Raw genomic sequence first — 57,671 nt, 5'->3', positions numbered from 1 at the left:
TGAGTGAAACGTTAAAAGATAGTCAAGATGTACAACAAACAATTCAAGCATTGCTTGAATTGTTAAAGCAGCGCCAACCAGCATCGACAGAATTATTGGATATCATCGATGTTTTAGGCCAGGTACAAAAGAAAGTGGCAACCGGTAAGAATCCGGCCGCGTTAGTTAATCGCTTAGTCAACTATATTCGGAGCTTAGCGGTCAAAGCACGGTTGCATTTTTCAAAGCCAGAAGAAGATTTGATCGTGCAACTCAGTGTGTTCGGTCAAAAAGCGGGACTCAATGGCCAATATATGGCGGACTTTTCGGATAAGTCACAATTTTACGGCTTACTAGAAGAAGTGCCTCGTCACTAATAAATTGAAATAGGCGTGCATGACCTGAAGGGGGAAACTTCAGCTCATGCACTTTTTTAGTGGCAAAAGTTGATCAGGATACAATCAAATTAGTAAAAGTTTACTATCTTTCACTGTTGCAAGCGGTATCATTGACTTAAATTACAACCGACAAGGGTGGTCTTAAATATGTATCAAGCAGCAACAACTCGTTATGATCAAATGGTCTACAATCGCGTGGGTGACAGTGGCTTAAAACTGTCGGCAATCGGCTTAGGATTATGGAATAACTTTGGCAGTGTTGATTCATTAGCTAACCAAAAAGCAATCGTCCATCAAGCTTTTGATTTAGGCGTGACTTATTTTGATTTGGCGAATAACTATGGGCCCGAACCCGGTAGTGCCGAAACGAACTTTGGACAAATCTTGGCGAGTGATTTACGGGCGTATCGCGATGAATTGGTGATTGCCAGTAAAGCGGGTTATGTCATGTGGCAGGGACCATATGGTAATTGGGGGTCACGTAAAAGTATCATTGCCAGTGCTGATCAAAGCTTACAGCGTACCGGTTTAGATTACTTTGACATCTTTTATAGTCATCGACCAGATCCAGAAACACCAATTGAAGAGACGGCCTTGGCTTTAGATCAATTGGTGCGTGCTGGTAAAACGTTGTACGTCGGGATTTCTAATTATAGTGGAGCCCAGACAAAAGTGATTGCGGCGATCTTTAAGGAATTGAAGACGCCCTTTATCATTCATCAACCGCGCTATAACATGTTTAATCGCCAAATTGAATTAGACTTATTGCCAGAATTGGCAGCGGTACATAAAGGCGCCGTTAGTTTTAGTTCCTTGTGCCAGGGCCTATTGACGGATAAATATTTGCACGGTGTTCCGGTGAATTCACGGGCCAACAAAGCCACGATTCCGTTTTTACATCCGGCACAAGTGGCCCAAACGTTGGCTACCGTCAAAGCGTTAAACGAGGTTGCTCAGGCCCGGCAACAAAGCTTGGCTCAGATGGCCTTGGCCTGGAATCTCCGTCAACCGGCGATTGCTAGTGTTTTGATTGGTGCCAGTCGGCCGGAACAAGTGGTCAATAATGTGCAGGCGTTAGCCCACTTAGACTTTACCGCCACGGAACTCGAACAGATTGAAACAATTTTAGCCAAGCAGCCGCCAATTGATTGGCAAGCTAGTTAAAAATAACCCATCCTTAGTCTGACTGTTATCAGGTTAAGGATGGGTTATTTTAAGTTAACGGTGTTGCGGTTGAAACAAATTCGCCAAAGCGATGTTCCCAAATATGGGCATGGTGTTGTTTGATTTGCGTAGCGGTTAGGTCGGCGCTGTCGACGGTCGTAATCCCATCGATCAGTAACTCGATTTGAAAGCCAAGGTGATAAGCGACCCGAATCGTCGTGTCGACACAAAATTCAACTTGGGCACCACAAATTTCAATGTGCTTAAGTTCATTCATCGTTAGATACGCGGCTAAGCCAGTCTGATAAAATGCATCTGGTCGCGTTTTGATGTAGTAGGTATCGGTTTCTAAGGCATGAATTTCAGGGAACAAGCGCCAAGCATCACTGGCAACCGCCATGCCCGGTTCGGTATGTTGAATAAAGACAATGGGGCGCTGAGCGGCACGATATTGATCGATTCGCTGATTGATCGTGGCGATGACTTGCTCACGCTGATCTAGGTCTTGTAAAGCTTGTTGCATGTCGATAATGATTAAAGCTTGTGCCATAAGTGACCCCTCCAAATAAATTGAATGCATTAAGTTTAGGTCACTAAAGCGAAAAAAGCTAGTCCCAATCAGTTAATTAGGACTAGCTTCAGGTTATTATTGTTGTGCCAACATTTCAGTCGCAAACTTTTTAACGGCATCAACTTGGTCGGGTTTGAGTTTGCCACCGCTGGAACCGAGAATCTTCATGCCTTTACCACCCATTAATTGATGGAAGTGGCCGATGACTTCGATGCCTTTAGCTTCAGCCGCCTTGGTCAAAGCTTTATCGGTCGGCATTTCGGGGCCGCCAGACGTGGTGAAGATGGCAATTTTTTTAACTTTGGTGCTATTTAGACTATCCATAAATTTTGAAGCGGCTTTATCTGGTCGCATAAAGTAAGTCCCACCACCCATAAAGAGTAAATCAACGGGTTCATCGATCGTGGTTGGCACTTGCTCAGCTGGTACGCCAGCAACGGCCGAAATTTGTTGGGCAAATGCTTCGGTATTGCCATTGCGAGTTTGATAACGAATTGCTACTGTCATACTTAAGACCTCCAGAGTCAAGTTTTACTAGTAGGCGATTGTCTGCTGGTAATGATTAGTTCACTATAATTGCTACTTTTAGTATAGGCGTCACTGAAAACGATTGCAAAAGGTGACTACCGTTAATTTTTAAGTGGCTGCATGCTTAAAGCTATGACAACAAAAAATCATCAGCTTCAGCCGATAAAGATCGGGTTAAACTGATGATTTTTTAATGCCTAAGCTAATCGTGACTTATTCAAGTTGGACATTACGAATTTTATGAGCCGGAATGCCAGCCACCATCGTATTGGCGGGCACGTCTTTCGTTACAACGGCCCCCGCACCCACAATGGCGTTTTCACCAATCGTTACGCCAGGTAGGACTTGGACGCCAGCACCTAACCAAGCATGGTGTTTGATATGAATTGACTTAGTGATCAAATCGCGGCGATGGGCCGGCGCTTCAACGTGGTTGACGGTGATTAGCATCACGCGTGGGGCAATTAGAACATTGTCGTCAATCGTGATACCACCTAGGTCAACGAACAAGCAATCTTTATTGATAAAGACATTTTCGCCAACAATTGTATGGCGGCCAAAGTCCGTGTTAAAGGGTGCTTTGATTTCCGTTGAAGCTGGTACTGGAGCGCCGAAGATTTGGCTGAAAAGTTGCCGTCGCTCTGCTGGGGTGTGGTAGCCCTGATTAAGTTGAGCAGTTACCGCTGCATTGGTTTCAACGATGGCATCGATAGGTGCGAAGTTGGTGGGACTATAGACTAGGCGACCACCATTTAAAGCTTGATTTAAAATATTAGTTGTCATAAGCACGCTCCTTAGATTGTCCTATTAAGCATAAGTAATTTAAAGAAACCTGTCTAATACTTATCTAGTATCGATTATGATAACCAACGCCTATATCACGAACGGTTAACCCAAATGGAGTAGGTTTTGCGCATTTTGATATAAAAGCTGGTTAGCCTGAGTCGGCGTTGTAGCCATTGCTTGAATGGCGTCGATAATCTTAGCAGTTGCCCCAATCGGTGGGATACCTAGTGGTTGTATGTGTTTGCTGGTAAGTCATATTGATCAAAGCCTGTGCTTGAACGTAAGGGGCTTTTTGTGGAATCGTTGCATCAATGGCCAACATTTGTTGGTAAAAGTTTGGTGCTAAGACGTGGGCAAAAACGTCGATTGGGGTTGTCTTCATAATGCAATCACTCTTTTCAGTTTCGATTGTCTTTATCATACCGGTTTCGGCAACTCAAATTTAATTAGTTTGGTAACAACTGCTTTAACCGTGGCAGGTTGTAGTGGAACGTCAGCACCATCAACAAGTTGAAGCCAATGATAATCGTCGTAAAAATCAATGTCTCGGGCCAAATCGAATTGCCAATGGATAATGTACTGCGAAAAGCATCGATGGCAATACTCATTGGCAAGTACGGATGGATGGCTTGAAAGAGGTGATTAGACAACTGAATCGGATAAGTGCCCGCCGAGCCACCAAGTTGGATGATCATAAAAATCAACATTAACCAGGCCCCAGTTTTGTCAAGAATCAGATTGAAGAACGTCACGATACTGCCGAAAGTCCACATCGTCAGGACACAAAACGCATAGGTCAACCAAGGGTGCAGTGGATTCAAGTGATCGATTAAACGCAGCAGTCCAAACATCACGGTGGCTGCTAACCAAGTGAATTCAAAGAGAAATGGTAGCTTTAGACGCCACCAGTCCCAAGCGTTCTTAGGTTGGCGATGCGGGGTATACATATCATAAATAATATTAAACGTGATACAACCAACAAATAACGCGACGGCCATCAAGTATGGACTCATGCCAGTGCCGTTGTTCGGGACGGGTGTGGTGTCCGTGTGTGTGAGTTTAATTGGGGCAACGATCGTTTTAAGCTGATGCGTTGTTAGTTGGCCCGTTTGAGCTAACTGGTCACCGCCGGTTGTTAATCCCGTGGCTATTTTTTGATTGGCTGTTGTGACGGCTTGTACGCCAGCCGTTAAGTGCTGACTGCCGGTGGCTAATTGGGCCGTTGATTGTTGCAGCACGGTGGCGCCGGTCGCTAAGTGTTGTAAGGCCTGTTGAGTTTGTGGCGCGGTACTGGCGAGCTTGGTTGTTAAGCTTGTCGTGGTTGTCACTAATTTAGCGGCGGTGTTTAAAGCCGGTTGGCTTGACAATTGTTGTAGTGCCGTCAGGTTAGCTTGGAGTTGCTGGGTGATAGCTTGTAACTCAGCTTGCTTCAGTTGGCCGGATTTTGCCACTTGGCCGAATTGTTGGGCAATCGTCATAGTGGCCGTCAGTCGTTGGGTCAATTGTCGTTGCGTATTAATTGCGGTGGTCATTGCTTGTTGTAGGGCTGTATTCAGCTGTGGTACTTGGGTTGAGGCGGTCTGACTTTGTTGTGCACCTTGCGTCAGTTGATCAAGACCAGTGCTAAGGTTACGACTGCCGGTGGCAACTTGGGTTAAGGCTTGACTAGTGGTTTGACTGCCGGTTTTGATTTTTGTTAACCCTCGATTACTTTTCGTTAAGTCGTTACCGGTGGTGGTGAGTTGGCGTCCAGTTGTTTTGAGAACATTAGCCATCACGGTTAGATAGCTGGTAGCTAATTGTTGATCGAGTTTGGTTTGAACTTGTTTTGCGGTGGTGGTGTTCATTTTCATCGCAATAAAGCTGAAGCCGGCGTTGGTATGATAGTTGAGCGTTATTGGTTGTGTCGTTGCGGTGCCTAATGCCAATGCCCGTTTGGAAAAGTTGGCCGGAATTGTAATTGCCATATACAATTGTCCTGATTTTAACTGCGATTGGGCTTGCTGCGCCGATAGTTGATGAAAGTCGGCGGTGTGATTAGCGACTAATTGAGTTGTCACTTGTGTGCCCAGTGCGTATCGCTTTTGATGACTCGTGACAGCACGGTCTTCGTTGACGATACCGACAGGCAGGTGGCGTACATTGGCATATGGATTCCATAACGATGCGAGAAAGATGACGGCGTAAAATGTTGGCACTAACAAAATACCCAAAACAATTTTCAACAAGCCTTTGGTTTGCCCAACGTATTTCCATTCTGAAAACATGGCAAAGCCCCCCTTAGAAAATAGGATGAACGGTTCATTCATTTTTTGACGTCGAACGCCTCATTCATTGTTTAACCTTAAATTTTAGTGCTGCTGATAACTGGTTACGAGTTGCTGAATAACGGCGGCTTTGACTTGTTGAAAATCAAAAGTCGTGGCTTGGCGTTCAAAAGAATCGTATTTCTTATGGGCCGACCACCAAAAAATCTCATCAATGATAATCAAGGCATCGTTTTGTGGCTCGGCCAGTGGACGCAATTGTTGGGTTGCGCTCAGATGACTGATAATTTGGGCAATTGTATGATACATATTTTGCCGATAATGCCGATAAAGGGTCATCAAGGTCGGATTCATTTGCGGATTACGTTCTAAAATCAGAAAGTAGGCGCCGAATTGCTCAAAGGTGGCAAACAGTTCAGTGACCAGGGTCGTAAATTGGTCGTCTGCTGGTGCAGCCTGAATACGGGTCACGAGTCGTTGGGTCTCATGTTGATACACCGCTTGGGTCTGTTCGACGAGCGCACTGGTTGCAATCGGTTGTAGTGGTAACGTATGCGGCTCGTCGATAATGGTGGGATTTAAAGTCGCGGCAAAAATAAATGCCAAGAGATCATCTTTACTTTTGAATAAGTTGTACAGCGTGCCGACGGCTAAATCGGCAGCTTGGGCAATGTCGTGCATTTTTGTATCGGCAAAGCCCGGAACGATGAATTGGGCTTGGGCGCTGGTTAAGATACGACTTAATTTAGTTTGTAATTGCATTAGCTCACCTCATTTCTGCTGTCAGTATAGCAGGGGGTGTTTTTAGAATGAACGATTCATTCTTGATTCGGTAAGTGACCGATGTAACTAAAAAAAGGCCACCAGCAAATGTGAGCTGGTAGCCGATTAGCAGTGATGATTAAAGTGACCAATGTAAAATGGTCGTTGCGACCCACCAAGTGATGGTGCCGCCAATCAGTAACCCAATCATTGCACCCAGGAGTGGTAGCATGATTTTTTGTATGCGTGACGGGGTGCCAGTTGGTGTTGATTGGTGATTGGCGTAAGCTTTGATTTGGCGAAAAGTGATCAAGTGTAAGTGATAGCTCAAGTAGATGAGATAGCCTGCGATAATCAAGCCAATGGTCGTAATTATGGCAATCGCCATGGCCGTTGGCAGTAGTGGTAACCAGCGGAGTGCGATAAATAGACCATAGATACTGAAGAAACACAGTAATTCAAGCAAGAGAAATAACTTAAAATGATGTTTTGTCGTTTGTGTTTGCATGATTGCCAAGTCCTCCTTAACAAGTTCATTGATGGTGACGTGATAAAGCTTAGCCAACAGAATCAAGCTTTGTATATCTGGATAAGTGCGTCCGGTTTCCCAGTTGGAGATGGTTTGGCGCGAGATGAGCAGGCGCTTCAGCAACCTCAGTTTGGGTTAAGTGTTGCTGTTTACGATAAGTGCTTAGTTTGGTGTGAATTTGCAATGGCGTCAATCAGGTCCCCCCTTTGATGTTCTAATCATGGCATATGAGCGGCAACTTGTCTGCCAAAAGTTTTTGACATGACGTTGAATTGGCATTATCCACGAATCTAGTAGCTGTTTAACTTCAAAATTAGAGTTGTGCTGATTTGTGTGATGCCACCAATTTGGTAGCGACAAATAAAGCAACTTTGACATTTACTTGGTTTTCCCGTAGAGTGTGATGTACAGAAATGAGGTGACACCATGTTATATGAACAAATTTTGGTGTGTGTCGCAGTAGATGATCGAGGACGTTTTTCCGCAAATTAAATTTTTAGGAGAATTTAAATGAAAAACGTCCAAAAACAAGTACCATCTTTAATGCTGATTATCACACTCGTGGGTTTTCCACAAATTAGTGAATCAATCTTTACCCCAGTTTTACCAGCTTTGAGTCGGGCGCTGCAGGTCAGTGCGAGTCAAATCCAATTGACGATGAGTAGTTATTTTATTGCCTTTGCCATTGGCGTCTTAGTTTGGGGCCAGTTGGCGGATTATTGGGGCCGCCGTCCAGCGATGTTAGCGGGAATCGTCATTTATTTAATCGGTAATTTAGGATTGTACCTTAGCCCTAACTTCACTTGGTTACTCGGTTTTCGATTAGTCCAAGCGTTCGGCGCTAGTGCCGGTTCTGTTGTGACACAAACGATCATGCGTGAGAGTTTTAGTGGGGTGACCGGGGCTAAAATCTTTGCGCAAACGAGCGCGGCGATGGCACTATCACCAGCACTGGGACCATTACTAGGCGGACTCGTGCAATCGCTTTTTGGGTACCGTCAAGTCTTTAGTACCTTGATTGCGATGGCGGTATTAGTGTTACTGTACAGTGGATGGCGATTACCAGAAACCCGTCAACTGACGGCCGTAACGGCTCGACCTAATCAATGGCAAGTCATTAAGCGTTTGTGGCATGATCCAGTTGTCTGGGTTTATGGGATCTTGATTGGTGGCATTAATGGTATTTTGTTTAGTTATTACGCTGAAGCGCCGTTTATTTTTGAAACGCACTTTGGTTTTGCTGCTTGGCAATATGGCTTACTAGGCCTAGTTTTAGCAGCGGCAAGTTTATTAGGGGCCTTACTGGTCAACCATTTATTGAATCGCTATCAACCAGAACAATTGGTGTTAGCAGGATTAGGATTAAGTGTGCTAGCCAGTTTATGTCTTGTGAGTTTTGCTTGGGTCAACCAAGCTGGCGCGATGCTAGTCGGGATTTTTGGTGCCTTTTTAGGGTTAAACATCACGTTGCCTAATGCTTTGAACCGCGCTTTAGTCGGTTATGAAGGTATTATGGGTAGTGCTAGCGGCTGGTTTAGCCTTGCTTATTATGTCATTGTCAGCGGGTTAACGTATTTAATGAGTTGGCTGCATCAAGGGTCGATCGTGACGTTACCGGTTTATATGCTAGGATTATGTGTGATCATGTTAGGTAGCTATTTTTGGCTATACCAAGCTAAATTAAAATAGGATTGAAATGATGGAAAGACGTAAAGCAGCGACTGGCTTTACGTCTTTTTGTGTCTATTAGCTATCTAGGAAAATCGATTGATAAGTTTTTAATTAAAGTTAGATAGTACTTGATGTTAGATGTCACTTTGTTAAAAAATAAGATGATACCATGGTAAAAGAAATTAAAAAATTGAAGAACGCAAGGTAAAGATTGAGTTGTTATCTGATGATAAATTAACAATTAAAAAGGCTGAGCCAGCCAAAATGTCAACAACTGATTCTAAGTTTCTAGCTGATGCACAACATACGAAGACTGGTACCGTAAAGTAACTGGATTTTACAGCGCTAGTTTTAGTATGCTTTCTTGTTCAATTTGTATTTCAATATTTAACAAATAAAGCGTTACCTTTTGCGGATTCATTCGTTGTTTAGGTGTAGGAGGAGCAAACCATGGATTTGAAGCAGTATGAGGGACTGCTGGCAGAACTCGCTGTCGACGTGCAGCGCTATTTAGTGCATCGCGGTGCCGATGAAGCACTGGCAGCAGATATTGTGCAAGACATGTTTGTTAAAGTCTTAGAGATGGATTTAGTACTGCCACCCAATCAATTGCGGCCTTATCTTTTTCGGGTCGCTTGGTCAACTTATTTGGATGAGTATCGACGGACGCGCCGTTACGCTGCCATTGTGAATGATTATTTAGTACCGGCTTTGCGTGAAGCGGTGCCGCCAATCACGGATGAACAGCCGGAATTGTTAGCGGCGTTGCGTCGACTATCAGCTAAAGAACAGCAACTATTGTTATTGCGCTACGATGAAGCGTTATCGATCAAAGCGATTGCGGCGGAACTAAAGATTCGACCAGCAGCGGTCAAGATGCGTTTACATCGTGTGCATCGCAAGCTGGAGAAACACATAAGGGGTGTTGAACATGAATGATGAAAAACAATTTAAACGATTAGCATTAGAAGTTAAGTTACGGCGCTGGGGCATGACAGTCGTAATTACATTAATTGTCGGGCTAATTTGTTTAGTTGGTGGCTACAAGTTGACGCAGTTGAAGGCTAGTCGTGCCTCTAATGAATTAGATCGATTTGTCGAAGCTACGAGTGTCATGATGTCACCCAATATTCAATCTAGTGATCGGTATCTTACTAATTTAAGCTTTCGCGGCGGCCAGCTAATCAGTCATCGCTACAAAGAAATCGAAGGTACTCGGATCCCGTGGACCCCGGTAACCGCCAATTATACGTGGGTCGGTGGGGCCGAAATGCCCAGTGGCTTCAATACGGCTTCAGATCAACACGGGATGTATGACCAAGAAACCCAACAAAAGATACCGTTGTTTTATAATGTGAAATTGACTGGTAAAGACGTTTATCTAAAACCAACCCAAGATGTCAAGAAAGTAGCGACCCGTTCCAAAATGGTGGCCGAAGTTGCACTGACGTTTAAGCACCGGTTGAGTTATGCCGAGCTTCAAGCCAAGTTACCTAAAGGTGTGCATGCGGCTTGGTATTGGCTAGGATTAGCTGATGCTAAAGCTGATCCAACAAATGTTAATAACAATTACGTTGGGATTCAAGCCAGTACTGTGGCTGGTAAGTTAAAGGCGTCTGATTATCAATATTTCAAAAAAGCATTAACAGTTCCTAAAAAACTTGATTATAGTTGGCGTACGGACGGCTATGATATTTTTGCCGGTGCTGCTAAAGATGCTAAACAATACCCAACCCTCGCTAAGGCAACGTTTGCGGGAGTCATTGTAACGGGTAAGAGTGCAGCTTTTAAGTCGTTAGTGCAAGCCGATTGGATTACGGCTAGCTCAGTGGGCTATTTTCAACCTGAAAGTGTGCTTGATTGAGAAAATTAAACTAAACAAAGTCGGCGCTGACTAAGTCGAGTCGGCGCCGGTTTTATTAATTGGGACGGTAATCACATCAGTTTCCATCACACCAAATTGTGCCCATAAAATCGTATTGATATGTTGACTCAAGTCGTAAATGGCATTGGCTGTCATCTGACCGTCAACGGCAATCGTCACATCAAGCATGATTAAGTTGCCGTCATAATGGGCTTTTAAAAAAGTCACTGCTTGCACCGCTGGCAAACTTTCGATTTGATATTGATACTGTTCTTCTAAGTAAGGGTCAAAATAATCAACCAAATTGAGGCTACTGTCACTAAAGATTTTTAACCCTGAGTGCATAATGTAGATCCCTAAACAAATACTAGCAAGGCTATCGAGCCAATCGACTTTAAAACCAGTTGTTCCAAGCACGGTGAGCACGGTCACTAGACTGGTTAAAGCATCACTAAAGGTATCACGACTAGCAGCAATTAAAGCGGCATTATTTAACTTCCGGCTCCAATAGTGATTGAAGCCCCATAAAATAAAGAGCGCCAACCCAGAGATGCCAGCACCAACGCCGGCAATGGGCAACGGGACTTGAATGTCAGCCGGATGTAATAAGGTCCAAACACCTTTGCCAATGATTTCTAACGCAATCGCAATCATGATAACGCCAGCAATTAACGTATAAACTGTTTCAAAGCGGAAGCGGGATTGTTGAATGCGGGGACCGAGGGACTTTTGTTCAGCCGGTGAGATGGGTGCGCCCAATAAATCATCATCATGGGTTTCGGTGGCAATAAATAGTCCCGTTAATAGCAAGCCGGTACTAATAATACCTGATAAATTATTAAAAGCATCGGCCTGTAGTGTTTGTGAGTGCCCGATGCGAGCGTAAATATATTCAACTAAAAACAAGCCTAAATAGACCGCGACATTACCCCAGAGGTGGTGTCTAGCGGTACGCAAGTTTTGAACGACTTCTTGTTGGATATGGTGCCAATCATTAGGAGCAGCCATGCTGATCGGACCTCCATTAATAAAATTTGAATGCGCTAAGCATACGGCAGGCCAACGTTAAAGCCAACTTAAGGCACATATAATCGTGCTTTTAAGGGCGATAAAACGGTGAGTTAATTACGGCGACTTAACAAAATAGATTGTCAATCATCATTAGTTTCGTTATGATGAACAAAACGAACGACGTAAGGGGATTGAATGATGAAAAGCTTGGTACAAGCTAAAGGGCTGGTCGGATTTGTCTATGGGGTGTTGTTGATTGGCATGTATTCGGCGTATCAACAAACTAAAAGTGCGATGGTCTTAGTGTTAACGGCAGAGATGCTGGCCTGGTTGTTGGCAGTTTTAGCACGTTGGCAAGCCCATCAAGCGACGACTGCGGCAGATAAACAAGTTGCTTTAAAAAGTCTATTTATGTATTTACCGGTCGTTGTCTACACGTTTTTTCAGAATCCATTATATGCGCCACACTTTAACTTTGGCGACTGTTTTGCATTGCTATTTTGTGTGTTGGTGACGTTGTGGGGTTATCAGTTTATGAAGGCACGGCAGTAGCGTTTAAATGAGGGCACAATAAAGTTAGTTGTTAAGTTACAACTGACTTTTTTACTGGTTTCATTTTTACTACTAATAATTAAAATTATGTAAACTAGATTGAAATTCATCAATCATTTACTAAGTGAATTTGTTAGGCAAACGCGCTCCAGTAACGTATGCTAGAAGAAAAGTGGATTGAATAATGGGGGCATTCGTATGCGGCGATGGTTAACTTGGCCAGTTTTTTATGAATTAACAGAAATTTATACAGCACCACTAAATGTGATGTGGTTTATTTTAGGGGTGGCAATTGCCCAGTATCACTTAGGGGTCGTCAATTGGGTGAACGTCTTATTATGTTTAGTGACCGTATTTATTTTTGATTTAGCGGTCAATGTTTCCGACAATTACTATGATTATCAGCATGCGGTGGATCGTGAAGGCTACGCGCAAAAAACGAATCCGATTGGTCGTTTGCAGTTACCAACTAAGGGTGTTGGTCAATTAGCAATTGGCTTGTACGTACTGGCGTTAGTGCCAGGGATTTGGTTGGTCTTGCGGACCGGTTGGCTCGTCTTATTGCTAGGCATCGGCGGCTACTTGATTGGTATCTTTTATACCGCAGGACCCCATCCGATTAACGCAACGCCATTGTGTGAAACGGTCGTCGCACTATCGATTGCGTTTTTGATTCAACTAACTTGTGTGGTCGTTTCAACGTATGGTCAGCGGCCTTTAACTTGGTCGACAGTGGGGGTCACGTTTTTATTGTGTTTACCTTTGACATTGATTTTCTTTACGATTCAGTTGGCGAATAATACCGCTGATCGTGAAGAAGATATTTTGAATCACCGCTATACCTTAGCTTATTATCTAGGTCAAGCCGGGTCGGTTAAGTTGATTCAAACATTTGTCATTCTCGGCAGCCTCTGGCCATTAGTGAACTTAGTTTTGCGGATCGCCCCATTAAGTACTGGGTTTGCGGTCTTATTGTTACCGCTGATGTGGCGAGGGATGCGACCATTTTTCAAGGTCCAAGATAAGCAACAGACTTTTATGAGTACTGTGAAAAGTGCGTCACTATTTTTTATCCTCTATCCAGTGTTGTTTGTGATGGGGGCTTGGCTTTAAAGGCGTATCGCTTGAGCGTAATCGTTCAGGCGATTTTTTTGTGACAATTGTCATATTGAAGTCATGACAAACGTGTCTACTCGTGATTGCGAGTGCTTGCTACACTTAGGTTATTCCATGAGGGGGTCAGAACAATGAAACCAATTATTCAAGCAACACAAGTACAATTCAATTATGGGGCACAAGTCGTTTTATCCGGTGTTGATTTAACGATTCATCCAGGCGAGATTATTGGCTTGATCGGTGAAAATGGGGCCGGTAAAACAACTTTATTGAACTTGTTATTAGGCTTACGAACAGTCAAACAGGGGCAATTGACCGTTTTTGACCAACGGCCAGGTTCAATGATTTCCAAGCAAAAGATTGGGTCGATGTTGCAAGGCGATTTACCGATTCGCGGCGTGACCGTTAAAGACATGTTAGAACTAGCGGCGGTCCAATATCCAAATGCGTTAAAGCCAACTGATTTATTGGCAGAATTGGAGCTAACACCGTTAGCCAAACGGCGTTTGAATGCATTGTCGGGCGGGCAATTACGACGAGTCACGTTTGCCTTAGCTTTAATTGGTAATCCCGACTTGCTATTTTTAGATGAACCCACTGTTGGCATGGATACCAATGCGCAACAAGCCTTTTGGCAACGAATCAACGCTTTAAAAGCACAAGGCAAAACCATGATTATTACGAGCCATTATTTACCTGAAATTCAAGCCGTCGCGGATCGGATTTGTTTGTTACAGAAAGGGCAGATTGCTTTTCAGGGCACTTTCCAAGCCCTCCAACAGCAATATCAACAAGTTGAAATCACTTGTCAGACGGCGCTACCAGCCGCAACGTTTATGGACTTGCCGGGAGTAACTGCCGTGACTAAGACTGGTTTACAATTACAAATCAGTAGTGAAGCTGGTGATGCGACTTTGGGGGCGTTAGTCCCATTTTTAGCACAATTAAAACAAGTAGCCGTTAAACGTGAATCATTAGCAGATATTTTTGTTCATTTGACTAAGGGGGCAGTCGCATGAAAACTTGGCTAGTACAACTAAAATTTGATGGTCGTCGGTTGATCTTACGTAATTTCTCATTTCAATTCTTCTCAATTTTAATGCCAGCAGGATTTTACTTGTTATTTACAAAAGTCATGGTTACCGGCAATGTGCCGACGAGCTTTAATCTGAAATATATGGCCAGCATGATGGTTTATAGTGGCACGATCAATGCGCTATTTGGCATCGCATCGATTCTATTGCGCGATCGTGAAACTGGTATCTTACAATGGTCCCGCTTGACACCAGCTGGCGTTAAGCCATACTACTTATCGATTGGGTGTTGGAGTTTACTGATGAATGTTTTGGCCGTGCTGGTGCTTGGCACTATCGCTGTAATCGTCAATCACGTTGACTTGACGTTCGGACAATGGCTAAGTATCGGCGGCATCGCGATTTTAGGCCAGGTACCAACGCTATTACTCGGTGTATTAATGTCTTTTGTTTCACGGGCTGAAACGCTAAGTGTTTTGAGTAACGTTATCACGTTTCCAATGGCAATTATTAGTGGGCTTTGGTGGCCGATAAGTATGTTGCCAAACTGGTTACAACCTATCGGTAAATTAATGCCGACGTATTTTGTAAATGATTGGTTGGGCCGGGTGGCAACCCATGGTACACTAGTAAAAACTGATATTTGGGGGACTGGCGTATGGATTGTCGGCATGTTAGCCATCGTTTTATGCGGCGTCCAGTTATTACTAAAACGGAGTGATGGGGTTGTCAGTGCATAAATGGACGCAAAAGTTTAAAAATCTAACGTGGACCAGCTATATCTGGCTGGCGTACTTGCCATATTCGATCGCGATGTATTTACCGATAACGGGTTGGCAGACTTATGTTTGGTTTAGCTTGTTTGCAGTTTTCTTACTGCTGTATATTTTAGTGATTGAAAAGCCAGCTTGGCAACGGGTAACGATGCCACTGGAACTAGTTGTAACGGGAATCTTTTCAATTTTTGGGGCTAATAATTACATGATTATTTTTCCCGGCTGGCAAGTAGGCTTTATTTTAGGTCGGCAAGCGAAAAATCGGTTTTACCAATTCATTACGGTGTATTATGTTATCATCCTAGCCGGTTTAGTACACGACTACTGGTTAGATGCCCAGCTTTTTAGTTGGCAAGATGGTAAGGTGATGGGGCTAGTCTTTCCGTTATTGTCACCAATTATGGCGTATACCTTTTCACGTTCAGTTTGGCGGCAACGCCAATTGCGCCAAACGAATCGTCGCTTGCAAGCAATTGTTCAGCGGGATGAACGCGAACGGATTGCCCGGGATTTGCATGATACTTTAGGACAGAGTTTCTCGATGATTACCTTGAAAACCGAATTAGCGAAGAAGTTACTAGTTAAAGCACCTGATAAAGTGGCGGCGGAATTAACGGATATTGAGCAGACCAGTCGCCAAAATTTACAAATCGTGCGGTCGATCGTCAATGATCTGCACCAACGGTCGCTAAGTGAAATGTTGCTGGATCAAAGTCAGAATTTGGCTGCTGCCAACGTTTGGTTGACGACGACTGGTGAAGCCGATGCGACCCAATGGCCGACGACTGTGCAGGGCACGTTAGCGGCGACTTTAGTTGAAGCCATCACTAATGTGATCCGTCACGCCCATGCGCAAACCGTGCAGTTGACTTTTAAAATGACTGATACGGCCTATCAAGTCCAGTTGCTGGATGATGGCAAGGGTGGCACCATGAGTCGTCCGGGCGCCAATGGTATCACTGGGATGCGGTCGCGGATGTTGAACGCTCATGGAACGTTTGCGATTGAAGCGCAAACACATGGCACTTGTGTGATGCTCAGTTTACCTAAGGAGATGGCGACCAAATGATTACGGTGTATTTAGCTGAAGACCAGAGTATGTTGAATTCTGCACTGACGCAATTGTTAGAATTAGAAGATGATCTACACGTGGTTGGCAGTGCTGGTGACGGCGCCACTGCTTGGGATGACTTACAGCGACTACAGCCGCAAGTCGCGATTTTAGACATTGAGATGCCCGACTTATCTGGACTAGATGTCGCTGATCGTTTGCAGGCCGCCAATGCGACCACTAAGGTGATCATCTTAACCACTTTTGCGCAAAAGGCTTACTTTGAGCGGGCAGTTAAAGCGCAAGCTGCGGGCTACTTGTTAAAAGATAGTCCTAGTGATGACTTAATTGCTGCGATTCGGCAAGTGGTCCAAGGACAAACCATCTATGCGCCTGAACTCGTGGTGAATATGTTCTCTGCAAGCACGAATCCGCTCACGGAACGCGAGTTAGCCGTTCTGACTGAAGCTGATAAAGGGTTACCGACTAAAAGTATTGCGGCTAACTTATTTTTATCAGCGGGCACAGTACGCAATTATTTGTCAGCTATTTTTAGCAAACTGGGTGTGCATAATCGGTTAGAAGCCATTAAAATTGCCAAAAATAATAAATGGTTGGCTTAAAGTAAGCGTCAAATTTCGTTGACATCATAACGAGATTTGACGCTTATTTGTTGTTAAATTGGCAATCGTATCGTTTAAACCAACTGACACAAGCTAGGTTGATGTAATTCTACTTGTATTTCTCTAATGTACTAGTTAGACTAGTACACATAAAGTAGCCAGGGGGGATGTGGATGCGATTACCGATGCCAATCGTGACCCAAAAACAGTTACGACGTCGTTTTATTGGCCGAATACGCCAATTGAGTGGTTGGCTTGGTTTAGTGAGCGTTTGGTTTAAGTACAAGCCAGTAAATGATGATGAAACTAAGTTAGTGATATTAGGTTTGTTAGTAACAAGTATAGTGTCTGTTATTGGTAAAAAGTTAGGTTGGGGAGATGATTTAAAATGACGACAAAACGCGTGAGTCAATTATGGTGGCATGCCACACGTTGGTGGTTTGGCATCTTGTTTGGGGTAATCATTTTGATAGGGCTAGTTACAGCTATCATGGCGACGACTAAATGGCAACATATGACTCAAATTAGTCAGCATGTGCCAGCCTATTATTTACAGTTCTTTCATGCGGGACTCGATACGGCGAAATATCAACAGATGCAAATGGATATCAGTCCAGATCATTGGTTTTATCTCGCTGCTGGGCTGAGTGGTTTGGGTTTGGCCTTTTGGGGTCGACAAACCCATTATGATGAGTTTTTATTGAACTTAGGGGCGACGCGCCAACAATTATGGGTGGTTCAAGGTCAACAATTAGTGGCATTGATTGGCGCGGTTTTACTAAGCCAACTTGGCCATTACGTTTGGATTTTGATTGCAGTACCGAGTCGATTTTTGCAATATATGCCAGTGGCCTGGCTAGGATGGTCCAGTTTAGCGCTAGCACTAACAAGCGGCGTATTGATCGCTATCAGCTGGTTAATTGGTCAATTGACAGCCAATTGGTGGTTGGCTGGTCTCGTGAGTGGCTTAGTTTGGTGGCGCGGTTATTTAATGATTGGTAATACATCAATGACCACGACAACCCAGTCGATGCAATCGGCCCTCAATTGGTTAGCGTTACGTCCGTTTATCACGATTGGTGTTGCGCTGGTTACATTAGGCGGCTCACTTTATTTGAGTCGCTATTTGATGTTACGTTGGTCAGCCGAGCAATTTGATGGCCCTGATCATTATCGATTGGGAGCGTTGATTGGGCTACTCACTTTAAGCGGTGGCCCACTATTAAGTCAACAATTACTACCTAATGTACCGTTTCATGACCTGATCGGTGGTGTCACCGTATTAGTCATCAGCTATAGTGGGCTACAAGTCGCCAAGCTGCGGCCAAGTAAAAAAGAGAATGCCAAATAGTTGTTGCATATAGCGCTTTCATCGTAAACTTAACTTACTAAATGAAGGAGCGTGATTTGGGTTATGAAATATGCACAAACAAAAGCAACGTTGAATCAACTGGTCGCTGATTTAAGTCAACTAGCAATGGTTATTCATCAAACACATTGGTACATGCGGGGCACCAATTTTTTAAAGTTGCATCCATTAATGGACCAATATATGGATGAAATCAATGATCAATTGGATGTGATTTCAGAACGCTTGATCACGTTAGATGGCTCACCATATTCAACTTTGAGTGAAATGGCAGCCCATACTGGCATTAGTGATGAACCTGGTAACTGGGACCGCACACTACCAGAACGCTTTGAAACGTTGATCAGTGATTATCGTTATTTGGCCGACGTTTATCAGCATGGGATTGACGTTTCAGATGAGGAACAAGATTTAAGTACACAAGATTTATTCATTGGCTTTAAGCGCGATCTTGAAAAGCGGATTTGGATGCTTCAAGCTGAATTAGATCAAGCGCCACAGATTGACGAATAAAAAAGATTAGCTCGCTAACGATTGGCATATCAATGGTTAGCGAGCTTTGTATTAAAAAAATAATCTTAAATGATTTACTTACAAAAAGTAAGTGATATACTAAGTTTACAAATTAAAAAACAGATAGGAAGTTGATCATAATGGAAAACCAATTCACAGCTTTACAACAACAACGTCGGACGATTTATGCTTTAGGCAAGGATGTTAAGCCAACTAACGCTGAATTAGTGACTTTAATTGAAGATGCGATTAAGAATGCCCCCTCAGCGTTTAACAACCAAACGACTCGGGCCGTCATCTTATTTAACCAATATCATGATCAATTATGGGATATGACCGCTGATCGCTTGAAGTCAGAAGTCCCAACCGAAGCCGCTTACCAAAAGACCGTTGAAAAGTTGAATGGTTTCAAAGCCGCTTATGGGACAATCTTGTATTTCACGGATACTGATGTTGTCAAACAAAATGAAGCTGATTTTCCATTATATGCCGCTAACTTCGCTGATTGGGCTGAACAAGCACAAGGGAATGCCCAATATAGTGTTTGGATGAGCTTAGCTGAAAATAAATTAGGCGCTAACTTACAACATTACAATCCACTGATTGATGCTAAAGTTGCGGCTGCGTTTGATATTCCAGCTAACTGGAAGTTACGTGCGCAAATGCCATTTGGTTCTATTGAAGCCGGTGCTGGTGACAAAGACTTTATGGCCGATGCGGATCGTTTCAAGATTTTTGAATAAACTAGCTTAATTAAAATATGAATGACACCTAATTGCCGACTTTGTTGGTGATTAGGTGTCATTTTTTTAACGTTTGTAATACGCAAGCAATAAAGTAATAATTGAAATCAAACCAGTTGACCCACGTTCTCCAGGGGATGTTACAACCCAACTGATACCGTCAGAATAGTACTATCACAGGGTTGAATGAATTGTTAATACTATGAATTATAAAACTGGTATGCTAAAAACAATTCGTCTAATAGATGATTTAGCCTGTAAAAAGCTTGTAAATGGATTGATAACTGATTGTGTCAGGATTAAAACACTTTATCGTTACTATGGAAGTTGTGGTATTAATTAATTTATCCAGGGAAAGGTGAAGTGATTGTGAAAGTTAAAAAAAAGTGGGGGCTCTTATTAGCAGCCCTCGGATGCTTATTGACGCTAAGCATCGCGACCAAAGCGAATGCGGCGGTGCCAGATATCTCCGAATGGCAAGGTAAGTTGACCAGTACCCAAGTTAAAAACTTGAAGTCACAAGCTAATTTTGTCATCAACCGGGTGCAATATGGGACTAGTTATGAAGATATCGATCATACGAGTAATGAAAGTCTGTATGTGAAATATGGGGTGCCATTTGGCTCATATGATTATGCAACGTTTACAACGACCAAAGGTGCTACGGCAGAAGCCAAGGCATTATACGAACGGGCCAATAAAAATACAAAGTTTTATGTGTTAGATTTTGAAACGACTTCGATGAGTAGCAGTACTGCCAATGCTGCGGTTAAGGCGTGGTATAAAGAAATGCGCAAATTAACGAACAAAAAGTTAATCTTCTATTCTTATCAAAGCTTTGCCACTACGTATGCCAATACGGCCCGTCAAAGCTTTGATGCCCAATGGATTGCGAATTATTCATATAAGCCAACCATTACATATTCTTTGTGGCAATACACGGATAGCTATTATTTGTCATCGTTAGGTCAATATGTGGATAATTCCTTATATGCATCAGCCTCAGTGTCGAAATATCATCCATTAAGTTGGTGGCTAGGAACAAGTTCAACGACTTATGCCTATAGTAGTTATAGTGCTGGTCAACATGCTTATTTACACAAAGCAGCGACGAAGTATTATGATGGCACGACGATTCTAAGTTCGGCTAAACAAAAGATTTACAAAATTACGGCCACTAAGTCAGTGACAACTGGTAAATCTAAACAGTTGGTTTACTTGTCTGGCTTGAATAAATGGGTCGCATCGCAATACGTTGATGGCTATTGGATCGGCCAACATGGTTCCTTCAAGTTACGTCAGAAGGCCAATGTTTATAGCAATGTGGCACTCACGAAGAAGACGGGTAAGTCATACGCGAAAGGCAAACAATTGACGGGTAAAGTCGTCAAATATGGGAACCTCTACCGTATTAAAGTAAGTGGTGGCTACATTACCGCGCAAGTTCGAATTTCAAACCACGCTTATTATGAATCCGTTCCAAGCAGTAAGCAGATTAAAACAACCAAAGCGCTTTATAAATATAGTAGTAAAACGTTCAGCAAGTCGAAACGGGCTAGCAAGGTTGCCAAAGGGACGACTTTGACGGTTACCTCAAATGGCAAACGGTCGAGTGGTTCACGTTACTTTAAGACAAGCGACGGTTATTATGTGACAGCATTACACAATTACGTTAAAACCAAATAATTATCTTGAGATCCTGACTAAGTTGAATCTTAGTTGGGATTTTTTTATTTGGCCATTTCAATCGATTAACTTGTTTGGCGATCACAATTGATGACTAACCGCGCGATTAGCGACGAATTGTTTTCATAAAAATTAAAATAGTTTTCATCGCTAAGGCATCGTCATTGGCGTATGCTAAAATAAGACTAAGAACGGTTGTGGAGGTAGAGTCAGATGCAAAAACAAGTAACAATCATTGGTAGTGGCATTGTTGGGGCAGTCACAGCGTACTACTTGAGTGCCGACCCGGACTTGAACGTAACGATTTATGATGAAGGCATTGGCCAAGCAACTAAGAATTCCGCAGGGATCATCTCACCCTGGTTATCTAAGCGACGTAATCAACGCTGGTATCAACTGGCTAAAGCTGGCGCCGCTTTGTATCCAGAGATTGTTGCGGATACACAGATGGGGTATTCTGTCTATCAACAAGCCGGAACAATCGTCACCCGTGAAGATCCGGCTGATTTAGAAGCGTTATATCAATTAGCATTACAACGGCGTGCAGATGCACCGCAAATGGGCACGATTGAGAAGTTAACAGCCGCTGAAGTTGCTGACAGAATTCCGCTGTTAACGCGTGCACAACCAGGGGTTTTTGTTAGTGGTGGCGCGCGCGTTGATGGTGACAAGTTTGCCCATAACTTGTTGAAGTATGCCGAAAAACGGAATTTAGTGCGGCATAAAGGCAAAGTCACCTTGAATGAACATGGTCAATTAATGACACCTCATGGCCAGCAAAATTATGACACATTGATTTTAGCCGTCGGTGCTTGGCTGAAACCACTGCTTTTACCGATGCGGATGGTCGCAAAAGTACGACCACAAAAAGGGCAATTGATTGAATTTCAATTGCCTGAGACGTGGGCCGATGATGTACCGGTATTGATGCCAGAAGGTGAACGTGATTTTATTCCGTTTACCCGTAGCAAGTTAGTGGTGGGTGCGACACATGAAAATGATCAAGGCTATGATTTACAAGTTTCACCGTTAGTTGAAGAAGATTTATTTGCCAGTGGTCAAAAATTGGATGCTAACTTGACGATGGATCAGATTAGCCAAGTTAAGGTCGGCACACGCGCTTATACGCCGGACTTTTCACCATTCTTTGGTCCCATACCAGACAATCCGCATATTTTAGTAGCCAGTGGGTTAGGGTCATCAGGGTTAACGACTGGGCCGATGATTGGCAAGTTGTTAGCAGATTACGTCCAAACTGGTCATCATGATTGGAACCAATATCAATTACCAGTGGAAACTTATTTAGAAGAAGCTGACTAAGCTTGTAAATGTAAGCCTTGCTGTGCTAATTGATGGGCACCGTGGTTTTGACTTTCTGGAATCCACTGGGTGATCACCACTTGGCATTGGTCTTGTAAATGTAGTAACGTTTGTAATTCAACCGCAAAGGTTTTGCTGTAAGCTTTACTAACACTTTCAGCGACGATTTTACTGTCAGTATAAAAGAATACTGACTGATCAGGCCCGTATTCGTCTAATAATGTTTTAAAACCGGCAATGGCGGCTAGAAATTCTGCGGTGTGATTGTCACTGATTGGTAAACGTTGTTTTGATTGGTGTTGTTGACCGTCTTCGATAAGTAATATCCCGGCAGCACTGTGTTGGGTGTCTGGACTGGTCGCAGCATCGGTATATAATTGCATGTTAATCGCTCCATTTGAAAGGAATTTTGTCACGTGAGTAACTCTAAACATACCTTTAAGTATCAACCAAATCTCTTATCAAGTCTAACGGTTTGGTCGTGGACTTTACTAGTTTTAATGATTGGCATTATTTGGTGGCTCGAAGTCTTGACGTTTAAATGGCAATTTGTCTTAATCGGCTTGCTCTTTATTGTTTTAGTGGCGGTTCAAATTACGGCCCGGCGGGTGTCGATTGATCGCAATTTGATGATTTTTAGTTCGGTCTTCAATCGATCATGGCTGGTGATTCCACGTGATCAGTTAGAACGGATTACCGCTATTCGTGGTGGGGTTGAGGTTCAAATTGATCACAATCAGTATCGCTTTTTAATGACGAAGAAGAGTCGAAATAAATTAATTGAATTGGCTAAATAAACTAAATATCCGAACTTTATGGCTGAGAGAAGAAAGAATCGTTCACATTTTGTTATAGAACGGTTATAATGAATTTACAACATTAGAAGGGACGGAATTGCATGAAGGACATTGAGATTGCACAACAAGTTACACCAGAACCCATTACGGCAATTGCGGCTAAAGCCGGTTTGACTGCCGATCAAATCGATCAATACGGTAGCGCGAAGGCTAAGCTAAAATTACCGCTACCGGTTAAGGATACGAAGCGTAAATTGATCTTGGTAACATCGATTAACCCCACCCCAGCCGGTGAAGGTAAATCGACGGTTACGATTGGTTTAGGCGATGCCTTAACCAAGATTGGCAAATCAACGATGATTGCATTACGTGAACCTTCGTTAGGCCCAGTGATGGGGATGAAGGGTGGCGCAACTGGTGGCGGCTATTCACAAGTCATCCCAATGGAAGATATCAACTTGCATTTTACTGGTGACATGCATGCCTTGACTGCGGCCAATAACACGTTAGCAGCCTTGATTGATAATCATATTCAACAAGGCAATGAATTAGGCATCGACCAACGCCGGATTCAATGGAAGCGGGCACTGGATATTAATGACCGTGCCTTGCGCCATACGCTGATTGGTTTAGGCGGGCCAACTTCAGGCGTTCCGCGTGAAGATGGTTTTGATATTACGGTTGCCAGTGAATTGATGGCAATTTTATGTTTATCTGAAGATATCGCTGACTTAAAGCGGCGAATCAATAAAATCGTGATTGGTTACACGCATGATCGACAACCAGTTACTGTCGCTGACTTAAAAGTCGGTGGTGCGATTACGTTATTACTAAAGGATGCATTACGGCCTAACTTGGTGCAAACTTTAGCCCATACCCCCGCTTTAGTTCATGGTGGCCCATTTGCGAACATTGCGCATGGGTGTAACAGTGTGCTGGCAACGCAAGCTGGCTTGAACTTGGCGGACTATACGGTGACTGAAGCTGGTTTTGGGGCTGACTTAGGTGGCGAAAAGTTCATGGACATTAATGTTCCCGCGGTGGGTCAAGCCCCCAATGCCGTTGTGATCGTGGCAACGATTCGGGCCATGAAGATGCATGGTGGCGTTGCCTTAGCTGATTTGGGCCAAGAAGATGTCGCTGCTTTGAAGCGTGGGGCTGCTAATTTAGGGCACCATATTAAGGCGATGCAACGCTATGGTGTACCAGTGGTGGTTGCCATTAATGAATTTACCGCTGATACGCCGGCCGAAATCCAAGCGGTTAAAGATTACTGTGCCGATTTTGGTGTTGACGCTATTTTGGCCGATGTTTGGGGTCAAGGTGGTGCTGGGGCGACTGATTTGGCTCAAGCCGTCGTGACCTTAGCTGATCAACCAAGTGACTTTAAGCCGTTGTATGCAGCAACTGATGATCTTGAAAGCAAAATCATGGCCATCGTGACGAAGACTTATGGTGGCGCTAATGTTGAATATTCTGGTAAGGCCAAGCGTCAATTAAAAGCCTTTGCGAAGCGTGGCTGGGGGAACCTACCCGTCTGCATGGCTAAGACGCAATATTCATTAAGTGATAATCCCAAGTTGTTGGGCGCACCAACTGATTTTACGATCAATGTGCGTGAGTTAGTGCCGAAGTTGGGTGCCGGCTTTATCGTCGCGTTGACCGGTAACGTGTTAACCATGCCAGGCTTGCCAAAACATCCGGCTGCCTTGGATATGGATATTACCGATGATGGTCAAATTTCAGGGTTATTCTAAGTCAAAGTTAAACGAAAGTCGATGTGCGTGTGCATCGGCTTTTTTACTGTCGGTTAAATGGATGTAAAGATTATGTTTTTTATGTAAATCAGAACATTTGTTCGGCAGAGCGTGATAAGGTTAGTTTATTGATTCAGGCGAGTATGGTGCTGAAAAGGTGCAAATTAATCCGTAGATTCCGGTTTAGCATCCTCACAGGCTGAGATTATTTTGGTATAATTAAACAAGTTTAGCGGATTGTGAGGAGCAGAAAATGTGGATTTATTGGTGTTTAATGTTTGTCTTGGTCGTCGGTGACCAATTAATCAAATCGGCAGTTGTTAATCATATTGCCCTAGGTGCGACCCAAACGGTGGTACCAGGCTTATTGTCATTAACAAATTTGCATAATAATGGGGCTGCTTGGAGCATCTTGCAAGGGAAGATGGCGTTCTTTTATTTAATCTCAGTGGTCGCCCTTGGTGTCATGGTGTATTTGCTATGGCGGTTACGCGAGCACCGATTGTATGAACTCGGCATTGTTTTTATGATTGCCGGCACTTTAGGAAACTTTATTGATCGCGTTCGAATCGGCTATGTTGTCGATATGTTCCAACTCGATTTTATTAATTTCCCAATTTTTAATTTTGCAGATACATGTTTAACAGTCGGGGTTATTTTAGTCCTGATCGCTGTTTTACGTGATGATACTTTTGATAAATAAATTTGATTTAAAGAGGTGACTAATTTGGCAGGAGCAACAGCTGCACAAACCTTTACAGTGACTGATCAAACTGGTCGGCTCGATAAAGTACTCGCTGGGCTACAAACGATTTGGACCCGGTCACAAGTTGATAAATTAATTAAAACTGAACAAGTTACTGTTAATGGTAATTTACAGCCTAGTAAATATAAAGTTAAATCGGCCGATGTGATTGAAGTGGCGGCACAAACGGTTCAAACGACTGAATTGGTTCCAGAAAATATACCGTTGGATATCGTTTATGAAGATGATGATGTGATTGTCGTCAACAAGCCACAAGGGATGGTCGTGCATCCAGCACCTGGCCATCCAGATCATACCCTAGTTAACGCGTTGTTATACCACAGCCCATTATCCACGATCAATGGTGAGTTTCGGCCTGGTATCGTGCATCGCATTGATAAGGATACTTCTGGTTTATTGATGGTTGCTAAAAATGATCATGCGCATCAATCACTAGCGGCACAATTAAAGGCAAAGACGAATTTGCGTGAATATGTCGCTTTGGTGCATGGAGTCATTAAAGAAGAGACTGGTACCATTAATGCCCCGTTAGGTCGTTCACCTAAAGATCGTAAGAAACAAGCGATTGTGCGTGATGGGCGTCCAGCTGTTACGCATTTCAAGGTATTGAAACGCTATCAACACTACACGTTGATTAGTTGTCGCTTGGAAACTGGCCGAACACATCAAATTCGAGTCCACTTGCAATCAATTGGGCATCCGCTTGTTGGTGATCCGTTGTATGGGCCTAAGAAAACCATTAAAGGGCATGGTCAATTTTTACATGCGCGGTTATTGGGATTTAAACATCCGGTAACTGGTGAAATGATGCAGTTTGAAGCGCCGTTACCGCCAATCTTTAAAGCTACGTTGACGAAGCTTGACAAAAGTGATTTGAATCATTAATCTAACAGTAATGAGAGTCCTTTAATCCGGCCCAGAGAGACTGAAAGGCAACACTGTTTACAATAACTTTCGTTGACGGTCGTGGCAGCTTTTTTGTCCGATCGTCTTCTTTTTTTACCGGCAACCGACTCTAAAATTCACGAACATCGAAATTGGAGGCAAATCATGCAAAAAGAAGTTGTTGATTCCATGGCTCTTAAACGAGCTTTGACACGGATTACGTATGAGATTATTGAACAAAATAAAGGGATTCGCAACGTGGTATTAGTCGGGATTAAGACCCGCGGCGTTTATATCGCGCAACGAATCGCTGAACGGTTGCAACAACTTGAAGATGCAGAAATCCCGGTCGGTGAACTTGATATTACCGCTTTTCGAGATGACCAACCTTTAGATGCTGCTTTAGCACCAACCGATTATCAATTGGCGTTTTCAGTCGCTGGTAAACGCGTGATCTTAGTTGATGATGTCTTGTTTACTGGTCGAACGATTCGTGCGGCACTTGATGCGTTAATGGGTGGTGGGCGACCACAAAGTATTTCTTTGGCGGTCCTGGTTGACCGTGGTCACCGTGAATTGCCGATTCGCGCCGATTTTATCGGCAAGAACATTCCAACGGCGCGCCAAGAACGCATTAAAGTCTCGATGACTGAAGTTGATGGTCATGATGGTATTGAAATTATTAATGATAACTAGTTTTTTATGTCAAAAAGTGAGAAGGGATCGACATGGCAGACCGCTATTTGATTCTTGAAGACGGCAGTGCCTACCTCGGTGAAGGATTCGGTTCGCCCGCAGTGTCAACTGGGGAGATCGTTTTTAACACCAGCATGACGGGCTATCAAGAAATTATTACAAATCAAATTTATCATAATCAAATTATTGCCTTTACCCAGCCAACGATTGGTAGTTATGGGATTAACCATGACAGTTATGAATCGATTCTACCAACGGTAAAAGGGGTGGTCGTGCGCGATGTCGCTAGTATTTCAACCAACCGGCAACGTCGTTGGTCGCTCGACCAGTATTTGAAGCAACAAAACATTCCTGGCATCAGTCATATTGATACGCGGCACTTGGCAAAGAATTTGCGGGCTAGTGGGCCAATGAAGGCCAGTATCGTGGATGTCGCCGATGCGCATGCGTTTGATCAATTAGGTGCAACCGTATTGACCAACCAACAAGTTGCTGCAGTGGCAACGCCTAAACCATTTCCCAATCCTGGGACTGGATTAAACGTGGTTGTGGTTGACTTTGGCCTTAAACATGGTATTTTGCGTGAACTTAGTAAACGCGCTTGCAACGTCACGGTCTTGCCGTACACGGCAACGACTGAAGAAATCATTAATTTAGATCCGGATGGGGTCGTGTTATCAACTGGACCTGGTAAGCCACAAGACTTACCGGACAGTGTTTTAACCATGATTCAAAATATTCAAAATCGGATTCCATTATTTGCCATTGGTCTAGGGCATGAGTTATTTGCGATGGCTAATGGCGCGCAAATTATGAAGTTGTCGCCAGAGCATCACGGTGCCAACCATCCGATTCGTGAAGTCATTACTAACCAGATTATTTATGCGTCACAAGGTCAAGGCTTTGCGGTCGATCCAGATACGATTGACCGGAATAAGTTGATTACCACTTTTGTCGATTTAATCGATGGGACGATTCAAGGGTTGCGTTATCGTGATTTTCCGGCCTTTTCAGTCCAATTCTTCCCAGATGGTGCACCGGGTCCAACTGATGCGTTAGATATCTTTGATGAGTTTGTGGAATCAATGCAACAAGCAAGGGGGCCAATCTGGTGAACAATCAAGCCTTACAAAAAGTTTTAATCATCGGTGCTGGTCACAACGATATTGGCCGTGAAGGGCAACATGACGCTGCAGTGACCCAGATTGGGAGTGCGATTCGTAAGTTAGGCATCGCCGTTATCTTTGTTGATAACAATCCCTTTTCGGTAGCCGCTGAAAATAATTTTGCAGATAAAGTTTATTTGGAACCACTAACAGTTGGCTCACTCTCGAAGATTATTGCGGACGAACAGCCAGATGGCTTGATTCCGTCTCTGGGTGGGATTCAACGGGTCAATTTGATTCAAGGCTTGATTCGCAATAATGTCTTGAAAAATAATCACGTTCGGTTACTCCAGTGGGATGCTGATATGATTGATTTGATCATTAATCCAGCCTTAATGAGTAATCGACTCAAAGCACTAGGCCAACCAGTCATCGCGTCACAAGTCGTGGCGAGTCAAGCTGAAGCTGACCAAGTTATCAGTCATGTGGGGTTTCCCGTGATCGTGAAATCAGTCGCCCCGCGGATTGAAGCCAGTCGACAACTGTGTGAAGACGAAGATGATTTAGCCCAAGCACTAGAGATGGGCTTTAAAGTCTCTGCAACCAAGCAATGTATTGTCGAACAAAGTATTGTTGGCTATAAAGAAATCGAATTCGTCGGGCTACGTGACTGCAAAGGCACGGCCTTGTTAATTGCTGGGATGGAAAACTTTGATCCAGTTGGCATTCATTCGGCTGATTCAATTGTTTTTGCGCCGACGCAAACGATTACTGATCAGGAATATCAACAGTTTCGACAAGCGACATTGAAGATCATGCGCGCCATGCGTATTGTTGGTCCTTGTCATGTGCAATTTGCATTGGATCCAGTGACTCAGAAGTACTATGTCATTAAAGTGACGCCGTACTTTGACCGGGCCATGGCTTTAGCGGCGCGTGCCACTGGTTATCCATTAGCGGCGATTTCAGCGAGTTTGATGGTCGGGGTCAGTTTGGCGGAAGTCAAATTACCTAGTAACTACCGTAAACAAACTGCTTTGATTGAACCCGTTTTAGACCACATTGTGTGTCGAATTCCGGTTTGGCCCTTTAATGTTTTGAAAAAGGTTAGCCATCAATTGGATACGGTGATGGAATCAACAGGGGCCGTACTGGGGATTGGCCGTTCAACTGAAGAAGCGCTACTAAAAGGCATGCGGGCGACGGATGAATCACGGTATCATGTGATTGCCAATCAACCGCAACAGTATTCGGAAGGTGAATTGATTCAACGATTGATCCATCCGCAAGCTGGTCAGATGTTAGTGCTTTTGGAAGCGTTAAATCGTGGCTATCAAATTGATGAATTAGCCGAGCTAACAAAAATCGATGCGTTTTACTTTTATAAACTTAGTCATATTATCGAGATTGAAAAAGCATTACGGGACCATCCATTTGATGTGCATGCCTTGGGTCGTGCGAAGTACTTTGGCTTTACCGATGAAGATGCGGCCGATGCTTGGCAGACGACACCGGACAAAGTTAGCCATTTTGCTTTGGAAAATGAGATTCATCCCACCTTTAAAGAGATTGAACCAACGGCGGGTGAATTCACGGAGCAAACGAACACGTACTATTCGACGTATGAATACGACAATGAAAGTCAGCCATTAACGGGTAAGAAAGCGTTAGTAATCGGTAGTGGGGCTAATCGTATCGGGACGAACCATGGGAATGATTACTTGGTCTCCCAATTATTGTTTTACTTAAAAAAGGCAGATTATCAACCAATTCTAGTTAATGCTAACCCTAATAGTGTCGCGATGACGCCGCAATTGGCTGCTAAACGTTATGTGGAGCCTAAACAAGTTTCGGATATTTTAAACGTCTTAGCGATTGAAAAACCGAGTGTCATCTTTACGACTTATCATGATTATCATTTAGGCCGTAAATTGATTGACCTGGGGTTTCATGTGATTCAAATTGATAATAGTTTGCCTAAAGAACAGATTAAAACTAACGATCAACCAGCGGTAGAAGTGATTTCTGACGGCAATGATGTCGCAATCTTTGGGATTAGTGAAGTCATTGCGGGGAATAACTTACGGACTGGGGTCCATGGGTCAGTCGCGGTCTTTCCAATCCAGGATAAGGCGGAAAATCAAGCGATTGAGGCTTTACAAGCTGAGATCAAGCAACGGGTCTTGAGCTACGGGACACCGGGCGTCTATACGGTTCGGTTGACGATTGTTGACGCGACGCTACGATTAGCGACGGTTGAACCAATGAGTTTAGCTAAGATGGCGTTGATTAGTAAAGCGAGTGGTTCGAGCGTGACGCGCTTGTTGTTACATGTTAAGTTAGGCGAGCCACTTGAAAAAGTCATGTATGATTATCCAGATTTAACGAAACTGAATAAGATTTTTGTTCAAGCTAATACGTTCCCGTATAATCAGTTGCAGATTTTTGGGGATGAAATTACTGGCGAACCCGGTCATGCGACGGGTACCGTGATTGCCCATGGTGCCACGTTGCGTGAAGCGTTAGCGGCATTAAATGCCGGTAATGAAAGTACCGATTTTTAAACTTGAAGAACCGACGATGTTGACTCGTTGGTTCTTTTTATTTGTCCTTGTCAAGCCAACCTTTACCCGGTATACTTTGTAAGTAATTAAACGTTTACTTATGATTATAATTATATTAGACTTATTAATTGTGACTATAAATTATTATAAGCAGGTTAATATTTTGAAAAAAATAATTGGGTTAGGATTGGCATTGTTTGTTATCTTTCTAGGTGTTTCAGGACGTGCAGCAACTGTTGACTCAGAAGAGTCGCCGCCAGGATTGCGCTTACGTGAAGTGTTTAAGATTCCAGCGTTTGATCCAAAATTAAAAAAAGAAAACAGTGCGCAATTAATTAAAGGCAATGGTAAATTTAGTAGTCAACCAGATGTGATCAATGTGACGAATAATCGAAGTCAATTAGGGGCGATTTGGTCGAAGCCGGAATTTCGCTTGGATTTGTCACATGACTTGGAAACTTCAATGTGGATTAATTTTGGTGATCGCGGTCAAGATGCTGGTGACGGGATGGCACTCGTTTTGCATAATGACCCGCGTGGTGTGGCTGCGATTGCTTCGGATGGACAATCTCTGGGCGTGTGGGGACAAGATCAAGGTGATAGTAAACCGAATAGAATTGCGACGTCAGCGATTCGGAATAGTTGGGCGTTAGAATTTGATACTTATTCTAATCAGGATAAAAGTTACGCGCATGCGTTCGATCTAGGTGAACCAGCTGGTCAACATATCGCTGCTAATTATCCTGATGATACGCATACTTACGTGGACCGTGGTACTAATGGCTTTTTCTTTGGCCTTTTTGGTAATCACTATTACGGGATGGTTCACCAAAACCCGATTAATGACATTAAGCTTAGTGATGGCAAATGGCATCATTTATCGCTAAAGTGGCGGGCACCGGTTGGTAAGCCCCGTATTGGTCAGTTGACTTATACAATTGATGATAAAGATCCAGATACTGGGATGCCAACGACGATTGCTCGGAGTCAGACCGCTGATGTTGACTTGAATAAATTAAATGCAACTGATAATCGCGTTTATTGGGGATTTACCGGCGCAACGGGCGCTAATTATGAAGATGCTAAAGTTATCTTTGAATCGGTTCCGCATATAATGGATATTAAAGCGGAAATGAGTGTGCGCGACTTACAAACGAACAAACCAATTATCGATGGTGATAAAGTCATCGATGGTCGTAAGATTCAATATCAATATAAATTGAACTATACTAATGGCACGCAGCCTTGGACCAATATTTGGATGAACCTGCCACTAGACCCACATTTTAAGTTGGATATTGGTAATATTAAGTTCATGGGTGGGCACACACAGGATACGATTACTGCAAAAGATATTAAAGCGGGCCACTTAAGGTTACGTCTTGAGCAGCCGCTGTCGACGCAACAGAATGTGATACAGATTTCACTAGTTGGTCATGCTGAAAATGATGATGTTAAATCGTATCATATGCCAGTGGTCAACCAAATTTTTAACGGCGATAATTATATTGCTGAGATGATAACACCAGCTTATCAAGTCATGCCACGTCGGGCGCTAAACCTCTCACTAGGTAATCCTGCAACGGATAATCTATCGCTAGATTTAAAACGGCAAGCCGATGCGGAAATAACCGGGACTATCGCTTATCGTGATAATGCACAACCGGCATGGGACTCGACGCAGTTTGATACGGTCAGTGCGATATTAGACGGTAAAAAACTCACTAATCAGCAATATAAGTTAACTTGGGTCAATCCACAGACGGGGCAGTTTAAATTGACGGTGCCAAATCAGAACTTAAAAGTCGGCCAAAATAAGCTTACCTTAACTGTGACCGATAAAGATGGCACGACTACCAATCAAGTTCAAGCGAATTTGAAAGTTGCACCAGGTCACTTAATGATTAAAACGGCTGCGGCAACTAGCTCGTTTAAACCGGCGATTGTTGACGGTCGGGCTAAGCAGCATGTTGCCCGACGTGATGACTGGAACGTGGTTGTGAGCGATGATCGCGGCAAAGGCAGTCAGTGGCAATTACAGGCGGCAGCGACCACGCCTAAAACTGATACTGGTCAGAAGTTGGCTGGGGACGTGGTATTTAACGATGGCAAACAAGATCAACCATTGACTAATGGCAATGTGCTAATCAAGCAACATCAAACCACTAGTGAGCGCGATGAGCATGATGTTGATCAACAATGGGATACGAAGCGTGGTATTTTTATGAATCTGCAAGCTAATGCTGTTCCCGGACAGTATAAAACAGTGATTACTTGGACGTTAAATAATACACCAAATGGAGACTAATCTAAAAGATTAGTCTTTTTTTGATAAAAAATAGGCTTTACTGTTGAATGGTATCGTTGACATCAGTACACTTGAATTATAAATGTTAACGGTTACATATTTGGAGATGACTTAAATGGCAAAAACATTATACTTAATGCGTCACGGTGAAACCTTATTTAATCAGCTGAAACGCATCCAAGGGGCTTGTGATTCACCATTAACGGCGCAAGGCATTGCCGATGCCAAACGTGTTCGGCAGTATTTTGCGTCTCAGCGGTTGATATTTGACCACGCTTATTGTTCGACTCAAGAACGTGCGGTGGATACATTAGAATTAGTTACATCTCAACCATATGAGCGACTAAAAGGACTTAAAGAGTGGAACTTTGGGGTCTTTGAAGGTCAAAGTGAAGTGCTTAATCCAACGATTAGACCTGGCCAAGCCGGTTACGGGGACTTCTTTGTGCAGTATCAAGGTGAATCTGGGCAACAAGTTCAGGCGCGGATGGTCAAAACATTAACGACGTTGATGCGCCAACCGGATCATCAGCAAGTTTTGGCGGTCAGTCATGCAGGTGCCTGTTTTATGTTTCTCAACCAATGGTTAACGCCAGCCGAGATTGCTGAGCAACAAATCGTGCTTAATAATTGTGCGATTTTAAAATTCACGTACGCAGACGATCAGTTTACATTTGCGGGCAGTCATAATGTTGAAGTTAACTAAAAAAACACGCCACTTGGCGTGCTTTTTTGGCAAAAGGATTAGTTGCGAACGAGTTTTAAATCAGTCAAATTGTCGGTTACGAATTTCAAATAGTGACTAAAACATTCTTCCAAGAAGGTCACGGTCTTATCATTCGTCAACTGACCCTCAGCATCGAATTGTGCTTTAGCAGTGTTTAATAAAAATTCATAGCCTGGTAAAACAAAGGCATTGACGCCAGGGGAGTTTAGGATTTGCCGCAAATTATCTTGAGCGCGGGCCGTGCCTTGAATCCCTAGTGAAGCACCGACAATCATCACTGGTTTGGTGGTGAATGGATGCGTCGCAGTGGATAGCCATTCAATCGCACTCTTTAAGGCTGCCGGAATCGCATGATCATATTCCGGGGTCGCGATAATAATGCCATCAGCGGCCGCTAACTGATCACTTAAAGCTTGAACGCTGGCTGGAACTTCGGCTAAATCAGCTTCGTTGAATAGCGGTAACTCTTTAATTTCGGCCAAGCTAATTTCAGCATCACCAGCAAAATGGGTTTGCATATAGGTTAGGAGTGTCCGGTTATAAGAAATGGGGGCGTTATTGCCAACTAAACCAACTAATTTTAATGTCATCAGAATCTACCTCACTTAATATTTTTTAAATACGCACTGGCACTATTTCCAGCAATACGACCAGAAGTCCAGGTGAATCCGGAAGCGAGTCCTTCGTATGCGGGATAACAGTGACCTTGGTAATAACCGCCAGCATTAGCACCACCGGTATAGAGCCCTGGAATTGGGCTAAAGTTGTGATCTAAAACGCGTAAGTCGTCATCGACCCGGACACCGCCAACGGTACCCAGGTAGGCGACTTGGGCAGTAAAGGCATAAAATGGGCCTTGAGCGACTGGATAAACGAGTGATTGCCCAGACTTGGCAAAGTCACTATCAACGCGATTGGCAACATTTTGATTGTAGGCCGCAACGGCTTTGGTTAGACAAGCGTCATCCATGCCGGCCGCCGTGGCTAGTTCAGTCAAAGTTGTGCCCTTAAAGGCGGTTCCAGCAGCGACGGATTCGTTAGCCAACTTAGTGAAATCATCAGGCTTAGTGTCAGCGCCGGGGCCAGCTTGTGAAACTTCTAATTGGCCGCCGTCTTTGGTGAAATCATCTAATGTGGCTTGATCGACCACGAAGTAATATTGACCGCCAACTGAATAACCGGCATTGGCCCATTCAACGGTATCATAGACCACGTCTTCATTAGTAAAGCGTTCGCCGCGAGGGCTGACCCACATGAGCGGTGTAAGCAATAATTGGGTGAGGGCGGAATGTGAGAAGCCGGCCAAATGTTCAGCGGAGGTTTTCTGTGTGACGGTTGACTTTGCTAGTTGTGCCGCATGGATCAATGCCGTACCATCGATGTTATCACCGCCAGCTGCGACCATGGCTGCCAGTCCTTCACCGTTATTTGGGACCCCTAATTGACGTAAGTTGGGGGTATGCATCGTCTTTGCAACTAAATCAGCGTCGCCACCAAAGCCACCGGTGGCGATCATGGCTGCGGGTGCGTTAATCGTGAGCGTCTCACCATCAGCCGTTAACGCCGTGACTCCGGTAACACGACCGTCATCGGCTTGTTGAATACTTTGCAGCGTGGTATTGAATTGGAATTTTACGCCGGCCGCCGTCAATGTCTCTTGAATGCGGGCATAACTCCCAGGCTTATCTTGATACATGTGATAAACACCGCCTTGGTAATCGCGATTGCGATGCGCAAATTGGGTTGTGTTAGCGGTTGCATTTAACTTAATGTGCATGCCCATGGCTTGTAACCAGTCGAGTGTGTCGGCTGCGTTGGTCACGATCTTATGAATCAAAGGCCCGTTAGCGACGTTGTGGTTATAAGCCATTAATTGACGGACCGCTTCAGCTTTAGACATAACCATGCCACGTTCACGTTGCGCCTTAGAATCAATGGCGAAAAAGCCACTAGAAATCTTTGTATTGCCACCAATTTGTGGTTGTTTTTCGATAATTAAGACTTGTAAGCCTTGTTGCGCCGCCGCATAAGCGGCTGCTAGACCGGTCCCACCAGCACCAGCTACGATGAAATCAGTTTTGAGGGTTTTCGTCATCATCATCACTCCTAAGTTAGTTGATGGTTACATTGTATAGTGAAGTATTATACAATGTGAGTAGCAAATATATCTAAATTTTGCTATTAATATATCTTTTAAATTAGAATGGGGCCTAATGATGGTAAAAATATATCGTAGTCAACGTGGCTTCCAACTAGCTGGCATCACATTTGAGCGGCAGGAACTACCGAATGTGACTGGCAGCACGGCACATTGTTTTAAAACGCACTTGCAATTGATTGAATGTTTAGCGAGCTGCATCGTTCAGCTGGGCCAACGAGAAATTCCGTTACGCCCATTTGACGTTATCCTAGTGCAACAAGTTGATCAATTAACCTTTACGGCTACTGAAGCGCCGATTGAAATTCGTGTTTTTGATGACTGGCTACAGTTGCCGAATCCGCTAAATATGACGTTAGTGGGCAATAGCCCACTTATTCATGATTTGATGAACGATGTACAACCACATCAAAATCAGTATGTCGTTTTTCGCCATTTGGAACGACAGTTAGTACATAATTACTTAGACTTATTGGCGAATTTAACCAAGCAAGCCCCAGACCCCATTTTGGCGTTTCAACATGAGCACTTGTTAGGCTTACTGTATACGGAGTTATTACGTGAACATCGACAGACGGTCTCTCGGACCGATTCGAGTTTTCCAAAACAAGCGATTCGATATGCTGGACCAGATGCGCAGGCGGGGGCCATTTTTACTTACGTCACCCAACATATTAACGATGTGACTTTAGTGAGTACAGCGACGTATTTTGGCTATCAACCGAATTACTTTTCACGTTTGTGTCAGCGATTGTTTAAGCAAACTTTCTCACAACTCAAAACAACGTTGCGGATGGAAATGGCGTCGCGGATGTTGTCGTTGTCGACTAAAAGTATTGGTGAGATTAGTGATGAATTGGGCTATAAGAACTTAAATAGCTTCTATAATCATTTTCGACGGGAACGTGGACAAACACCACGTCAGTTTCGAGAACAGTATCAACAAGCCCGTGAGACTAAAAAACCTTACCCCGATTGAGGTAAGGTTTTTGATTAAGCATAGTAATAATAGGCACCAATGATGGCGACCCAGATAAAGACCCAGACGACCGCGGCACTTAAGTGATAGTAATACAAGTGATAACGGAATTGATCGAAACGATCGGGTTCATTAACGGTGAAGGGCGCTTCTTTAGTCTTTAACAAGTGTAGATAGTCATAATTCTTTTGTGGCCAAATCGCACCTACAGCTTCTAAAATACATAACGCGATCAGGGCTAAGATAGCAGCTGGGAAGACAGCGGTAGCATCGACTGTAAAGGCCGGGGCTAAAATATTGACGTATAAAAGTACAAAAGCGGCAATACCGAATAAATAACCGATTAAACGACTCACATGTGCAGTGATGACCTTGGCCTTTAATTCAGGTTGTTGCTTAATTAACGTCAAGATAGCCCGATAATTTAATTGCCCGAAATTAACTTGACCAGGTTTAGCCGTCAAGTAATGATAGTGTTGTAAATAAGGTAATTGACTTAAAGCCGTGATCAAGGCAAAGACTGGTATCGCAAGAATCGCGGCGACTAAAACATCTTCAATGACGACTAGTGGTTCTGTACTGGTCGTCCAGACCCGTGCTAGCCAGATGGTGACAATTAACCCGATGCCGCCAATGGTTGCCCAGATTTGATGGCGGCGATAACGGATAAAACTTTTTTGGTCGACGAGCGTGAAAGCTTGTTTGTTGGTGATATGATCTGCCCAGTAATTATAGCTTTGGGTTGGCCATAATAACGGATAGCTCAATAGCAATAAGCTCCCAGCCACCAATAAAAGTGACGCAATCATCGCTGTTCGCGTTGGGAATAGCAACAAGTTTAACTGTGCTTCCACATAGTAGAAACTTAAAATCAGTAGCGCGACGCCTAACCAAACGCCACATTGACTTAATACAAATAGGCCATTCAAGCGGCGCGCATCATTGTCGTCCGTAATTTTTTGTCGCGCTTGATGTTGCAACTTGAACCAGTCGGCGAGCCTTAACTTAGTGACTGGTTTTAAATATGGCCGCTGCCACATAAAGTATAGCTGTGAACCGAGTAACCCCAGAAAAAGGGCTAAGAAGATGAGAATAATAATCGTTGACATACACAAAAGTCCTTTATGAATCAGTATAGTGGTGCCCAATCGTTCCCCTTGGGACACCATTAACAGTATGTCAGACAAAAACGGTGGAATTGTAGTTAAAATGTGACGAAAGCGTGAGTACCTGATGAATACATTAAGGTTTTATCAAACAAATCGTTTGTGTTGGGTTATGGCAGTCAAAACGACTAAACTAAGGATAAAATAATAATGAAGGGGCTTACAATGGATCGACTAAAAACTTTAAGACGATTACTGGCAGTAGCCAAAACGGGTCAATTTTATAGTCATGATGCTTTTGATCAAGAACGTTATGCTGAAATGCTGTCATTGTTAACAGCACTATTGGCTGATCTAAGTCAGACACCGGTCACCAAGCTACAGTTGCAATTCGCCGCCGATGACGGGTATGTGACGCCAAAAGTTGATGTGCGCGCGTTGATTCGCCGCGGCCAACAAGTGTTATTAGTGCAAGATCAAAATACGAAGACTTGGTCGCTACCTGGTGGCTTTGCGGAGGTCAATCAAAGTCCGCAAGAAAATGTCTGCCGTGAGGTCCAAGAAGAAACTGGCCTGACGGTGACGACAGCACGTTTGGTTGGCATTTATGATACGAATTTACGGCCGGACATTCCGCAAGTCTTTCAATATTATAAACTTATTTTTGATTGTCAGATTGAAACTGGGGCATTTGTCCCCAATATTGAAACGACGCAACGACGGTATTTTGCCATCACTGACTTACCACCACTTTCAGTCAAACGGACAACTGCCGCACAACTGCAACAATTGATGACCGCTAAAACCTTGATTTGTGAGTAAGTTGTAACTAACAAGTAATGAAATGGGGTATGTCATAATGGGGGAAGTATTAGCTTGGCGCCAGATGGTCACTGATTTTGAACATGTGTCAAAACAAGGGTTACCGATGACCCAAACGTTGCGGTTAAAGTCAGCGTTAGCCGGGACAGCGGTTCGGTTTCAACTTGCGGCTGATTTCGATGCTCAGCCGATCGTGGTGCAATCACTGACGGTTAACCAATTACCCGTTACAGTTGCCGGAAAACAGACCTATACGGTGCCAGCACATCAACGAATTTGGACAGACTGGGTGACTTTATCGGTGGCTGTCGCGCAATGGCTGGTGGTCACGATGCAAGTTGATCATCCGGCTATTCGAACGCTGATGTCGACTAAGGACACGACCTGGATTCAACCAGAACAGCCATACTTTTTAGGCCCTTGTGCCATGCAAGTTCGCAGCAATACAGCAGTTAAACAATTGGTTTGTTTTGGCGATTCGTTGACAAATCAAGGCTATTATTCAGCTGCTTTCATGCAACAAGTGACGCGATATCAGCCGAATCAGTGGGGCTTAACCAATGGCGGTATTTCGGGTAATCGGCTTTTACGCGATGCACATTCGACTTCGCCGTGGGCCGCGAGTTTTGGCAATGCGGGGCTGACCCGATTAGCCCAGCTATTCGACTCGCAGCCCGTTGATCGGTTAATCTTTATGATGGGGCTCAATGATTTGCTGCATCCGGGGACGGGATCGCCGATGGCTGAATTACCGACGGCTACTGAGTTGATTAACGGTCTGCAGCAAGTCCAACAGTTGGCTGCCAAGTATCAGGTGAAATTATGGTTGCTGACAATCACGCCATTTAAAGGGGCAGTTATCAATGGTGTGCCAGCTTGGACCGTTGCTAAAGAGCAGATTCGCCAAGCAGTTAATCAGTGGATCGTGACACAACCAGACATAATTGATGTAGCGACACATGTCGCAGCACAGCATGATGACGCGAAATTGGCGATACCATATGATTGTGGCGATCATACTCATTTTTCGGCTAGCGGTGGCGAACAGCTTGGGTGCTGGTTGTATCAGCAGATACAGCCGATGCTTTAAGTGGCCCACAATGACTAACAAAACAGCTACCTGATGAAAGTTTAGCTTTTCATCAGGTAGCTGTTTTGTGTTATGTATTAAAAGTGCCTGACAAACGGCACCCAAAACGTTGTCAATTGATTGGGACTAACCGGTTATTATCCAATCGGTGTTGAAAATTCTTTGCCCATTGGGACCTATAACTTGAGTTTGGCAATTAAGCTTTAGGTTGGTATTTGAAATGACTCAAGTCTTGGCTACTACTATTGACTGAAGCAATTAATTGAACTTGCGCTTGTGTTTTCACAGTCTTAGTCACTGGGGTAATCGTCAAGTTAGTTTTAGGGGGCGTAACGGTTGTGGCTAAGTCAACGGTTTTGGTTGTGGCACGGGTTAAGTTGTTTTCGGTGACGGGAGTCGTTGTCTTGGTGTCGGCTAAAGCCGTCCCAGTGGTTGCGAATAAAGTTCCGGCGGTTAAAAGTGTTAAAGCGATTTTTTGTAGTTGTTTTTTCATGATGAAGCACTCCTTTTAGTGGTTAACTGATTTGATGTTCTTATCATAACGGCTAAGTGGGCTAGTAACTATCGACTTTTGCTAAAGGTGGGATAAATTTTTCTTAGAATTTGTTTAGTAAACGCTTGCCTTCGACCAACACGAAGCTTGTATACTGGCGTTAAATAAATAGATGGGGATGTTATTGATGCAAAAAAGGATTCGGGTAGTCGGTATGATTGGGGTTATCGGGTTGATGTTGGGTTTGGTCGGTTGTGCACCGACATCAAAAGCCACTAGTAAATATGTCCAAAGTTCAACACCAACGTTATTCTTTCACGGGGGTGGTAGTAACTATCATGCTGAGGAACAAATGGTTGCGGCAGCTAAAAAGGTTGGTGTGACGACAAGTGTGATCCGTGCGATGGTCAGTAAAACTGGCCACGTTACGCTAGTCGGGACGTTTAAAAAGGGTGCGATTAACCCAATCGTTGAAGTAAACTATGCAAACAATCGTGAACTAAACTATGAACGCCATGGGCAATGGGCCAAAAATGTGGTTGTGGCGTTACAACGGACGTATCACATTAAAACGTTTAATATGGTCGGCCATTCGTTGGGGAATATCTCGTTAATTTACTATTCATTACAAAACAGTCAAAACAATAAATTACCAAAATTACGAAAACAAGTGGATATCGCGGGCCACTTTGCGGGCTTAAACTTCAAAGGCGTGCCGGCTAGTGTTCGGCAACCAGCGGGATTGACGTTAAATAAGCAAGGTAAACCTAATCATATGAATGCGACATATCGTCGGATGACACAACTGCGGCACTTGCTACCTAAAAACCAGGTGCAAGTGTTGAACTTATATGGTGATATTGGTGGCCATACTGATGGCACCGTGCCAAACGTTGCGTCATTATCGTTGAAGTATTTGGTGTCACCACGGGCTAAAATGTATACGGAAAAACGGTTCACTGGTAAGCTAGCCCAACATAGTAAATTACACGCAAATCCTAAAGTGGATCAGGCCCTAATCAGCTTTTTATGGGGCAAGTAACGCAAAGCTGGAAAGCGCGGATTCTAAGAAAATCACAGATTTTTCTTAACTCATCAACAAGACCTTAATGTGTTGCCAATGGTATAACTAGTTCATTCAATTAAAACTAACTTTAAAACCTAATGAAATCATTGAGAGGAGTTGGATGGCATGGCAACCATCACTAAACTATTATCCCGACACTTTAAGAAGGCCCCTAAGGCAGCAACCGTTGAAACACAGGCGACCTTACCACCAGTGACTGAAGCTGAACTTGCCGCTGATACGACCGAAATGGCGGTGCAATTAGCCCGTCTAAATGTTGGTCAAGAAGATCGAGTCTTGATTTGCTTAGAAAATGACAGTGCCAAAACTGCCGTTGAAAAAGCCGTTTGGCGAATTGGTGGCCGTACGCGGTCATTGCCAGGACATGCCACGGCAGATGACGTAAAAGCAGCATTACAAAAAGAACCAATTACGGCGATGCTGGTGCGTGATGACTTGATTGGGACAGTAAAAGCAGAACGCTCAACTGTGACCCGGTTAGTGGCATTGAACACCGCACCCGGTTTGACGTTGATTCGTGACCGCGCGTTAGTTGGTCATTTACCAAAAACAACTGCTTAGGACATCAAAAAACTCGGCACTGATCTCGTTTTATTCAAGATTAGTGCCGAGTTTTTTTGTTAGCCGTATTTTGGCTATTAAAGGTCCTTTGGCCGCCAAAAGCTAGTGATGGTCGCTTTAGTTGTCAGATTATAGTGAATCGTTTGGGCTAATAAATCGTAATTGACTGGTTGTGTGAACTTGATTTGCCATAACATTTTCGTACAATGGTCGCCACTTTGCGTAATGGTTTCGCGGAAATGTTCAAGTGTTACAAATTCTAACGCCACGTTAAAGTGGGGTTTGGCAACACTGAAGCCTACGATAAATGTGCCGTGTTCGGTGAACATCGGTTGGTTCCAAGCAAAGCGGGGCGTTAAGGTCGGAAAGGTTGTGTGGACCCAGTTTAAGACCGTTATCAGCCGGTCACGATGGTCAGGGTCGTCGATTGCCGCAACAAAGTCGGCAAATGGTGCTAAATCTGGTGATAGGGTTGTTGTCATTAGGATGACCTCACAAGTTTAATTAGTTTACGTCAGTGTACCGACCTAGCTAGAACACGTCAACTAAACGTGTGATTGATAGCAATTAAAGTTAACAGGGCGTGTGATGTTGAACTTTATGCACAATTAATGACGCATTTAAAGCAAACGGTGACTATTTTGACCGAACACATCGGGATGATCGGTTGTCCGTCCGCGACCAAAACCATTTTGGACACGGCACTCGAGCACTTTAAATAGCACCTCAAAAAGTAAGGCCGCCTGATCAACTTAATCAGGCGGCCTTACTTTACGTTGTTGGTTATTGTATCACCCATCTATTTTAAAGGGTGTGCGGTGTCATAATCAAGTCAGTTTGCTTAAATTTTAAGCAGCCCACAGTAATCTGACTGAATTATTAACAAATCTTAATGATTTAGTTGGTAATGCCAAGCAGGTGTTGTGTGAGTCGCATATTGAACCGGGGTGGAATAAACTTTCGTTTTAGCAGTTGGTTTCGTCGCGGTCATCGTATATAAACGAGGCATTAAGGATAGGGTTTTAGTTGATTTAGTCATGCAATCAAGTCCTTTCGTAATTGAATGACTTTAGTTTAGTCGGAAATCACTTTTGACACTACTGTGGTTTGCTGAAGGTTAGATAAATTTTTCTTAGAAAGCCTTGGTTGTAAATTCAGAAACAGGGAACAGTCCGCAAATGGATAGATTTTAACCGCAAACATGGCTGTTCGACTGCGTAGTGAGTCGCTAAGATAATGATATACCGCGCGGGTGATCAAAATGTAACCGATTACGACATCGGCTACCATTGGAGGAACCCATTTTGGAAACAAACTCAACTCAACCCACCACGACGGGAAGAACGATCACGTCGCGCGTGGCTTATGCTTTTGGTGCCTTTGGTAATGATATGTTTTACGGGGCGCTATCGACTTATTTCATTATGTTTGTGACGACGCATTTATTTAATACTGGCAATCAAGCTAAGAATAATCAGATGATTCTTTATATCACGTCGATTATTGCGGCGTTACGGATCGTCGAACTGGCAATTGATCCATTTATTGGGAACTGGATTGACCGGACGAAAACACGTTTTGGACAATTCAAGCCATGGGTCGTGGTTGGTGGGACGATTACGTCAATTATCCTATTAGTCTTGTTCACAGATCTTGGTGGGATTAATCGGACGAACCCAATGTTGTATTTAGCCATTTTTGCCGTGCTTTACATCACGATGGATATTTTTTATTCGTTCAAAGATGTCGCTTTTTGGTCGATGATTCCAGCCTTGTCTTTCAGTGCTAAAGAACGTGAACGAACCGCGGCTTCAGCCCGGATTGGCTCAACTTTAGGTGGTGGCTTAGTCGGGGTGATCGTCATGCCATTGGTGCTATTTTTCTCACTTAATAAAGCCGGTGGTACTGGCGATGCGCGTGGCTGGCTGAGTTTTGCCATTCTTGTCGCAGTGGTCGGCATCTTAACGGCGTTAGCAGTCGGTTTCGGGACCCATGAAGTTCAATCTGATTTACGTGAAAATAAAGAAAATACCGTTGGTTTCAAACAAATCTTTAAAACGTTGGCTAGCAACGATCAATTAATGTGGATTGCGTTAACTTACGGTATCTATGCGATTGGCATTAATATTTTAAATTCACTCGTTTTGTATTATTTCACCTTTATTATGGGCGCTTCGACACAGTTCTCGATTTTTCAAATGTTAAATATTGTGATTAGTTTAGCGTCGGTTTCATTATTTCCAAAGTTAGTCGATAAAGTAAATCGCCGCAATTTGTTTGCCATTTGTATCGGCATCATGTTAGGCGGCGTGGCCCTCTTTACCGTGGCGGGTAAATCTTTGGTGTTAGTGTTGATTGCCGCTGAAATGTTCCAAGTTCCACAAGCGGTGATTTTCTTAGTGGTCTTAATGATTATTTCGGATTGCGTGGAATATGGCCAATGGAAACTGGGTCATCGCGATGAATCGTTGACCTTATCGATTCGGCCGTTACTCGATAAATTGGGTGGGGCGGTATCTAACGGTATCGTTGGTCAAATCGCAGTGGTGGCCGGCATGACAACTGGTGCCACGGCGGCTTCGATTACCGCGCATGGTCAATTGATGTTTAAGTTGATGATGTTTGCGTTGCCAGCGATTTTAATCGTGATTGCGCTGATTATTTTCTGGCGGAAATCCACTTTAACTGAACAACAACATTTAGCCATTGTCTCTGAACTTGAACAAACTTGGGGTCAAACCGTGACCGCTGAACCAGATACGCTTGAACCAGTGACCTTAACCGCGCCAATCAGTGGCACGATGGTTGATTTGGCGACCGTTAATGATGCCACGTTTGCCAGTGGCGCAGCGGGGGCTGGAATCGCGATTCAACCAACTGATGGTCAAGTCTTTGCGCCATTTAATGCGACGGTCAAACAAGTTTTTGCCACACGTCACGCAATCGGCATCGTGGGTGATAATGGCGTGGCCCTGTTGATTCATATTGGGATTGATACCGTTAAGTTACGTGGCACGGGTTTTGTCGCGTATGTTACTGCCGGCCAACATGTCGCTAAAGGCACTAAATTGATTGAATTTTGGCAACCAACGATCAAGCAAGCTGGTTTGGATGACGTCGTCTTAATCACCGTCACCAATACCACCGCTTGGCAGACCGTTGAACCTATGTTGCCAGTTGCAACCCCAGTCCAAGCTTTAACGACTGCAGTTTTAACGATTACCCCAACTAAAAAGGAGTCTTAAACATGACAACACCTGCATTAATTCATTTTGATCCTGAAAGCCAAGTCTTTCATTTAACTAACGGCCGCATTTCGTACTTATTGGCCATTGAAACGGGTGGCTATGTGGGCCAACTTTACTTTGGTCAAGCGATTCAACACTATCATGGTCAATTAAAGTATCCGCATCGTGACCGGGGCTTTTCAGGTAACTTACCTGGCAGCCTTGATCGGGCCTATTCGCTAGATACTTTAGCTCGTGAATATAGTAGTCAAGGTGATGGCGATTTTCGAACACCGGCTTTGGTGGTACAGCAAGCTGACGGGTCGCAAGCAGCACGGCTGATTTATCAAGACTATCAGCTGACACCCGGCAAGCCAAAATTAGCTGGTTTACCAGCGGCTTATGTCGTTGAGCCAGATGAAGCACAAACTTTAACGGTCCGCTTAAAAGATCCAGTGAGTGAGTTAGTCGTGGCATTGCGCTATACGATTTATCGTGATTATGACATTGTGGCGCGCTCAGTTAATATTAGTAATGCTGGCTCAACGACGGTACAATTGGCGAAAGTCGCCTCGATGCAGCTGGACTTTGCGACGCAAGATTTTGAGGTCATCTCGCTGCCAGGTGGGCACGTGAATGAACGTCATTTACAACGCGAAAAAGTCGGTTATGGCGTTAAAAACTTTAGTAGCCGTCGGGGAACGAGCAGTCATCAGATGAATCCGTTTATTGCGTTATGTACGCCAACAACTGATGAGAATCAGGGTGAAGTATATGGTTTTAATTTGGTTTATTCAGGGAATCATCTGGAAAGCGTTGAAAAAGACCAATTTGACCAAACACGGGTCACGATTGGGATTAATCCGGATCAGTTCAACTGGCGGTTGACGCCTGGTGACAGTTTTCAAGCACCGGAAGTTTTGATGGCTTATAGCGCAACTGGGTTAAATGGCATGAGCCAAGCTTATCATCACTTATTACGGGAACGCGTTGCACGTGGCAAGCATCAATTCGCAGAACGGCCCATTGTGGTTAATAATTGGGAAGCCACTTTTTGGCACTTTAATGCTGATCAACTAAAGCCGATCGTCGCTGAAGCTAAGCATTTAGGCATTGAAATGTTTGTTCTAGATGACGGCTGGTTTGGTCATCGCGATGACGACAACTCGTCTTTAGGTGACTGGCAAGTCATGGCCAGCAAGTTTCCCGATGGGCTGAGTGGTTTTGCCAATTATGTCCATCAACAAGGCTTGAAATTTGGGATGTGGTTTGAGCCCGAAATGATTTCATTTGATTCGGACTTGTATCAAGCCCATCCAGACTATTTGTTGCAAGTCCCTGGTCGGGCGCCTAGTCCCGCCCGCAATCAATATGTCTTAGATATGGGCCGCGCTGAAGTTCGACAAAATGTCCATGATCAGTTAGCCGCTTTATTAAAGACGGGTCAAATCGACTACATCAAATGGGATATGAATCGTAATTTAACGGATCTTTATTCACCAGCACTGCCGGCTGACCAGCAAGGTGAAGTGAGTCATCGTTATGTCCTAGGTGTTTACGCGCTATTAGAAGCCTTGACGAGCGAATTCCCGGATGTTTTATGGGAAGGGTGTTCTGGCGGTGGTGGTCGCTTTGATGCCGGCTGGTTGTACTATATGCCACAATCTTGGACGAGTGATAATACCGATGCAGTCGCCCGTATGACGATTCAATATGGCACGTCACTGGCATATCCAATCTCAGCGACGACGGCCCATGTTTCCGTCGCACCTAACCAACAAACTGGTCGGCCAACGTCTTTAACTACTCGTGGTGATGTGGCGATGAGTGGGGTCTTTGGTTATGAATTAGACTTAACTGAGCTGACCGCCGCTGAAAAAACAGTTGTGCAACAACAAGTGACCACGTATCAAGCGTTACGACCATTAATTCAATTTGGTGACTTTTATCGATTACTTGATCCTAGCAAAGGCAATCGGTGTGCGTGGGAATTTGTGCAACCAGATCAAAGTGAAGTCGTCGCCTTTTCATTTAATATTTTGAACGTGGCGCAGCCACCATTACGGCGGTTACGTCTAATTGGGTTAAATCCGGATTGGCAATACCAAGAAGTCACGACAGGGGCCATCTATGGTGGTGATGAATTGATGCGCACAGGGTTTTATGAACCATTTGCGACCGAAGATTTCACGTCGCAACGGTATCACTTTAAAGCGCTGTCATCTAAAGCATAATTCGGTATAATGAGAAGTAACTAGTTATGATGAGGTGAGGTCGTTGGAACAGGCACAAGCAATTTCGTTACAACTGTATGCTGATCAACCATTATCGTTATCTTGTGCGGGCATTTCACAAACCTTTCCGCGGCATCAGTATGGACCGGCAGTACGTAGTTACTATGTGATCCACTATATTTTAAAAGGACGGGGCACGTTTATCGTGGATGGGGTCACCTACGCACTGCATGCGGGACAAGGGTTCTTGATTACACCAAATGTCCGTACCTTTTATATCGCTGATGAAACGGATCCGTGGGAATATTTATGGTTGGGCTTTGGTGGGCAATTAGCCAGTCAAATCGTGCAGTCGTTAGGTTTGACACAAGTTGAGCCAATCTTTGCGGCGCAACAATTTGGCCCGGCACTTCGTCAAGCAACGGAGGATATCTTAGCGCATCCAGCTGATGACGTGGTTGATAACTTGGCTCGTGTCGGCAGTTTATATCAATGTTTTAGTAAGATTGCGGCGGCCAATAAAGAGGCGTTAGCGACTTTGATCGTCAATCCCTATGTCAATCAAGCCGTCGCTTATATCCAACAACATATCGCCACACCGCTAACGGTCACTGCGATTGCCACAGCCGTGGGGCTAGATCGTAGCTACTTGACGGCGAAGTTCAAGCAAGCTTTAGGGGTGACACCGGGCCAATATATTAAAAACTTCCGGTTAACGATGGCTCGCCATTATTTAGAGTCATCTGAATTATCAGTCGCCGAGATTGCCTTGAAATGTGGGTACCAACGACCAGAATCATTGAACAAAGCATTTAAACAAACGTATGCGGTGGCACCGACAATTTATCGGCAGCGGGCATTATGGTAATGAAAAGACACGCAATTTTAAGGTTGCGTGTCTTTTTGATGGTCGACAGATAAGTAAACGGTCACGCGTTAACGTCACCGTTTAGGTTGATCTTCTTCTTCAGCCACACGTGTGAAAGCCATTTGATTAAAGAGCGTCCGCCGAGCAGCGGGTGACCGATGGGCCAACCATAAGGTGTAGCCTAAACTAGTCGCGGCGGTCAATGCCCAGATAATCCAACTTGTATGACTATCAGCACTGGCAAAGCGATAAAAGCTTAAGACATCGGCCATGATTTCTTCAAAAAAGGCTGTCCATACTCGATGTGCGGTTAAATGTTCATGTAAATAAGTCGCTTCAATCAATAACTGCATGCCAATGACCATTAGCCAACCATATAAATAATGGCGGCCACCTTGAGCCGTGACGACCTTTCGATAGATTGGCACTTCTTGACCAGCGGCATCATGAAAGTAAGTCGTGGCCGTTTCTTCTAGGCGAATCCGCGTATGCATCGCCTGATAACGACTCACGAAGTAAGCAAAAACCACAATACCGCTTAGTAACAGGCCATTTAAGGTCGACCACTTAAAGGTGGTCACAAATTCATAACAAGTAAAAATCGGTATAATCCAATAGCTGAACCGCTTAATAGCACTGAATTCAAATTGATCATGAATAAAATAAATGGTAATTAGTATACCGACGCCGTCTAACATCTTGTAACCCCCAATTTTTCAAATCATTGCAAATTGTAGCATACCGAAAGCAGGGATGTTAGTAAAGACACTGTCAAAACGGTGGCGTTGCGCATCTGCTAACTTAAGAAACGACGCTAAAACCGCCACGACAATAAAATGGTCGTGGCGGTTTTGATCATATTGTTGATTGAACGCCGGTTAACGTTCTTTTTTACTAATATAGATGGGGCGTCGTTTAGATTCGAGATATTGTTTACCAATATATTTGCCAACGATCCCGATGCAGAATAGTTGCATGCCACCGAGCATTAAGATAATGGATACGATGGATGGCCAACCAGTCGTCGGATCACCCCAGATCAAGGCGCGGATGACGATGAAAATCATCGCTAGTAGGGCAAGCCCACAAGCAGCTAAACCTAAGAACGATGCCACCGCTAGCGGCTTGTCAGAGAAGTTAATAATGCCGTCCATTGAGTAGTTGACTAAGTCCCAAAATGACCAGTGGGTTTGACCAGCGACCCGGTCATGATTTTCGTAACCAATATATTTGGTTTTAAAGCCGACCCAGCTAAAGATGCCTTTTGAAAAGCGATTATATTCTGGTAAGTCTAAGACGGTGTCGACAACTTGGCGGGTCATCATGCGGTAATCGCGGGCACCACGTTCGATTTTAGTTTGAGAGATACGGTTGATAAACCCATAAAAGGCATTTGAGAAGAATGATCGAATAATGGGTTCACCTTTACGATCGACACGTTTGGTCCCAACGATATCATAGTGGGCTTCCAAAATGCCGGACATCATTTGGGGGAGTAATTCTGGTGGATCTTGTAAGTCAACATCCATTACGACGATCAATTCCCCAGTTGCATGTTGTAACCCAGCATATAGGGCGGCTTCTTTACCAAAGTTACGTGAAAATGAGACAAAGTGAACATGGTCAGGGTCACTTTGTGCCAGCGCTTGAAACGCACCTAACGTTTGGTCAGTGGAGCCATCATTGATAAACCAATATTCGAGTTGATATTGTGGCCAAGTAATTTGAATTTTTTGTTGATAGACTTTTTGAACCGCGGCGTAAAATAGCGGTACGGACTCTTGTTCGTTATAACAAGGGACGATGACTGAAATTTTTTTCATGGTTACAACTTCCTTCGCTCAGTTAGCTTGAATTGAATGACCTTAGTTTAACCAGTTTTCAGTAGGGGTACTAGCTATAAAAACTTAAGTAAATCTGAACTTTTCTCAGAAAGGCTTGGCGGCGGGACGAAAAAGTGCTGTTGGTTTAGTCTTAACTTTCAGAAAAATAAATTTATTTTTACAAAAAGCGCCACTACCATACAGATAGCGACGTTTCAATGAGTTCTTATGATTATTGTTGTTAATATTTAGTCAAGCCGACGATGTGGTAGTGCGGTAAGCCAAAACGCTGCCAAGTCCCGGATGTATATTTCAAATTCAAGTTGTAGTAGACGCCGTTTAAGGTGCCTGTATAATAACCGACGTTTTTGCGAATGGCCCCTTGAAAGTCACTGATATCGGTCAACTGTTGAGTGGTATGGTGCTGAAACGCTTTGGTATTAACCCGATCGTGTTGCTTGAAGTAAGGCAGATAGTGTGTTTTAAAGCTGGTTTGATTGATTTGGGTATTCAATTGGTGTTCAAGATTATAGGCACTAACTTCTTCAAACCCAAACATAAACAACATTGGTAATGCAAACGCAACGAGACTTGCCAAAACAAGATATAACCACCATTTTAATTTCATGTAAACGCCCCCGTTACCTATAGTATAAGGCGTCATACGCTGAGATAAGGTGATTAGGTTGGGGTTTAAAGCTAACTTAAATTGTTTATAGCAACTTAATCTTGGGTCGCAGCATGTTGTTGATTGTATTGTTGCCCCCAAGTTGCCATCGCTAAAATGACTGGTGTCAGCGTTTTGCCAAAAGGCGTCAATTGATAAGTGGTTTTTAAGGGTGTTGTAGGTTGGCCCGTTTTGAGAATAATTTGGTCGGTAATCAGTTCTTGCAGTTGTAAGGCCAGCATGCGGCGTGAACAGCCTGGAATTTGTCGGTAGAGGGTCCCAAAGTGACTCACTTGATCTTGAATCAAATGATAAATAATGACACTTTTCCATTTACCAGCAATAAGTTGTAAGGTGCTTTCAACTGGACAGCCAGCTGCGCAGTCATAAGTGTGTCGTGGGGTCATCGTAATCATCTCCGTGAGTCAATCGTAACGCAATCTTGATAATTGACCAGCATTCGACCCTAGTCACAAAAATTTCACGATTGTTTTTCCAAATCAATGCGCTATATTGGAGGCGCTAAGGGGGTTGAAAATATGCAAAAAATGATGACAGCGATTGGCATTCAAGCGCATCTACCTATTACTGATTCACATAGTCTAGTGACGTTAGCATTGCCGGTACCAGTGGCAACTGGTCATGACTTGTTAATTGCCGTGCACGCAGTGTCCGTAAATCCAGTGGATGTTGGGGTTCGCGGTGGTCACGGCCAGTTAAAACACCCACGGGTATTGGGGTGGGATGCAGTTGGCATCGTCCAAGTAGTTGGTGCGCAAGTGACATTGTTTCAACCAGGTGATCGGGTCTATTATGCCGGCGATTTTAAACGTGCGGGTAGCGACAGCCAGTATCAATTGGTTGATGAACGCTTGGTTGGTCGCGCGCCGAAGACCTTGACGGATGCCCAAGCGGCGGCGATGCCACTGACCACGCTGACAGCTTGGGAAGCTTTATTTGAAAAGTTACAATTGACGATGGATCCAGCAGTAAACCAAGGACAGACACTTTTAATTATTAATGGTGCTGGTGGTGTCGGCTCGATTGCCATTCAGTTAGCTAAGTTGGCCGGACTAACCGTGATTGCTACTGCATCACGGCCGGAAACGGTCGCTTGGGTCCAAAAGCAAGGTGCTGATATGGTGTTAAATCATCGCCAAGATTTGGTTGCTGAATGGCATGCCCAAAAGCAGGGATCGTATGTCGATGCGATTTTAGAACTAAATGATATTAACGGTCATTGGCGTGAAATGGCCAAGCTGATCAAACCAGATGGGCGCATTGTCTCAATAACCGAAAATCAGCGCCCAATCGATTTACAACTCTTGACGAAGAAACGGGCTACTTTTGCTTGGGAGTGGGTATTTTCAAAAGCCTATTATCAAACGGATTGGATGATTACCCAACATGATATTTTAACGAAGGTGTCAGCGTTGTTTGACCAAGGCGTGTTGCAGCCGACGTTGACGAAAACCTTAACGCCAATTAATGTTGGTAATTTAAAAGCAGCGCATCAATTAGTTGAAAGTCACCGGATGATTGGAAAGGTTGTGGTGACGAATTAACCTAATTACTAGTAGACTAGTGGCCAATTCGGCGCTAGTTTTTTTATTTACCTAATTGTATTTTAAAAAAATTGTGGTATATTAGCTTAGTAAGTAAGTAGTCACTCAATAAAAGGTGGTGAGATTAGCCATGTGGTTTACACAACAACGGATGTATCGTTATCAGCGCTTTAGTGACGATTTGGTTACCACGGCACATCAAACCTATGTCTTACCAGCGACGTTTCAGTGGCATACGAGTCACCATCAGTGGTTACGGTGGTTAGGACAGGTGGTGAGTTGGGGCTATTACTTGATTCGTCCGGTAAAGGTTATTGGTGAACTTCCCCGACAAACCAGTTACTGTTTGTATGGCAATCATACGCAACCAACTGGTGATGTTTTATTACCACTCAAAGTTGGTGGCGCCCAGCACTTTAATGCCATGATCAGCCCGGCTAACTTGGGGATTCCCGTGATTGGGCGTTTATTACCGCTAGTAGGTGGGTTACCAGTGCCACAGCAACGACAACAAATGGGGCCGTTTCTAAAAGCGATGCGAACCTGTTTAAAGATGGGCCAATTTATAACGATTTATCCGGAAGCCCATGTGTGGCCATACTACACCGGTGTTAGGCCATTTGTTCCGGGGTCCTTTCATATCGCGGCTGAAACGCAAGTGCCCGTTTATGTGATGACGACGACCTACCAAGCGTCACGTTGGCATCGGCGCCCACGATTGACCGTATATATTGATGGCCCGATTCAAGCACCGTCAGGACTAACGCGCAAACAGCGCCAGCAAGTTTTACAAACTGAAGTATGCGCGTGGATGACCCGTCGGACCCAAGCCAGTACTTACACTTATGTGCATTACCAACATCAGGGGGCGCAGTAACATGAATATTTTATATTGTGGTGATGACCATATGAAGCGGGGGTTATTATTATCGATTTTGTCATTATTAGATCAAGTACCCGCAACTTTAAACATTTATGTGTTAACAGCTAAGGTGACACCACAAACAGTACCACTAGCACCAACGACGATTGCTTATTTGAACGACTTGGTGCAGCAGCGGCGTTCAACCAATCAAGTCCAGTTGATTGATATCACTGATTTAGTGCAACAGACGCCACCGACTGCGAATTTCCAGACGATTTTTACCCCGAGCTGTATGTTACGGCTCTATGCCGATCAAGTCACAGCGTTGCCGGATAAACTCTTATATTTAGATACTGATGTCTTATGTCGGCAAGACTGTCGCGATTTTTATGATCAGTCACTAGCTGGTGCAGATTTGGCCGGCATTTTGGACCATTACGGGCAGTGGTTGTTTCATCAACATGGCTGGCATCGTGATTATTTGAATTCGGGTATTTTGTTATTGAATTTAAAACGTATTCGGCAAACTGGGTTATTTACGAAGTGTCGGCAGTGTTGTCAGACCAAGCAGATGTTTATGCCTGACCAATCGGCTTTAAATAAACTGGCACAACACAAAGTGATTTGGCCGCGGCGCTATAACGAACAACGGCGGTTACATGCTGATACCGTCTTTCAACACTTTACGACGAGTTTTCGCATGTTGCCGTGGGTGCACATATTGACGGTGAAGCCGTGGGAAGTCGAAGCCATGCACCATAAGTTGAAATTGCATGCCTATGACCAGTTATTGGCAGAATATCAAGCATTAGCACTTAAGTTATAATTTGAAAAGAAGGTTTTAACATGAAAACAATTCCAGTTTTATTTGGTGTAAACGACCAATACGTGCCAGTGTTACTAACGAGCATGGTTTCACTGATTGCACATACCGATACAACGACACACTATCGATTGATCGTTTTAAATGATGGGTTAACGCCAGTTCATCAACAGCAGTTAACGGATTTAGCACAAGATAATGTGCAAGTTGACTTAGTTTCTATGACGGATAAATTCAAGCAAGTGCTGGCAAATGATCAAGGAACATTACGTGGTGAAATTCAAACGATGACGATTTTCTTCCGGTTATTTATTGCCGACTTGTTGCCAGAATATGACCAAGTTGTTTATTTGGATGCGGATACGATTATTAATACCGATATTGCGGCCTTAGCAACCATGGACTTACACCATAATTTATTAGCGGCGACTCGAGATGTTTTTGCTAGCGATAATCCGGCAACGGCGGCCTATATTCAAACCGTGCTAGGTATCCCAACTGACCAATACTTTAATTCTGGCGTCTTAGTCATGAATTTGCAGGGATTACGGGCGATGAAATTTAGTCAAAAATTCATGCAAGCGCATGCGACCACATTAGTAACGCCAGTGGCCCCAGACCAAGACTACTTGAATGCCTTATGTGCTGGCCGGGTTCAAGCTTTAGATGCGACTTGGAATGCGATGCCAATGGCACCAGCACTAGCCGCACCTAAGCTGATTCACTATTGTTTATTTGAAAAGCCTTGGCACTATGCAGATGTGCGTTACCATGCGGCTTTTTGGCAAGCTGCACAAGCAACGCCATATGAAGCTGACTTTAAGCAACAATTGGCAGCTTATACGCCAGCGATGCAAGAACATGACCAAGTCGTCGCGAAAAGTTTAATTGCGCAGACGGTAAAAGTCGCGGCGGCAGGACATGCGTTGGTACCGGCATGATTATTGGGGGCGACAAACAAGCGGTGGTCGCAAACATCAAAAATGCCGCTGAAGCGCAACAGTGGCACCAAAAAGTTGAAGTTAACGATCCTGTTCTAGACCCAACCGTCGCTAACCAAGTCTTACAACGGTACTTGGCGCAACTACCGACACCTAAGTACCGCGTTAATAATTGGGTTGCCGATACTGCGGCTAATCAGCTGACCGCGGTTTTAAATCGATCGACACGGTTCGTCGGGTTAGAAAATTTAGCTGGGATTGGCGCGGGTATCGTAACCAGTAATCACTTCAATCCGTTAGAAAATACGGTCATTCGTGCGGGCTTACGGCAAGCTGGCCGTAAGCATTTGGCCATTGTCAGTGAGTTGACGAATTTAGCCATGCCGGGGCCCGTGGGGTATTTGATGCGCTATTACGATACGATTCCCATTGCCAGTGATCCTAATTATATGGGACGGGTCTTTCCAAACTTATTGGCCCAAGTTCTACAGGCCCAGCATTTAGTCTTGATTTATCCAGAACAAGAGATGTGGTTTAATTATCGCAAGCCCCGACCGCCAAAGCGTGGGCCATATTATTATGCGGCTAAGTTCCAGGTGCCAATCGTGTCCTGTTTTGTCGCGATGCAGGCGTTGCCAAAACCAGATAATCAAGAATTCGACCGGGTACAGTATACAGGCTATATTTTAAAGCCAATTTATCCTGATCCGACGCTAGATGTCCGGACGAATAGTCGGCAAATGATGGCCCAGGATTGGCAACAAAAACAGGCCGCCTACGAACGTGCTTATGGCGAGCCGTATACACCAGCATGGGAGCCACAAGACATTGTTGGTTGGCGCGGTAAGTTGTAGTATGCTAGTAACAATGAGTTTTGAAGAGACGGTGGGATAACCTAATGCAAGTTAATAATTTAGAAACGTTATTTAAGAAAACGTTGGCCGCTTCAAAATTAACGGCCAAACAACAAGCAGTTTTACAAGTAAGTTTGAACTTGTTTTCTGAACAAGGGTTTGATGGTACGAGTACGAGTGAAATTGCCAAAGCGGCTGGTGTTTCGGAAGGGACTGTTTTCAAGCAGTTTAAAACCAAAGAGGGCATTTTAAAAGCGCTCTTGAATCCGGTTTTGGATGATGTGATTCCAATGGCTGCGGGGGAATTTTTAACTGAAGTGAATCAACACGATTTACCGGATTTTCAACAATTGTTAGAATACATTGTGGCTGATCGGATGACATTTGTGTTGGAAAATCAAAAACAAATTCGGGTTTTCGCCCAAGAGATTATCCGCAACCCGCAGATCTTGCAAGGCTTGCAAGAACGAGCAATGGACATTATTCAAGGCGCTGCGGGCGACTTTTTGCAGCGGTACAAGGATAGTGGGCAATTAATCGATTGGCCAATCGGACAAATTGTGCAATATTTGCTGGGGACTATTTTGAGTTACGTTTTACCACAAGTTTTATTGGGCGCAACTGAAGACTTTGATATTCAAAAAGCTAGTGCGGAAGCGGCAGCGTTTCTAGCACGCGGCTTGGCACCAGAAGCGTAAATAAAAGCGACTAGTGAGCTTTTTTAACTTGCTAGTCGCTTTTATTTTGGGGATTTTGGCGTTGATGGTGCTGGAGTTGGCCCTACGTATGTGGGGAATACTCGTTAATCCATTCGTAAGGATTCTTAGGCGGAGGATCATCCCTACATACGTGGGGAATACTCGAACAATATTTAGCACGGTATCAAGGTAAGAGGATCATCCCTACATACGTGGGGAATACGCTGCTATTGTGTGCTGGACGGTCGTTCTTTTGGGATCATCCCTACATACGTGGGGAATACCTAAGTTATCCGTTGGAGAATGTGCCAAGATGAGGATCATCCCTACATACGTGGGGAATACCGCCAAATACAGTGATGAAATCTTGACCTGTGAGGATCATCCCTACATACGTGGGGAATACACTTAAAGAATCCCGGTATAGCAGCATCCTGTTTTTGAGAAAGTACTGTTTTTTATTAACTTTGTTCCTAAATATCATCTATTTACTAACCTAAAATCAATATAACATAATGCCGATGCAAAAAAGCGGTCTTTCCAGATAATTTATCAATTTAACACGCATTACTATAAGAAAGTCATCAGAAATGTAAATTTGGTATTAAACGATTATAACAAGGCGACCCCAATCAAGCTGTGACTGGGTCGCCTTGTTGTTAAATGTTTAAAATTTATTTGTGGATTTTAATAACACGGGCAAATGTATAATCATCTAAGAATGCACCGGAACTTTCAATTTTTCTACCAGAGATGCTGAAGGTATGAAACTGTAATGGATTAACAAAGCCATTAATACCGTTGTCATTTTGAAAGGGCAAATTACAAGTTTAATCCGAACAAGCCCGGAATCTTTCAATGGCAGTCTGTTGATGATGTATTTTTAATGGT

General features: G+C 43.9%; 59 protein-coding genes, 1 pseudogene and 1 CRISPR repeat array (1 of these 61 running past the window's edge). Of the genes and pseudogenes, 40 read left to right on the top strand and 20 right to left on the bottom strand.

The window, feature by feature from the left end:
- A protein-coding gene (locus tag FFM75_RS11240) for a bacteriocin immunity protein (RefSeq protein WP_137629275.1) crosses the window boundary here: on the top strand, nt 1-356 show its 3' portion. 1 nt of this gene lie to the left of the window's left edge; only the last 356 of its 357 coding nucleotides appear in the window; the start codon is cut by the window's left edge — 2 of its three bases fall inside, at nt 1-2; it ends in the stop codon at nt 354-356.
- A gap of 168 nt (nt 357-524) precedes the next feature.
- Nucleotides 525-1,541, top strand: a complete 1,017-nt coding sequence (locus tag FFM75_RS11235; protein WP_137629274.1) for an aldo/keto reductase — start codon at nt 525-527, stop codon at nt 1,539-1,541.
- A 49-nt stretch (nt 1,542-1,590) separates the two neighbouring features.
- Here FFM75_RS11235 and FFM75_RS11230 read toward each other — a convergent pair whose 3' ends face one another.
- The 8 genes and pseudogenes from FFM75_RS11230 to FFM75_RS14195 form a co-directional block, all read right to left on the bottom strand.
- On the bottom strand, nt 1,591-2,091 hold the full coding sequence (locus tag FFM75_RS11230) for an isochorismatase family protein (RefSeq protein ID WP_137629273.1): 501 nt from the start codon (nt 2,089-2,091) through the stop codon (nt 1,591-1,593).
- Between the two features lie 96 nt (nt 2,092-2,187).
- The gene (locus tag FFM75_RS11225) at nt 2,188-2,619 is read right to left on the bottom strand and encodes an NADPH-dependent FMN reductase family protein (RefSeq protein ID WP_137629272.1); all 432 of its coding nucleotides are present in this window, start codon (nt 2,617-2,619) and stop codon (nt 2,188-2,190) included.
- 234 nt (nt 2,620-2,853) lie between these two features.
- Nucleotides 2,854-3,423: a DapH/DapD/GlmU-related protein gene (locus tag FFM75_RS11220; protein WP_137629271.1), complete on the bottom strand. Its 570-nt coding sequence runs from the start codon at nt 3,421-3,423 to the stop codon at nt 2,854-2,856.
- Between the two features lie 199 nt (nt 3,424-3,622).
- Nucleotides 3,623-3,808: a hypothetical protein gene (locus FFM75_RS14005; RefSeq protein WP_179951347.1), complete on the bottom strand. Its 186-nt coding sequence runs from the start codon at nt 3,806-3,808 to the stop codon at nt 3,623-3,625.
- A 64-nt stretch (nt 3,809-3,872) separates the two neighbouring features.
- Nucleotides 3,873-5,693 (bottom strand): YhgE/Pip domain-containing protein, encoded by a 1,821-nt coding sequence (locus FFM75_RS11210; protein WP_171001494.1) that lies wholly within the window; start codon nt 5,691-5,693, stop codon nt 3,873-3,875.
- Between the two features lie 84 nt (nt 5,694-5,777).
- On the bottom strand, nt 5,778-6,455 hold the full coding sequence (locus tag FFM75_RS11205) for a TetR/AcrR family transcriptional regulator (protein WP_137629269.1): 678 nt from the start codon (nt 6,453-6,455) through the stop codon (nt 5,778-5,780).
- 139 nt (nt 6,456-6,594) lie between these two features.
- Entirely contained in the window at nt 6,595-6,963 is a 369-nt protein-coding gene (locus FFM75_RS11200) for a hypothetical protein (RefSeq protein ID WP_223876672.1), read from the bottom strand.
- A 33-nt stretch (nt 6,964-6,996) separates the two neighbouring features.
- Nucleotides 6,997-7,107: pseudogene (locus FFM75_RS14195) on the bottom strand (helix-turn-helix transcriptional regulator); the annotation flags it as partial.
- A gap of 387 nt (nt 7,108-7,494) precedes the next feature.
- Between FFM75_RS14195 and FFM75_RS11195 the strand changes: the two are divergent.
- From FFM75_RS11195 to FFM75_RS11185, 3 genes are all read left to right on the top strand, one after another.
- Nucleotides 7,495-8,673 carry a multidrug effflux MFS transporter gene (locus FFM75_RS11195; RefSeq protein ID WP_137629268.1) on the top strand — a complete coding sequence of 393 codons (1,179 nt, stop codon included), beginning with the start codon at nt 7,495-7,497 and terminating at the stop codon, nt 8,671-8,673.
- 432 nt (nt 8,674-9,105) lie between these two features.
- Nucleotides 9,106-9,594 carry an RNA polymerase sigma factor gene (locus tag FFM75_RS11190; RefSeq protein WP_137629267.1) on the top strand — a complete coding sequence of 163 codons (489 nt, stop codon included), beginning with the start codon at nt 9,106-9,108 and terminating at the stop codon, nt 9,592-9,594.
- A complete protein-coding gene (locus tag FFM75_RS11185) occupies nt 9,587-10,519 on the top strand; it encodes an anti sigma factor C-terminal domain-containing protein (protein ID WP_137629266.1) in 933 nt (310 codons plus the stop codon). The genes FFM75_RS11190 and FFM75_RS11185 overlap by 8 nt, the downstream gene beginning before the upstream one ends.
- 30 nt (nt 10,520-10,549) lie before the next feature.
- On the opposite strand, the gene FFM75_RS11180 is transcribed toward FFM75_RS11185, so the two are convergent.
- Nucleotides 10,550-11,527, bottom strand: coding sequence for a cation diffusion facilitator family transporter (locus FFM75_RS11180; protein WP_137629265.1), 978 nt, complete (start codon nt 11,525-11,527; stop codon nt 10,550-10,552).
- A gap of 198 nt (nt 11,528-11,725) precedes the next feature.
- On the opposite strand from FFM75_RS11180, the gene FFM75_RS11175 reads away from it, so the two are divergent.
- The 12 genes from FFM75_RS11175 (at nt 11,726) to FFM75_RS11120 (ending at nt 22,313) form a co-directional block, all read left to right on the top strand.
- Nucleotides 11,726-12,082 (top strand): hypothetical protein, encoded by a 357-nt coding sequence (locus FFM75_RS11175; RefSeq protein WP_137629264.1) that lies wholly within the window; start codon nt 11,726-11,728, stop codon nt 12,080-12,082.
- A 198-nt stretch (nt 12,083-12,280) separates the two neighbouring features.
- Nucleotides 12,281-13,195, top strand: a complete 915-nt coding sequence (locus FFM75_RS11170) for a prenyltransferase (protein ID WP_137629263.1) — start codon at nt 12,281-12,283, stop codon at nt 13,193-13,195.
- 134 nt (nt 13,196-13,329) lie between these two features.
- Nucleotides 13,330-14,217: an ABC transporter ATP-binding protein gene (locus tag FFM75_RS11165; RefSeq protein WP_137629262.1), complete on the top strand. Its 888-nt coding sequence runs from the start codon at nt 13,330-13,332 to the stop codon at nt 14,215-14,217.
- Nucleotides 14,214-14,972, top strand: a complete 759-nt coding sequence (locus tag FFM75_RS11160; RefSeq protein ID WP_137629261.1) for an ABC transporter permease — start codon at nt 14,214-14,216, stop codon at nt 14,970-14,972. Before FFM75_RS11165 ends, FFM75_RS11160 begins: the two co-directional genes overlap by 4 nt.
- Nucleotides 14,959-16,077, top strand: coding sequence for a sensor histidine kinase (locus FFM75_RS11155; protein ID WP_414672088.1), 1,119 nt, complete (start codon nt 14,959-14,961; stop codon nt 16,075-16,077). Before FFM75_RS11160 ends, FFM75_RS11155 begins: the two co-directional genes overlap by 14 nt.
- Nucleotides 16,074-16,682, top strand: a complete 609-nt coding sequence (locus FFM75_RS11150) for a response regulator transcription factor (RefSeq protein WP_137629259.1) — start codon at nt 16,074-16,076, stop codon at nt 16,680-16,682. The genes FFM75_RS11155 and FFM75_RS11150 overlap by 4 nt, the downstream gene beginning before the upstream one ends.
- A 173-nt stretch (nt 16,683-16,855) precedes the next feature.
- A complete protein-coding gene (locus FFM75_RS11145; protein WP_137629258.1) occupies nt 16,856-17,074 on the top strand; it encodes a hypothetical protein in 219 nt (72 codons plus the stop codon).
- On the top strand, nt 17,071-18,033 hold the full coding sequence (locus tag FFM75_RS11140) for a hypothetical protein (protein WP_137629257.1): 963 nt from the start codon (nt 17,071-17,073) through the stop codon (nt 18,031-18,033). The genes FFM75_RS11145 and FFM75_RS11140 overlap by 4 nt, the downstream gene beginning before the upstream one ends.
- A 63-nt stretch (nt 18,034-18,096) precedes the next feature.
- Nucleotides 18,097-18,564, top strand: coding sequence for a Dps family protein (locus tag FFM75_RS11135; protein ID WP_137629256.1), 468 nt, complete (start codon nt 18,097-18,099; stop codon nt 18,562-18,564).
- A gap of 140 nt (nt 18,565-18,704) precedes the next feature.
- A complete protein-coding gene (locus FFM75_RS11130) occupies nt 18,705-19,307 on the top strand; it encodes a nitroreductase family protein (RefSeq protein ID WP_137629255.1) in 603 nt (200 codons plus the stop codon).
- Nucleotides 19,308-19,676: 369 nt separating this feature from the next.
- Complete coding sequence (locus FFM75_RS11125) at nt 19,677-20,993, top strand: GH25 family lysozyme (RefSeq protein WP_137629254.1); 1,317 nt, start codon at nt 19,677-19,679, stop codon at nt 20,991-20,993.
- A 213-nt stretch (nt 20,994-21,206) separates the two neighbouring features.
- On the top strand, nt 21,207-22,313 hold the full coding sequence (locus FFM75_RS11120) for an NAD(P)/FAD-dependent oxidoreductase (protein ID WP_137629253.1): 1,107 nt from the start codon (nt 21,207-21,209) through the stop codon (nt 22,311-22,313).
- On the opposite strand, the gene FFM75_RS11115 is transcribed toward FFM75_RS11120, so the two are convergent.
- A complete protein-coding gene (locus tag FFM75_RS11115) occupies nt 22,310-22,696 on the bottom strand; it encodes a ribonuclease HI family protein (protein ID WP_137629252.1) in 387 nt (128 codons plus the stop codon). The genes FFM75_RS11120 and FFM75_RS11115 overlap by 4 nt on opposite strands.
- A 33-nt stretch (nt 22,697-22,729) precedes the next feature.
- On the opposite strand from FFM75_RS11115, the gene FFM75_RS11110 reads away from it, so the two are divergent.
- From FFM75_RS11110 to FFM75_RS11070, 9 genes are all read left to right on the top strand, one after another.
- Nucleotides 22,730-23,110 (top strand): EbsA family protein, encoded by a 381-nt coding sequence (locus FFM75_RS11110; RefSeq protein ID WP_137629251.1) that lies wholly within the window; start codon nt 22,730-22,732, stop codon nt 23,108-23,110.
- Between the two features lie 101 nt (nt 23,111-23,211).
- Entirely contained in the window at nt 23,212-24,867 is a 1,656-nt protein-coding gene (locus FFM75_RS11105; RefSeq protein ID WP_137629250.1) for a formate--tetrahydrofolate ligase, read from the top strand.
- 253 nt (nt 24,868-25,120) lie between these two features.
- Nucleotides 25,121-25,570, top strand: a complete 450-nt coding sequence (gene lspA / locus FFM75_RS11100) for a signal peptidase II (RefSeq protein WP_137629249.1) — start codon at nt 25,121-25,123, stop codon at nt 25,568-25,570.
- A gap of 24 nt (nt 25,571-25,594) precedes the next feature.
- Complete coding sequence (locus FFM75_RS11095; RefSeq protein ID WP_137629248.1) at nt 25,595-26,518, top strand: RluA family pseudouridine synthase; 924 nt, start codon at nt 25,595-25,597, stop codon at nt 26,516-26,518.
- A 165-nt stretch (nt 26,519-26,683) separates the two neighbouring features.
- Nucleotides 26,684-27,214 carry a bifunctional pyr operon transcriptional regulator/uracil phosphoribosyltransferase PyrR gene (gene pyrR / locus FFM75_RS11090; RefSeq protein WP_137629247.1) on the top strand — a complete coding sequence of 177 codons (531 nt, stop codon included), beginning with the start codon at nt 26,684-26,686 and terminating at the stop codon, nt 27,212-27,214.
- Between the two features lie 32 nt (nt 27,215-27,246).
- A complete protein-coding gene (locus FFM75_RS11085) occupies nt 27,247-28,329 on the top strand; it encodes a carbamoyl phosphate synthase small subunit (protein WP_137629246.1) in 1,083 nt (360 codons plus the stop codon).
- The gene (locus tag FFM75_RS11080; RefSeq protein ID WP_137629245.1) at nt 28,326-30,884 is read left to right on the top strand and encodes an ATP-binding protein; all 2,559 of its coding nucleotides are present in this window, start codon (nt 28,326-28,328) and stop codon (nt 30,882-30,884) included. Before FFM75_RS11085 ends, FFM75_RS11080 begins: the two co-directional genes overlap by 4 nt.
- Before the next feature lie 163 nt (nt 30,885-31,047).
- Nucleotides 31,048-33,192: an L-type lectin-domain containing protein gene (locus FFM75_RS11075; RefSeq protein WP_137629244.1), complete on the top strand. Its 2,145-nt coding sequence runs from the start codon at nt 31,048-31,050 to the stop codon at nt 33,190-33,192.
- Nucleotides 33,193-33,307: 115 nt separating this feature from the next.
- On the top strand, nt 33,308-33,898 hold the full coding sequence (locus FFM75_RS11070) for a histidine phosphatase family protein (protein WP_137629243.1): 591 nt from the start codon (nt 33,308-33,310) through the stop codon (nt 33,896-33,898).
- A 38-nt stretch (nt 33,899-33,936) separates the two neighbouring features.
- Here the strand turns inward: FFM75_RS11070 and FFM75_RS11065 are convergent, their stop codons facing one another.
- Together FFM75_RS11065 and FFM75_RS11060 are read right to left on the bottom strand one after the other, a co-directional pair.
- A complete protein-coding gene (locus FFM75_RS11065; RefSeq protein ID WP_137629242.1) occupies nt 33,937-34,509 on the bottom strand; it encodes an NADPH-dependent FMN reductase in 573 nt (190 codons plus the stop codon).
- An 11-nt stretch (nt 34,510-34,520) separates the two neighbouring features.
- The gene (locus tag FFM75_RS11060; protein ID WP_137629241.1) at nt 34,521-36,014 is read right to left on the bottom strand and encodes an FAD-dependent oxidoreductase; all 1,494 of its coding nucleotides are present in this window, start codon (nt 36,012-36,014) and stop codon (nt 34,521-34,523) included.
- A 121-nt stretch (nt 36,015-36,135) separates the two neighbouring features.
- Here FFM75_RS11060 and FFM75_RS11055 point away from each other — a divergent pair, with 121 nt between their 5' ends.
- Complete coding sequence (locus FFM75_RS11055; RefSeq protein WP_137629240.1) at nt 36,136-37,056, top strand: helix-turn-helix transcriptional regulator; 921 nt, start codon at nt 36,136-36,138, stop codon at nt 37,054-37,056.
- Nucleotides 37,057-37,070: 14 nt separating this feature from the next.
- Here the strand turns inward: FFM75_RS11055 and FFM75_RS11050 are convergent, their stop codons facing one another.
- Nucleotides 37,071-38,165, bottom strand: coding sequence for a hypothetical protein (locus FFM75_RS11050; protein ID WP_137629239.1), 1,095 nt, complete (start codon nt 38,163-38,165; stop codon nt 37,071-37,073).
- Nucleotides 38,166-38,387: 222 nt separating this feature from the next.
- Between FFM75_RS11050 and FFM75_RS11045 the strand changes: the two genes are divergently transcribed.
- Both FFM75_RS11045 and FFM75_RS11040 read left to right on the top strand, forming a co-directional pair.
- Complete coding sequence (locus tag FFM75_RS11045) at nt 38,388-38,984, top strand: NUDIX hydrolase N-terminal domain-containing protein (protein ID WP_137629238.1); 597 nt, start codon at nt 38,388-38,390, stop codon at nt 38,982-38,984.
- A gap of 37 nt (nt 38,985-39,021) precedes the next feature.
- On the top strand, nt 39,022-40,074 hold the full coding sequence (locus FFM75_RS11040) for a GDSL-type esterase/lipase family protein (RefSeq protein WP_171001491.1): 1,053 nt from the start codon (nt 39,022-39,024) through the stop codon (nt 40,072-40,074).
- 196 nt (nt 40,075-40,270) lie between these two features.
- Here the strand turns inward: FFM75_RS11040 and FFM75_RS11035 are convergent, their stop codons facing one another.
- The gene (locus FFM75_RS11035) at nt 40,271-40,567 is read right to left on the bottom strand and encodes a hypothetical protein (RefSeq protein ID WP_137629236.1); all 297 of its coding nucleotides are present in this window, start codon (nt 40,565-40,567) and stop codon (nt 40,271-40,273) included.
- A 187-nt stretch (nt 40,568-40,754) separates the two neighbouring features.
- Here FFM75_RS11035 and FFM75_RS11030 point away from each other — a divergent pair, with 187 nt between their 5' ends.
- Entirely contained in the window at nt 40,755-41,609 is an 855-nt protein-coding gene (locus FFM75_RS11030; protein WP_137629235.1) for an alpha/beta hydrolase, read from the top strand.
- Nucleotides 41,610-41,759: 150 nt separating this feature from the next.
- Nucleotides 41,760-42,215: an AMP-binding protein gene (locus FFM75_RS11025; protein WP_137629234.1), complete on the top strand. Its 456-nt coding sequence runs from the start codon at nt 41,760-41,762 to the stop codon at nt 42,213-42,215.
- A gap of 77 nt (nt 42,216-42,292) precedes the next feature.
- Here FFM75_RS11025 and FFM75_RS11020 read toward each other — a convergent pair whose 3' ends face one another.
- Together FFM75_RS11020 and FFM75_RS13985 are read right to left on the bottom strand one after the other, a co-directional pair.
- Nucleotides 42,293-42,697, bottom strand: coding sequence for an iron chaperone (locus FFM75_RS11020; protein WP_137629233.1), 405 nt, complete (start codon nt 42,695-42,697; stop codon nt 42,293-42,295).
- Between the two features lie 407 nt (nt 42,698-43,104).
- The gene (locus FFM75_RS13985; RefSeq protein ID WP_171001490.1) at nt 43,105-43,254 is read right to left on the bottom strand and encodes a hypothetical protein; all 150 of its coding nucleotides are present in this window, start codon (nt 43,252-43,254) and stop codon (nt 43,105-43,107) included.
- 265 nt (nt 43,255-43,519) lie between these two features.
- Here FFM75_RS13985 and FFM75_RS11015 point away from each other — a divergent pair, with 265 nt between their 5' ends.
- Genes FFM75_RS11015 through FFM75_RS11005 form a run of 3 tightly spaced genes read left to right on the top strand, consistent with a single transcriptional unit; the run spans nt 43,520 to nt 48,544 of the window.
- Nucleotides 43,520-45,460, top strand: a complete 1,941-nt coding sequence (locus tag FFM75_RS11015; RefSeq protein ID WP_223876670.1) for a glycoside-pentoside-hexuronide (GPH):cation symporter — start codon at nt 43,520-43,522, stop codon at nt 45,458-45,460.
- 2 nt (nt 45,461-45,462) lie between these two features.
- The gene (locus FFM75_RS11010; RefSeq protein ID WP_137629232.1) at nt 45,463-47,676 is read left to right on the top strand and encodes an alpha-galactosidase; all 2,214 of its coding nucleotides are present in this window, start codon (nt 45,463-45,465) and stop codon (nt 47,674-47,676) included.
- A gap of 43 nt (nt 47,677-47,719) precedes the next feature.
- On the top strand, nt 47,720-48,544 hold the full coding sequence (locus tag FFM75_RS11005) for an AraC family transcriptional regulator (protein ID WP_137629231.1): 825 nt from the start codon (nt 47,720-47,722) through the stop codon (nt 48,542-48,544).
- A 74-nt stretch (nt 48,545-48,618) separates the two neighbouring features.
- Here FFM75_RS11005 and FFM75_RS11000 read toward each other — a convergent pair whose 3' ends face one another.
- The 4 genes from FFM75_RS11000 to FFM75_RS10985 form a co-directional block, all read right to left on the bottom strand.
- A complete protein-coding gene (locus tag FFM75_RS11000) occupies nt 48,619-49,242 on the bottom strand; it encodes a hypothetical protein (RefSeq protein WP_137629230.1) in 624 nt (207 codons plus the stop codon).
- 180 nt (nt 49,243-49,422) lie between these two features.
- Entirely contained in the window at nt 49,423-50,367 is a 945-nt protein-coding gene (locus FFM75_RS10995; RefSeq protein ID WP_137629229.1) for a glycosyltransferase family 2 protein, read from the bottom strand.
- A 241-nt stretch (nt 50,368-50,608) separates the two neighbouring features.
- Nucleotides 50,609-50,995: a hypothetical protein gene (locus FFM75_RS10990; protein WP_137629228.1), complete on the bottom strand. Its 387-nt coding sequence runs from the start codon at nt 50,993-50,995 to the stop codon at nt 50,609-50,611.
- A 95-nt stretch (nt 50,996-51,090) separates the two neighbouring features.
- The gene (locus FFM75_RS10985) at nt 51,091-51,441 is read right to left on the bottom strand and encodes a winged helix-turn-helix transcriptional regulator (RefSeq protein ID WP_137629227.1); all 351 of its coding nucleotides are present in this window, start codon (nt 51,439-51,441) and stop codon (nt 51,091-51,093) included.
- 144 nt (nt 51,442-51,585) lie between these two features.
- Between FFM75_RS10985 and FFM75_RS10980 the strand changes: the two genes are divergently transcribed.
- The 6 genes from FFM75_RS10980 (at nt 51,586) to FFM75_RS10955 (ending at nt 56,780) form a co-directional block, all read left to right on the top strand.
- Entirely contained in the window at nt 51,586-52,599 is a 1,014-nt protein-coding gene (locus FFM75_RS10980) for a zinc-binding alcohol dehydrogenase family protein (protein ID WP_137629285.1), read from the top strand.
- A 130-nt stretch (nt 52,600-52,729) separates the two neighbouring features.
- Nucleotides 52,730-53,476, top strand: a complete 747-nt coding sequence (locus FFM75_RS10975; RefSeq protein WP_137629226.1) for a lysophospholipid acyltransferase family protein — start codon at nt 52,730-52,732, stop codon at nt 53,474-53,476.
- 1 nt (nt 53,477) lies between these two features.
- Nucleotides 53,478-54,290 (top strand): glycosyltransferase, encoded by an 813-nt coding sequence (locus FFM75_RS10970; RefSeq protein ID WP_137629225.1) that lies wholly within the window; start codon nt 53,478-53,480, stop codon nt 54,288-54,290.
- Between the two features lie 20 nt (nt 54,291-54,310).
- The gene (locus tag FFM75_RS10965) at nt 54,311-55,228 is read left to right on the top strand and encodes a glycosyltransferase family 8 protein (protein WP_137629224.1); all 918 of its coding nucleotides are present in this window, start codon (nt 54,311-54,313) and stop codon (nt 55,226-55,228) included.
- Nucleotides 55,225-56,082 (top strand): lysophospholipid acyltransferase family protein, encoded by an 858-nt coding sequence (locus tag FFM75_RS10960; protein ID WP_137629223.1) that lies wholly within the window; start codon nt 55,225-55,227, stop codon nt 56,080-56,082. Before FFM75_RS10965 ends, FFM75_RS10960 begins: the two co-directional genes overlap by 4 nt.
- A gap of 44 nt (nt 56,083-56,126) precedes the next feature.
- A complete protein-coding gene (locus FFM75_RS10955; protein WP_137629222.1) occupies nt 56,127-56,780 on the top strand; it encodes a TetR/AcrR family transcriptional regulator in 654 nt (217 codons plus the stop codon).
- 134 nt (nt 56,781-56,914) lie between these two features.
- Nucleotides 56,915-57,186: a CRISPR direct-repeat array (repeat unit 28 nt; unit sequence GGATCATCCCTACATACGTGGGGAATAC).
- Between the last annotated feature and the right edge of the window lie 485 nt (nt 57,187-57,671).

It is taken from the genome of Lactiplantibacillus daowaiensis (genome assembly GCF_005405085.1).
In the GTDB taxonomy this organism is placed as follows: Bacteria; Bacillota; Bacilli; order Lactobacillales; family Lactobacillaceae; genus Lactiplantibacillus; species Lactiplantibacillus daowaiensis.
The sequence above is the reverse complement of the archived record's forward strand: the minus strand, read 5'-3'. Positions and strand labels throughout refer to the sequence as shown.

Bases quoted from the DNA above. Each gene is read 5' to 3' on its own strand.
- FFM75_RS11070 (WP_137629243.1), top strand. From the start codon at position 33,308: ATGGCAAAAACATTATACTTAATGCGTCACGGTGAAACCTTATTTAAT.
- FFM75_RS11035 (WP_137629236.1), bottom strand. From the start codon at position 40,567: ATGAAAAAACAACTACAAAAAATCGCTTTAACACTTTTAACCGCCGGA.
- FFM75_RS11225 (WP_137629272.1), bottom strand. From the start codon at position 2,619: ATGACAGTAGCAATTCGTTATCAAACTCGCAATGGCAATACCGAAGCA.
- FFM75_RS11230 (WP_137629273.1), bottom strand. From the start codon at position 2,091: ATGGCACAAGCTTTAATCATTATCGACATGCAACAAGCTTTACAAGAC.
- FFM75_RS11180 (WP_137629265.1), bottom strand. From the start codon at position 11,527: ATGGCTGCTCCTAATGATTGGCACCATATCCAACAAGAAGTCGTTCAA.
- FFM75_RS11050 (WP_137629239.1), bottom strand. From the start codon at position 38,165: ATGTCAACGATTATTATTCTCATCTTCTTAGCCCTTTTTCTGGGGTTA.
- FFM75_RS11165 (WP_137629262.1), top strand. From the start codon at position 13,330: ATGAAACCAATTATTCAAGCAACACAAGTACAATTCAATTATGGGGCA.
- FFM75_RS10965 (WP_137629224.1), top strand. From the start codon at position 54,311: ATGAAAACAATTCCAGTTTTATTTGGTGTAAACGACCAATACGTGCCA.
- FFM75_RS11065 (WP_137629242.1), bottom strand. From the start codon at position 34,509: ATGACATTAAAATTAGTTGGTTTAGTTGGCAATAACGCCCCCATTTCT.
- FFM75_RS10955 (WP_137629222.1), top strand. From the start codon at position 56,127: ATGCAAGTTAATAATTTAGAAACGTTATTTAAGAAAACGTTGGCCGCT.
- FFM75_RS11045 (WP_137629238.1), top strand. From the start codon at position 38,388: ATGGATCGACTAAAAACTTTAAGACGATTACTGGCAGTAGCCAAAACG.
- FFM75_RS11160 (WP_137629261.1), top strand. From the start codon at position 14,214: ATGAAAACTTGGCTAGTACAACTAAAATTTGATGGTCGTCGGTTGATC.
- FFM75_RS11030 (WP_137629235.1), top strand. From the start codon at position 40,755: ATGCAAAAAAGGATTCGGGTAGTCGGTATGATTGGGGTTATCGGGTTG.
- FFM75_RS11145 (WP_137629258.1), top strand. From the start codon at position 16,856: ATGCGATTACCGATGCCAATCGTGACCCAAAAACAGTTACGACGTCGT.
- FFM75_RS11200 (WP_223876672.1), bottom strand. From the start codon at position 6,963: ATGCAAACACAAACGACAAAACATCATTTTAAGTTATTTCTCTTGCTT.
- FFM75_RS10995 (WP_137629229.1), bottom strand. From the start codon at position 50,367: ATGAAAAAAATTTCAGTCATCGTCCCTTGTTATAACGAACAAGAGTCC.
- pyrR (WP_137629247.1), top strand. From the start codon at position 26,684: ATGCAAAAAGAAGTTGTTGATTCCATGGCTCTTAAACGAGCTTTGACA.
- FFM75_RS11000 (WP_137629230.1), bottom strand. From the start codon at position 49,242: ATGTTAGACGGCGTCGGTATACTAATTACCATTTATTTTATTCATGAT.
- FFM75_RS10960 (WP_137629223.1), top strand. From the start codon at position 55,225: ATGATTATTGGGGGCGACAAACAAGCGGTGGTCGCAAACATCAAAAAT.
- FFM75_RS10985 (WP_137629227.1), bottom strand. From the start codon at position 51,441: ATGACCCCACGACACACTTATGACTGCGCAGCTGGCTGTCCAGTTGAA.
- FFM75_RS10975 (WP_137629226.1), top strand. From the start codon at position 52,730: ATGTGGTTTACACAACAACGGATGTATCGTTATCAGCGCTTTAGTGAC.
- FFM75_RS11170 (WP_137629263.1), top strand. From the start codon at position 12,281: ATGCGGCGATGGTTAACTTGGCCAGTTTTTTATGAATTAACAGAAATT.
- FFM75_RS11150 (WP_137629259.1), top strand. From the start codon at position 16,074: ATGATTACGGTGTATTTAGCTGAAGACCAGAGTATGTTGAATTCTGCA.
- FFM75_RS11115 (WP_137629252.1), bottom strand. From the start codon at position 22,696: ATGCAATTATATACCGATGCTGCGACCAGTCCAGACACCCAACACAGT.
- FFM75_RS11210 (WP_171001494.1), bottom strand. From the start codon at position 5,693: ATGTTTTCAGAATGGAAATACGTTGGGCAAACCAAAGGCTTGTTGAAA.
- FFM75_RS11140 (WP_137629257.1), top strand. From the start codon at position 17,071: ATGACGACAAAACGCGTGAGTCAATTATGGTGGCATGCCACACGTTGG.
- FFM75_RS11135 (WP_137629256.1), top strand. From the start codon at position 18,097: ATGAAATATGCACAAACAAAAGCAACGTTGAATCAACTGGTCGCTGAT.
- FFM75_RS11175 (WP_137629264.1), top strand. From the start codon at position 11,726: ATGATGAAAAGCTTGGTACAAGCTAAAGGGCTGGTCGGATTTGTCTAT.
- FFM75_RS11040 (WP_171001491.1), top strand. From the start codon at position 39,022: ATGGGGGAAGTATTAGCTTGGCGCCAGATGGTCACTGATTTTGAACAT.
- FFM75_RS11195 (WP_137629268.1), top strand. From the start codon at position 7,495: ATGAAAAACGTCCAAAAACAAGTACCATCTTTAATGCTGATTATCACA.
- FFM75_RS11220 (WP_137629271.1), bottom strand. From the start codon at position 3,423: ATGACAACTAATATTTTAAATCAAGCTTTAAATGGTGGTCGCCTAGTC.
- FFM75_RS10980 (WP_137629285.1), top strand. From the start codon at position 51,586: ATGACAGCGATTGGCATTCAAGCGCATCTACCTATTACTGATTCACAT.
- FFM75_RS11020 (WP_137629233.1), bottom strand. From the start codon at position 42,697: ATGACAACAACCCTATCACCAGATTTAGCACCATTTGCCGACTTTGTT.
- FFM75_RS11205 (WP_137629269.1), bottom strand. From the start codon at position 6,455: ATGCAATTACAAACTAAATTAAGTCGTATCTTAACCAGCGCCCAAGCC.
- FFM75_RS11055 (WP_137629240.1), top strand. From the start codon at position 36,136: ATGGTAAAAATATATCGTAGTCAACGTGGCTTCCAACTAGCTGGCATC.
- FFM75_RS14005 (WP_179951347.1), bottom strand. From the start codon at position 3,808: ATGAAGACAACCCCAATCGACGTTTTTGCCCACGTCTTAGCACCAAAC.
- FFM75_RS11060 (WP_137629241.1), bottom strand. From the start codon at position 36,014: ATGACGAAAACCCTCAAAACTGATTTCATCGTAGCTGGTGCTGGTGGG.
- FFM75_RS10970 (WP_137629225.1), top strand. From the start codon at position 53,478: ATGAATATTTTATATTGTGGTGATGACCATATGAAGCGGGGGTTATTA.
- FFM75_RS11185 (WP_137629266.1), top strand. From the start codon at position 9,587: ATGAATGATGAAAAACAATTTAAACGATTAGCATTAGAAGTTAAGTTA.
- FFM75_RS11190 (WP_137629267.1), top strand. From the start codon at position 9,106: ATGGATTTGAAGCAGTATGAGGGACTGCTGGCAGAACTCGCTGTCGAC.
- FFM75_RS11010 (WP_137629232.1), top strand. From the start codon at position 45,463: ATGACAACACCTGCATTAATTCATTTTGATCCTGAAAGCCAAGTCTTT.
- FFM75_RS13985 (WP_171001490.1), bottom strand. From the start codon at position 43,254: ATGACTAAATCAACTAAAACCCTATCCTTAATGCCTCGTTTATATACG.
- FFM75_RS11235 (WP_137629274.1), top strand. From the start codon at position 525: ATGTATCAAGCAGCAACAACTCGTTATGATCAAATGGTCTACAATCGC.
- FFM75_RS11085 (WP_137629246.1), top strand. From the start codon at position 27,247: ATGGCAGACCGCTATTTGATTCTTGAAGACGGCAGTGCCTACCTCGGT.
- FFM75_RS10990 (WP_137629228.1), bottom strand. From the start codon at position 50,995: ATGAAATTAAAATGGTGGTTATATCTTGTTTTGGCAAGTCTCGTTGCG.
- FFM75_RS11120 (WP_137629253.1), top strand. From the start codon at position 21,207: ATGCAAAAACAAGTAACAATCATTGGTAGTGGCATTGTTGGGGCAGTC.
- FFM75_RS11130 (WP_137629255.1), top strand. From the start codon at position 18,705: ATGGAAAACCAATTCACAGCTTTACAACAACAACGTCGGACGATTTAT.
- FFM75_RS11025 (WP_137629234.1), top strand. From the start codon at position 41,760: ATGGCAACCATCACTAAACTATTATCCCGACACTTTAAGAAGGCCCCT.
- FFM75_RS11105 (WP_137629250.1), top strand. From the start codon at position 23,212: ATGAAGGACATTGAGATTGCACAACAAGTTACACCAGAACCCATTACG.
- lspA (WP_137629249.1), top strand. From the start codon at position 25,121: ATGTGGATTTATTGGTGTTTAATGTTTGTCTTGGTCGTCGGTGACCAA.